The organism is Sphingomonas sp. (genome assembly GCF_031426035.1).
Classification (GTDB): Bacteria; Pseudomonadota; Alphaproteobacteria; order Sphingomonadales; family Sphingomonadaceae; genus Sphingomicrobium.
On sequence record NZ_JANPKO010000075.1, the window covers coordinates 1 to 50,579 of the forward strand.

Here is a 50,579-nt window from a genome sequence, read left to right on the forward strand (position 1 = left end):
GGTGTTTGCGGCGCTGCCCGCGAGCGGCACGCTCAGCGCCGCGGCGTTCCACGCCGGCACCGCGGCGGCCGACGCCGACCACCGCATCGTCTACGACAGCGCGACCGGGCGCATCTTCTACGACGCCGACGGCAATGGCGCCGGTGCGCAGATCCTGTTCGCCACCGTCGCCGCCGGCACAGCGCTGACCAACGGCGACTTCCTGCTGGTGCCGTAGGCGGAGGCGAAGTCCCTGGGGGTTACCAGGAGCGCAACGCGGCACTTTAGGCGGTCGCCGGGACGGCCCGCCAAGGCGAATCTACACGAGTTCAACGGAATGTGGGCCGGTCAGGCGGCGAGTTCGTCCTCGTCGCTCATCACCGGGCCCGAATCCTGGCCCTTGGCGGACACGTCACGGTCGACGAACTCGATGATCGAGATCGCCGCGGCGTCGGACAGGCGGATGCCGGCCTTGATGATGCGCGTGTAGCCGCCGCTCCGCTCGGCATAGCGCGGCGCCAGCGTGTCGAACAATTTGGCGAGCTGGGTGTCGTCCATCAGCCGCGCCTGGGCCAGGCGGCGATTGCTCAGCCCGCCTTTCTTGGCCAGCGTGACGAGCTTCTCGACGTAGGGCCGGAGCTCCTTCGCCTTGGCGGTAGTGGTGGTGATCTGCTCGTGCTTGATCAGCGCCGCCGACATGTTGCGGAACAAAGCCGCCCGGTGGCTCGACGTGCGCTGCAGTTTACGATGGCCAACGCGATGGCGCATGGTTTCTCTCCGTTCGTACGGGGACCGTATCAGGCATCCCCGGCCAGGCGGGCTTGATGGGAGCCGCCCTTGTCCCGTGACAAAATGAAAACAGCGGAGCATCGCGCTCCGCCGGACGCCGCTCCTCAAGCCGATGCGGCCGCCAAAGTCAAGGTTGGGTGGCGATCGGCAGGCAGCCGCGGCGGTCTCCAAAAAGAAACTCCCGGGCGAAGCTGGTGCCTCGCCCGGGAGATCTCTTGCCTTGGCCCCGAAGGGCCGTGGCGGCTAGCGCTTAGCCACGCTCACCGGCCGGCGGCGGCGGCGGCGGCGGCGGCGGAGCCGGGCACACTTCGGTCGCCAGGATCACCGTACCGTCCGGGCACGTCTGCGTCGCCGGAGGCGGCGGCGGAGGCGGCGGGGGCGGCGGCGGAGGCGGCGGCGGCGGCGGCGGCGGCGCGAAGTTGAAGATCAGGCTGGCGAGCAGCGAGTGCGACTTCCAGCGACCGTCGGCCTCGAACGGAACCGGACCGGTGTCCGATGCGAACTCGAGGTTGCCGGTGCGGAAGTAGCGATACTTCAAGCCGAGGTCGACGGTCGGGCTGATGGCGGTGCGGACACCGGCGATCAGCTGCCATGCGATGGTGTCCTCGCTGTCGCGGAAGCCAACGTCGGCAACGCCGTCGATGCCGACGCGATACTTAACGCGGGCCACGCCGAGACCGCCGCCGATATAGGCGCCGAAGCCTTCGTCGTCGCCGAAGTCGAACAGCAGATTGCCCATCGCCGACAGCACGCGGCCGCTGCCGCTGGCGTCGATGTCGTCAGCGTCGCCCAGCTCGAGGTTGGGCTCGGTGTCGATTTCGTCGATCCCGGCGCGCTTCCAGGCCACTTCGGCCTCGGCGCGGATCATGCCGAAATCATAGCCGCCGATGAGGTCGAGATCGATCCCCATCTTATGGTCGATCTGGAGCGCATCGTCGATCTCAAGGCCATTGGCGTCCCGATAATCGAGCTCCATGTCCTTGACCTTCATGAGGCCGCCCTCGACGCCCATATACCAGCTGTTGTCGCGAGCGGTGGCCGGAGCCGAGATCGCGATCGCAGCAACGGCGGTGAGTAAATACTTGTACATCTAATACCCCTTTCATGGCACTCGGCGGTCAAACGGAGCTATCGGGAAGATGTTGCAGTTTAATAGCCGCATCCCGCCAGTTTCCCGAAAACTGTTGCACGGATGCATCACAACTCGACCGAAAGGTCAAGCTTTCCGCCAAATTTTGGCATCGCGCACGGCCGTAGCGCAGGTCCGAATTTTTCGGATCCTGGCCTATCGCAGCCGATTTCGGGGTCGCTGCGCAGCTTGGGCGGATCGCCGTCCCGGCGGTGCCAGACCGCCGACCCCGGCGCCGGCGCGGAACTCCCGCTCAACTTTTGACGCGCCGGCGCGCGCGAGCGAACGCGGGCTGCGTGCGTGCGCGCGCTCGCACGCGAGGAGCGGGCAACCCGGCACGCGACGGTTGCGCCCCATCACGCGCGTTGTTAATCAGGGTTCGGAACATCAAAAGAGTTTAAGACTTTTGTCTTAGAGAACAGCCACCGAGGGCCTTGCCCGTCGCGGCGAATCTGCTAAGACCGGGTCCAGTTAGTAAAGGGAGCAGTCACGTGAAGGTTTCGAAAATTGTTCGCAATGGCATGGCAGGCGCGTTGATCGCCTTTCTTCCGCTTACCGCCTCTGTTGCGGCGACTCGGCCCAGCGCGGCGGTTCCGGTTGCCGGTTCGACGGCGATCGCTGCCCAGTCCGATGAAGATGGTGCCTTCGGCATTTCCTGGCCCGCTCTGGCGGTGATCGTGCTGACCCTCGCGGTCGCCATCTGGATCCTGCTCGACGACGACGGTGACGGCGAAGGTTCGCTCAGCCGCGGCTAAGCTCCAAGCAAATTGACGACATCAGCGCGTCCTTTCCCGCGGCAACGGCCCCGGGAAGGGGCGCGTTCGTCATTCCAGCCCTGCGCGATCGCCGCGACGGCAGCCGGAGCCGCCCCCAACCATCGCCCGCTGCGGCGCCGCCACGCGCGCGGGGCTTTCAAGCCAGGCCGATTCGGTTAAGGCGGGTGCCGGGCTGCTCGGCCCGCAGGTGGAATCAGTGAGCCAACAACCAACCATGAGCGGCCGTGACAATGCTCCCCAATCGATCGTGCGGTCCGGCCGGGGTCGCGCGCCGGGCGTGCTGCCCGCCGCTGCGCGGCCGGTGCTAGGCGAGGCGATGGCATGAGGCCGCGCACGGCCCGCCGCGAACCGGCCCCCATCAGGCGCCTGACCTATGCGCTGGGCGGGTTGCTGGTGGTTGCCATCCTGTTCGGCGGCGGCGGCGCCGAGGGGCCGTTCAACAACAGCGTGATTGCCGGCGCGTCCGCGCTTCTTTTATGCTTGTTCGGAGCGGCCCACGGCCTCGGCACGCGGCCGCTGCCACGGCAGGCGAGCGCGCCCCTGTGGGTGCTCGCCGCGCTCCTCCTGATCATCGTCCTCCAGCTGGTTCCGTTGCCCCCGGGGCTGTGGGGCGGCATGCCGGGCCACGACCTGGCGCGCGCCGCGCTCGAGCTGACCCCGAATCCGTCGGGCTGGCGGCCGCTCAGCCTCGATCCCGAAGCGACGCGGCGCGTGACGGCCGCGCTGTTGCTTCCGGCGGCGGTCGTCGTGGGCCTGCTCGGGGCGACCCGGCGGGAAGCGCTGGCGCTGGTCACGGTAGCGGTCGGGGCCACCGCCGCCAGTGCTTTCATCGGCGCGCTGCAGCTCATTCTCGGCAGCCCCGAGTGGTTGTCGTTCTACGACGGCGCCAGCTCCGGCACGGCCGCGGGCGTGTTCGCCAACGCCAACCACCAGGCCGCCTTGTTGCTTGCCGCCATGGTCCTGCTCGCTTTGCTGATCCGCACCGGGCGCCCGCATATCGAGGGCCGCAAGGTCGGGCTGCGGAGCGGCCTCCATGCCGGCTGGCTGGCGCTCCCGTTCCTGATCATCATCACCTTGTCGACCGCCTCGCGTGCGGGCACCGCCCTGCTCCTGCTGGCCGTGCCGGGCGTGCTGTTCATCGCGCTTGGCCGGCGCTCGCTGCTGCTGTGGCTGGGGGTCCTGGCGGGGGTGATCGCGCTGGTCGCGTTGATCGTCATGTTCAGCCCGAGCGGCAACGCGATGGCGATCGGGCAGAGCTTCGCGTTCGGGGAAGACGAGCGCTACGCGTTCCTCCCGGACGTCATTTTCACGCTTCGCCAAAATTGGCCGCTGGGCAGCGGGCTGGGGACGTTCGTGCCGGTGTTCGCGGTCAACGAGAACCTCGACATCGCGTCGGGTGGGTTCGTCAATCACGCCCACAATGACCTGCTCGAATGGCTGATCGAGACCGGGGTACTGGGGGCGCTGTGGCTGGCCGCGCTGATCGGCGGGATCGGCTGGCGGGTTGCGCGGGTCGTGACCCGCGGCGAACGGGCCCGCGACGGCCAAGTCGCGATCGTGCTGGCCGGTGCGTTCACCCTGGTCCTGCTCGCCCTGCACAGCATGATCGACTACCCGCTGCGAATGGCGGCCGTGGCGGCCGTGGCGGCACTCGCGCTGGGGCTGATCCTCGCGCCGCTGCCTGATTCGGTGTCGGTCGCGGCAAGGTCGCGGGACGCCGCGCCACGCTGGCCGCTGGCGGTGGCCTCGGTGCTCGGGGTGCTGATCGCCGCGCAGGTGGTCCGGATGGGCCTCGCCCAGGGCGCGGTGCGACAGGGCAACGGCATGCTCAGCGCAGCAATCCGGCCGCAAAACGCCGGCGGGCTCGCGCTTGCCGCGGAAGCCAGGCTCGCGGTCCGCCAACCGGCCAAGGCCCGGCAGCTCGCCTATGCCGCACTCGAGCGCGCCCCGTTGACCGTGCGCGCGGCGCGGGTGCTGGCACTGGCGGACAACGATCCGCAGGCCGCCGGGCGTGCCTGGCAGACCGCCAGCGCGATGGGCTGGCGCGATGGCCCGACCCAATTCTGGGCGATGCAACAGGCCCTTGCCAACGGTCAGCTCGAGGTCGCCGCGGTGCGCGCCGATGCCTTCCTGCGCACGCGTGGCCGGGCCGGCGTAAAATATGTCAGCTTCATCCGGTCCGCGGCGACCGATCCCGGTTTCCGCCGCGAGCTGGTCGAGCGGATGATGCTTGGCCCGAGCTGGCGCAGGCCGTTCCTGACGCTTCACCCCAACGCGGTTGAGCGCGACGTCGACGGCACCCATGCGGTCCTGCGCGATCTTGTCGCGACTCCCCACAAGCCGACCCGCGGCGAGGCGCGGTCGACGATCCAGCGGTTGATCCAGCGCGGCGCCTACCGCAGTGCCCTCGACCTCTACGGGGCCGTGCGCGCCGGCCGGTTCGGCGCCGCGATCCCGTTCGACGATGGTGGCTTCGACCGGCCGATCGAAGATTATCGGCTCGATTCTTCGCCGTTCGACTGGACGTTCGTCGCGCCGACCGGGACCACGGCGACGATCGAGGAGGGCACCAGCCGCGCGCTATTGCTCGAAACCGACGGCGATGCCGCTTACACGCTGGTCACCCGCCATGTCGCATTGGCGCAGGGCGATTATGTGCTGCAGTTCCGGGTGCGCGGTGCGGGCGAGGCGCCGGAGGCGTTCGGTCTGTCGGTGCAATGCGTCAAGCGCGGCCCGCCGCTCGCCACCAGCACGGCCGACCCGCTGCGCGGATCCGGTTTCGAGCAACGCCAGTTACGCTTCTCGGTCGCCGCCGATTGTCCGCTGATCCTGTTGACTTTTAACGCCCGTCCAGTCGGGCGTCCGGCCCAGATCGAGTTCGACGGGGTCACGCTGAAGCGGCTTTGAATCGCGCTGGCTGGCGCTCAAACCTTGAAAATGATGAGGATTTCCTGTTGAAGCCGGTGTCTGACAGCGCGCGCCTTGGTTGCCTGTCGCAAAACCTCTCTGATTGGGGACCGTCAGTGTCTAAGTTCATCCTCCCTGCGTTCGCCGTGATGCTGCTGTGCGGCTGCGGTTCAAGCGTTCAGCTCGATCGCAATTCGACCGCGGTGCGGGTCGCGGATTCGCTGCCGGCACCGGACTCGCCCGAAGTCGCCGTCGATGTCTCGGCCTATCGCATCGGGCCGACCGACCAGATCGCGATTTCGGTATTCGGCGCTCCCGAGCTCGACCGCGAGGGAGCGGTCGACGCCGCCGGCAATTTCGCGCTTCCCCTCGCCGGCAGCATCGCTGCCGCGGGCAAGACCCCGCAGCAGCTCGCCACCGACATTGAGGAAAAGTTGCGCGGCCGATACCTCAAGGACCCCAAGGTCGCGGTCAACATCAAGGAAGCCAGGTCGCAGATGGTGACCGTCGATGGCGAGGTGAAGCAGCCGGGTATCTATCCGGTGGTCGGGCGGATGTCGCTGCAACAGGCGGTGGCCACCGCCAAGGGCGCGTCGGCCGCCGCCAACATCGGCAACGTGATCGTGTTCCGTACCGTCAACGGCCAGAAGATGGCGGCGATGTTCAACCTCAAGGACATCCGCTCCGGCCGCTATGAAGATCCGCAGATTTACGGCAATGACATCGTCGTCGTCGGCGATAGTGCGACGCGGCGCTTCCTGCAGGATGCCTCGATGGCGATGCCGCTGCTCGCCCGCTTTGTCCCCGTTCTCTAGGAAAACGCTCTCGTGACAGAATTTCCCGCCGCTCGTCCGCAAGGTCACGCCCTGGCCCCGTGGAGCCAGCAGCAAACCCCCGCTCTCTTCCCCGGCGAACTGGGCGTGCCCGAGGTCGAGGTCGAATCGGTTATCCGCCATTACTGGCGGATGTTTTACCGCCAGCGCTGGATCGTGCTGGCGATCGTCGCTGCCTGCCTCGCGCTGGCGGTGCTGGCGAGCATGCTGACCCAGCGCCAGTATACCGCCAAGGCGCGGATCCAGGTCGCCCGCGAGGCGGCCAAGGTGATCAACATCGAGGGGGTCGAGGACGAGCAGGGCTCGGGCCTCAACGCCGAATTCTACCAGACCCAATATGCGCTGCTGATGAGCCGCTCGTTGTCGGAGGCGGTGGTGCGCTCGTTGGGGCTGGCCGACAATTACCTCTATCTCGCGAATTACGACGCCGGCGAAGTCGAGGAAATGAAGCAGCTGCGGCGCGAACGCCGGTTCGCGCTGGCGACGGAAATGGTCAATGACAACACGATTGTCACGCCGGTCCGCGGGTCGAGCATCGTCGACGTCGGGTTCGAGGCGCCGAATCCGGTGATGGCGGCGACCATCGCCAACGAAATATCCGAGAATTTCATCGAAACCAATTTGGGCCGCCGCTTCGAGGCGACGGCCTATGCTCGCCAGTTTCTTCAGAACCGGTTGAACGCCGTGCGCGCCAAGCTCGAGCAGTCGGAACGCCGGGCGACCGAATACGCCCGCGCCCAGGGCCTCATCCGCATCGCGTCGCAGACCGAGAGCGGCCAGATGTCGAGCGAGCAATCGCTGGCCTCGGCCGACCTTGCCCAATTGAGTTCGCAGCTGGCGCTGGCCCGCGCCGTTCGCGAGCGCGCCGAAGCCGACTACCGCGCCAACAGCGGCGGCATCGCGGCCGGTAACTCGCTGACCAACGACGCGGTCAACCAGCTGCGCGGCCAACGCGCCCAGCTGACCGCCGAGCTGCGGAAGCTCCAAAGCGATTTCGGTCCCGATTACCCGCGGGTCAAGGCGCTCCAGGCCCAGGTCACGGAGCTCAACAGCCAGATTGCCGGCGAGCAGGGCGTGGTGACGTCGGGCGTCGCCCGCGACCTGCGCGACAAGTTCCGCCAGGCGCTCGCGGCCGAGCAGGGCATCCAGTCGCGCGTCAACGGGCTCAAGACCGCGGTGCTCGACCAGCAACAGCGCTCGATCCAGTTCAACATCATCCAGCGAGACGTCGATACCAACCGCGCGCTCTATGACGCGCTGCTCCAGCGTTTCAAGGAGATCGGCGTGGCCGGGGGGGTCGGCACCAACAACGTCTCGATCGTCGACCGCGCCCTGCCGCCGGAGCAGCCGTCGTCGCCCAATCTCCCGCTCAACCTCGCGCTCGGCCTGATCATCGGCTTGGTGCTCGGCGGCGGCGCCGCTTTCGTCCTCGAGCAGCTTGCCGAATCCGTGATCCTGCCGGCGGAGTTCCAGCGCAAGCTCGGCATTCCGCTGCTCGGCTCGACCCCGGCGACCAAGGGGGTGGTTGGCGAGAAGCTCCTCGAAAGCCAGTCGGAGCTGTCCGAGGCCTATTTCTCGGTCCTCACCGCGGTCCAGTTCTCGACCTCCAAGGGAGCGCCGCGGACGATCTCGGTCACCAGCTCCCAGGCCGGCGAAGGCAAGTCGACCACCGCCATGGCGCTAGCCCGCGGGCTGGCCAGTGTTGGCGCGCGGGTCCTCATGATCGACGCCGACATGCGCAACCCGTCGGTCCACCGCCAGCTCGGGCTGCCGCTGGGCCGCGGCCTCAGCGACCTCTTGACCGGCCACGCCGGGCTCCACGAGATGCTCCACACCACCGACGTCAAGGGCCTCAGCATCCTGCTCGCCGGGCCGGTGCCGCCCAACCCCGCCGAGCTGCTTGCCGGCGACGCCATGGCGCGCGCGATCAAGGAAGCCGCCGAGCAGTTCGACCATGTCGTGATCGACAGCCCGCCGGTGCTCGGCCTGGCCGACGCGCCGCTGATCGCGCGGGCCACCGAAGGCACCATCTTCGTCGTCGAATCGGGGCGCACCCGGTCGAGCCAGGCGCGCCAGGCGGTCGAGCGCCTGCTCGCCGTCCGCGCGCATGTGCTCGGCGCGGTGCTGACCAAGCTCGACAGCCGCCGCTCGGGCTACGGCTACGGCTATGGCTACAACTACCAGTACGGTAACGCGTGATCCGCCAGGCGACTGTTGTGAAGCGTAACTCCCACAGCCTGATCCTGCGCCTGGTCGCTTTGCCGCGGGTGGTGCGCAAAGCGATGGTGGTGACCCTCGACCTCGTGCTGTGCGCGGCGGTGGTGCCGATCGCGTTCTGGCTGCGGCTTGGCTACTGGCAGTTCGAAACCGTCCCGGTGCTGATCTTCACCGGGATTGCGCTGGCCACCTGGGTCGCCGCGGCGCTGGCCACTCGTACCTATCGCGCGGTGGTGCGCTTCTCCGGCCGCCACACCATCCTTGTGCTGATGCGCGCCTGCGCCCTACTCGCCGCGGTGCTGGCGGTGATCCTGCTCTCGCTGCGCATCGAGAACGTCCCGCGCACGCTGTCGGTGATCCATCCGCTGGTGCTGTTCCTCGCCATCTCTGCCCAGCGCATGCTGCTCGCCCAGCTGATCATGGGTGCCGTGCACGGCCCGCGGCGGCTGGCCGAACGCAAGCGCGTCCTGATCTACGGCGCGGGCTCCGGGGGGCAGCAGCTCGCCGCCTCGATGCGCCAGGAGCCCGGGCTGACCGTGGTCGGCTTCGTCGACGCCAACGAGAGCCTGCGCAAGCACCTCATCGAAGGCAAGATGATCTGGCACACCAGCGAGCTCGAGCTGGTGCTGGCGATGGAGGAAGTCGACGAGGTGTTCCTCGCGATTCCCTCGGCCCGCCGCTCGGTGCGCCGCGCGATCGTCGAGCGCATCCGCCACGCCAACAGCAAGATCCGCGTGCGCCTCCTGCCGACCCTGTCGCAGATCGCCTTCGGCCGCGTCTCCATCAGCGACTTGCGCGAAGTGCAGATCGAGGAGCTGCTGGGCCGCGACGAAGTCCCGCCCGACCCCGATTTGATGGCGCGCAACGTCGCCGGCCGGGTCGTGCTGGTGACCGGCGCCGGCGGCTCGATCGGCAGCGAACTATGCCGCCAGATCATCCGCCAGGGCCCAAGCGAGCTGATCCTCGCCGAGCAGTCCGAGCATGCGTTGTACCTGATCGACTCCGAGCTGCGCGAGATGTGCGCGCGCGAAGGCCTTGCCGTCGCGCTGCGCGCCGAGCTGCTCAACGTCGCCGCGCCCAGCCAGTGCGAACGGCTGCTCGTGCGCTGCCGCCCGGATACGGTCTACCACGCCGCCGCCTACAAGCATGTCCCGCTGGTCGAGGGAAACCCGATCTCGGGCATCCGCAATAACGTGTTCGGCACGCTCTATGCCAGCCTCGCCGCGGAAAAGGCCGGAGCGAGCAAGTTCATCCTCGTCAGCACCGACAAGGCGGTCCGCCCGACCAACATCATGGGCGCCTCGAAGCGGGTGTGCGAGCTCATCGTTCAGGCCCGTTCCAAGCAGCAGTCCCAGACCAGCTACTCGAGCGTGCGCTTCGGCAACGTGCTCGGCTCGAGCGGCTCGGTGATCCCGCGCTTCCGCGAGCAGATCGCCGCCGGCGGGCCGGTCACGGTCACCCACCATGAGGCGACGCGCTACTTCATGACCATCCCCGAGGCGTCGCAGCTGGTGATCCAGGCCGGCGCCCTGGCGGGGGAGGGCGAGGTGCTGCTGCTCGACATGGGCCAGCCGGTGCGCATCGTCGATTTGGCGCGCGCGATGATCGAGCTGTCGGGGCTGAGCGTGGCCGACGACGACAACCCCGACGGCGACATCCTGCTCGAGGTGACCGGGCTCAGGCCGGGCGAGAAGATGGTCGAGGAACTGCTGATCGGCGCCGATTTCGAAGGGACCGCCCACCCGCGCATCATCAAAGCGCGCGAGAAGATGATCGAATGGGACCGGCTCGAGCCGCAACTGGCGGGGCTCGCCGCCTTCCTCGACGAGGCGGATGTTGCGCGCACGCTGGCAGCGCTCAAGCGGCTTGTTCCGGAATATGCTCCGCCGGAAGTGGCCACGGCCGACGCCAACCCGCCTGCGGCCGCAGGGGTGGTGCCGCTCCACGTCGTGCGCGGCTAGAGCGGGCCGTTCTCGGTGCCGGGCCGCGGAAAGTCTCGACCACCGATGTGAACTGTCATAGCGTGACCCAACCCCTGGCCGGCAGACCCTCACCAACAATGGCAATATGGTAGTTCAGCGGCGCGACGTGCTCCGGATTGGTGCAGCCACCGCGGCAAATACGTGGGGCCGGCTGGCCGCGACACGGGTTCAGGTCGGCCAGGACGGCGCGGCGAGCGGCGCCCAGGAAGTCGTTCTGGTAGGCCGCAAGGGGCAGCCGCGATCCGAGTTCAGGGAATTGGTCAACGCGCAGGCCTATGGCCTCGCCGGGGACAATGTCCGTGACGATACGGCGGCGGCGCAAGCGGCGATCAACGCGGCGGGTGAATTTGGAGCGATCTATTTTCCCAAGCCTGGCATTTCCTACAGGGTTTCGACCCTGCGCCTGTTGAACGGACAGACGATCATCGGTTGCGGGCAGTTCGGTTCGGCGGCCACGGAATTCCAGTTTACCGGAAATGGCACGAGCCCGGTCTTCCAGCTCGGGGACGGCACCGGCGCGAAGCGCCAAATGACCCTGCTCGACCTGTCAGTGCGCAATAACGGCGCCCCCTGCATCAACATTTCGTCTGCGCCCAATGCCATCGTCCAGCGCGTGCGGGCCGGTTCGACGGGGGCCAGCACGCTGGTCGCCCGCGCTGCTTACCGCTTCGTCGTTCGTGATTGCTCGATCAACGCCTCGGGGGTCGGCGTCACCGCCATCGATCTTCTCGATAACATGAACGGCACGACGATCGAGAATGTCACCTGCTCAGGCGGGCGAGGCGGCCGGGCAATCCGGGTCGGGTACGCGGCGGGCCTGCGGATTATCTCCAACATCATCGAAAGCTCGCTCGACGGGATCTGGGTGGGTGCGACCTCTGACCCCGGAGATGGCAATTGCAACGGCGTCACCATTGAGAACAATTACATCGAACAATCCCGCACTCCGCTTAAGCTCGGAACACGGTTCACTCTGCTTGGGCTAACCTGCAGAAGCAACTTCATCTCCAACAACAACAGGAATATTGTTGCCGCACGAGAAGCAGCGATTCAATTCGGTCGCATCAGGGGCGGCGTTATCTCCGACAACTCGATTTACGTTGCTGCAAACGAGGATCTATTCTGGATTTTCTTGGAGGTTGCTTCCGGGGGGTATGACAATTTGACGGTGGCCCGCAATGCCGTCGTCGGCACGCCGGGAAGCGTCTACCAGTTCAAGGGCGCGTTCGCGGCCAACGCCAGTGTGAAGTCCACGGTCGGAGGGCAGTGCAATTTCGACTTCATGGGCGCCGGCGACCCGATCGGCACCGACCATGTCCAGGAGTGGATATCACCGCCGATCGACGCCGCCGTTTCATCGCCCACGCAAACCTGGCTTGAGGCAAAGAGGATCGCGATGGGCGGCAAGATCAAGTCGATCGACATCATCGACGCCAACCGCGGGGTCTACACCAACTGTCAATTGGCGATTGGCCGAACCGCCGCGGCCGGGGAAAACGTCCATGTCACGAACCTGGACAGCTTGAAGTTCACACGCGGCGTTGCTCCAGTGCCGTTGGCGATGGACCCCATTTTCGTGGGCTCTGACCGCACCTACCGGGTGATAACCGCCGCCGGGGTGACGGCCAGGTTTCGCATCCGCATCCGCTACCGCGCGAATTGAGGGCCGGATCATTCGCCGCGACCCGTCCCTCCCGATCAGGCAAGGCAATCAAGAACGGTCTGCAACCATGAAGCTGGGCACGAGTCGCGCTGAGGGTTTTTGCATCCGACGACCAGAACACGGAGCAGTTTTTTGATATCTCACTATTTCTATAATCTTGCGTCTATAGCACTTCTGCCGTCGCTGAAGCGGTGGATGTTCTTGTTTATCCTGGTTTCATACCCGCTGTTCCTGCTTTATCTTCCAGATACCGGATATGATTTCCAATACTATGAGCAAGCTTTCGACGGGGTATATTACGACCCTACGGCGGACCTGTGGTTTCGCTCGACATCTACTCTGACGGCTGAGCCGGCATGGTTCACCTATACCGGCCTGATGCGCTATCTGACGGACGATTTCAGGGTATTCCTGGTCCTGAACTTCTTTCTGTCCATCTCGCTGATGTACGTAAGCTTTAAAAAGCTCGACATCGACCCGGAGATGCGGGCGGCGATGCTGGTGATGATGGTGCCGGTCATCTTTCCGACCGTAATGTTCTGGTCGCCAAGATCGTCTATCTCGTTGGCCTTGGTCTACTTTGGAGTGTCGCTGCTACACAACCGTAAAACAATAATAGGTGTGCTGGTTCTGCTTTTGGCCGGCAGTATACACTCGCAATATCTTCCGTTCGTTCTCCTAGTCGCTGTGTTCTACGTTGGCCAGCAAGTCCTGCCATTCCTAAACCGGTTCGCAATCACAGTCATCGGGCTGTCTATTCTGACACTGACGATCTTCGCCTCGCAGTATATTCTGCCCTACCTGACCGTGTTGCCCTCGTCGGTCATTATCACCTCAAAGCTTAACTACCTCGACGTCCAGGAGCAGGGGATCCGCTTCAGCGGCTTTATGTCGCTCCTTGTCTATCCTGTTTTGCTGATCCTGTTCCGCAAGAAGCTTGCCGAAAGGCGCGAGTTCCCGCTGCTGGTGTTGATGGTGATCTTCAGTTTCGTCATCAATCTGATTTTTTTCGCGTCTCCCCACGTTGCCGGGCGGATTTCCCGCGCGGCCGACTACTTCCTGTTCTGTTATCTCGGCGCCTACGTCGTCAGGACCTACCCGGCCGCCGGGTTGGTCGGCGTCGCGCTTCTGTTTGCCGCTTTGCCCCTGGTCTACACGGGGCTGTACGATCTCAATTGGTTCTGAGCAGGGGCCGGCCGGATCCGGCGCGATCTACTGCCGCGCAGCGCGCCCCGCCGCTTTCGTGAATACCCGCGCGGCGACGCTGGCCGCCAGCTCGACCTGCTCCGCGGTCAGGGTCGGGTGGACCAGCAGCATGACGCTGGTTTCGCCCAGCTCGATCGCTGCCGGCAGCCGCTGGGCGGGCGCGAATCCGCTGCCCTCGAACGCTTTCTCGAGATAGACCTCGGAGCAGGTGCCCTGGAAGCACGGCACGCCGCCGGCGTTGATCTCGCTGACGATGCGGTCGCGGTCCCACCCTGGAGCAAGATTCTCGGCCCGCACGTAGCAATAGAATTTGTAGTGGGCATGGACCGTTTCGCCATCGCCCGCGGCCTCTCGGGAGGGGAAAGCGGGCAGGCGCACCGGACCGTCGGCGCCCGCCAGCGGCTCCAGCGCGGCGCGCAGCGCAGCGGCATGGGCGGCGCGCGCGGCCGACCACTCGGTCATCCGCCGGAGCTGGATGCGGCCGATCGCGGCCTGAACCTCGAGCATCCGCCAGTTGGTCCCGAAGCTCTCGTGCAGCCAGCGGTAGCCGGGCGGGTGCTCGCGCTCATAGACTGCGGTCCAGCTCTTGCCGTGGTCCTTGAACGACCACATCCGCGACCACAGTTCCGCGTCGTCGGTGGTCACCATGCCGCCTTCGCCGCCGGTGGTCATGATCTTGTCCTGGCAGAACGACCAGGCGCCGATATCGCCGATCGCGCCCACGCTGCGCCCCTTGTAGCGCGCGCCGTGGGCCTGGGCGCAGTCCTCGATGACCTTGATCCCGCGCTCCCGCGCCAGCGCCATGATCGGGTCCATGTCGGCCGGCCAGCCGGCGAGGTGGACCGGGATGATCGCCTTGGTCCGCTCGGTCAGCACCGGCGCGATGGTCGCCGCCGAGATATTGCCGCTGTCACGGTCGACATCGGCGAACACCGGCGTGGCGCCGGCGTTGACCACGCATGATGCCGAGGCGATGAACGTGCGCGGGGTGACCACAACTTCGTCGCCGGGCCCGATGCCGAGCGCTTTGAGCGCGACGTCGAGCGCCACCGTGCCGTTGGCCAGCGACACCGCATGCGCGGTGCCGGCCCACGCCGCATATTCGCGTTCGAAGTGGCGGCATTCGTCACCGGTCCAGTAATTGACCTTGCCCGAGCGCAGCACCGCGGCAACCGCGGCGACTTCTTCCTCGCTGAAACTCGGCCATGGCGCGAACGGGGTCCCAAGCATGGTCAGCGTTTCTCCATCGGCCGCGCCGGATTGCCGATCACGGTGACCCCGGGCGCAACATCGCGGGTCACCACTGCGCCCATGCCGACCACCGCGCCGGCGCCGATCACCAGCGGCTTGTCCGGCGTTCCTTGGCGCAGCATCGCGCCGGTGCCGATGTAGGCATGGTCGCCGATGTGGACATTGCCGTTGCACTGGACCCCGGGCGCGAACGTCACATAGTCGCCGATCACGCAGTCATGCTCGACATAGCAATAGAGGTTGGCATGGAAGCAGCGGCCGATCGAGATGTTCGAGGTCAGCGTGACGAACGGCGAGAGCAAGGCGCCGGGCCCGAACGTCACCTCGTCCATCACCACGGCATTGCCGGCGCGAGCGCCGATCACGTCGATCCCCGCCTCGCTGCAGCGCCGGTCGAGCTGCGCGCGCACGCGTGAATTGGCGATCGCGAGGCAGGCCGCCTTGCGCCCGGCCGGCTCGGCGGCGAAGCGGTCCCACCGCCAGGCCTCGTGGCCGTTGATCGCCGCCCCGTCCGCCGTGCCGTCGTCGATAAACACCAGGCGGACGTCGCCGCCACCGATCTCATCGCGCAGCAGCGGCATGATCCCGCGCCCGCACCCGCCTGCGCCATATACGCCGTAAAGCGCCGTCATCGCTTGCTCCCGGTGAATCGTGGCATCGTCGCTTCGCCCTCGGCGCTGATGCCGTGCCGCGCCACGACCTTGACCACTGTCTGCCACAGGATGCGCAGGTCGAGCCAGAAATTGTGATGATCGACATACCAAAGGTCGAGCGCGAACTTCTCGTCCCAGCTCAGCGCATTGCGGCCGTTGACCTGGGCCCAGCCGGTGATCCCCGGCCGCACCGCGTGTCGCCGCGCCTGCTCGGGGGTGTAGAGCGGGACATATTCCATCAGCAGCGGGCGCGGGCCGACCAGGCTCATGTCGCCCTTCACCACGTTCCACAGCTCGGGCAATTCGTCGAGGCTCGACGCGCGCAGGAAGCGCCCGAACGGGGTCAGCCGTTCGCTGTCCGGCAGCGGCTGACCGTCGGGCCCGGCGGCGTCGAGCATGGTGCGGAACTTGAGCACGGTGAACGGCGCTGCGTGGAGCCCGGGCCGGACCTGGCGGAACAGCACCGGCGCGCCGAGCTTGATCCGCACCAGCACGGCGACGACCAGCAGTACCGGCGCCAGCAGCACCAGCGCGAACGATGCGGCAAGCAGGTCGAACAGCCGCTTCACAGGCGCTTGCCTTCGGTCACCCAGGCGACCCACTGGTCGGCCAGCTTGGCGCGGTCGAAGCGCTGCTCGGCGAGGCGCGCGGCATTGGTGCCCATGCGCTTGAGCGCCGCGCGGTCGTCGGCCGCTGTTTCCAGCGCGTCGGCGAAGGCTTCGGCATCGTCGGGCGGCACCGCAAACCCGCAGTCTGTTTCCGTGATCATCTCGGCCAGCCAGCCGGGGTAATTGTTGAGCACCGGGCGCCCGGCGGCGATGTAGTCGAAGAACTTGTTGGGCGAGGTGCCGTAGTAAAAGGCGGGCACGTTGGCGAGAATCTGCAGCCCGAGGTCAGCGCCGGCGAGCAGCCCGGCGAGGCGCGACTTGCCGACCGGATCGTGGAACAGGACATTGTCGAGGTCCCTGGCGGCGGCGTCGGCCTGAAGCGCCGGCTTGAGCTTGCCGTCGCCGATCAGCAGCAGCTTGATGTCGCCGCGCCCGCGCTTCTTGAGCACGGTGGCCGCGGCGAGCACCGCGTCGAGCCCGTTGGCCGGGCCGTGGGTGCCGGTGAACACCGCCAGCAGATCGCCGTCGGCCACGCCGTCGGGCCGCCACGCGCCGGGCGCATCGCGAAAAATCTCGATGTCGCAGCCGTTGGGCACGCTGGCGATCCGCTCCTGCGAAATGCCGCGCTGGGCGATGCCGCGCGCAATCCCCGGCGACAAAGCGACGCAGCGCTGGGCGCTGTGGTAGCTGACATATTCGAGCACCCCCATCGCCCACAGGATCACCGGGTTGGTGATCACCCCCATCTCGCGCGGCAGCTCGGGCCACAGGTCGCGCACCTCGAACACGAACGGCTTGCCGCGCAGCCAGCGCGCGGCGATCGCCGGGATGCCCGCGGTGAGCGGCGTGCTCGTCGCGAAGGCGAGATCGTAGCGCTCGGTCAGCGCCAGCTTGATGCTCCCCCAGGCATATTTGAGGAAGGTGCCGGTGCGCTTGAGCAAGCCGTCGCGGTTGGAATAGGACAAGTCGAACTCGACCACGTCGATGCCGTCGACCATACCGCGCCGGCGCCCGCGCACGAACGGCCCGTCGAGCCCGGTGTTGCCGAGCCCGTAGCGGCCGCACACCATCGTCACCTGGTGGCCATGGTGGAGCAGCCGCCTGGCCATTTCGTACGAGCGGATCCCGCCGGCCCCTGCCGGAGAGGTGAAATGCTGGTGGAAATAGATCACGCGCATGCCGGTCAGGACTCCACGCGGGTGCGGATTATGGCAGGCACGCGGACCGCGGCTTCGAGCACCGGCAAATTCGTTTTCTCCAGGTAGTGCCGCGATTCCGGGCCGCTCGTGAGGCTGAGCTCGGCTGCCCCACCGTCCGTCTCCACGGTCAGCTTGAATGTTCCGTCCGTCACGCTGTTTCCTTCGAGCCGCCAGTCACCTGGCCGCAGCCGCCAGCGCAGCACCGCCGATCGCGCATGACCCGACAGGCGGTCGGTGCACAGCAGTGCGCCAGGCTCGAGCCGCACCTCGCGATGATGCTCGGCGCCGCGATAGTCGCGATATCCGGCCGCGGCCTCGATTGCCTCCCCCGTCCCGGTCACCGGCCGCACGCCGCGGCCCTTGAGCCACGCCCCGAACAGGAAGCGGCCCAGCCGCGGCATCTGGTCGCGCCCGTCGAATTGCACCGTGTTGTGCGCCGCGGTGCCGGACAAGTCGTCACTGTCGGCGCTGTTGTAGCTGTAGGTCCCGGCATCGCGCAGGATGTTGTCGCCGTCGACCCACAGGTCGAGGTGAAGCGCGTCGGCCTGGCTCGGCCGGAAGCCAAACCGCGGGTAGCGCAGGTAGGCGACCGCGTTGCCGGCGCGCAGCACGTGGAGGCCGCCGTCGTCGAAGGTGGTGCTGGCCGGGTGATCGAGCAGTTCGGTCGGCAGCGCGATCCCGAGCCAAAGCAGCGGCTGGTCCCACGGTCCCTCGGCGGCGATTCCGCGGCGGTCGAGGAACAGCGCCGCCGCCCATTGCAGCGTCGGGCGGAAATCGCGGAAGCCGTTGTCGCTCAGCGCCATCAGCCGTGCGCCGTCGTTGGCGCCGAGATTGGGCCCGTCGCCGGTCGCGGGATCGGTCAGCTGCTGCAGCCACCGCGTCGCCGCTTGCAGGCGCTTGAGGAAGGCGCTGGAAAACGCGGGCAGCCTGCGCCCCCGCCGCCAGCTCTCGGCGAAGCAAAAAGTGTCGAGCATGACGCGGTGGTAGACCAGCGAATATTGGCTGAACGTGCCGTCCGGCGCGATCAGCCGCAGCGCCTGGCGCTCGAGCTGGCGGCGTCCGGTGCGCGCCCAGCGGTCGCCCTCGGCCCCGCCCAGCCATGACCCCCCGACGAACAGCGCCGCGGCTTCGGAGGTCGCGTGATTATTGGCCTGGCCGATGGCATAGCCCATCGTCGGAGCGATCCGCGCGAGATGGAGGCGGACCAACGCGGCCAGCGCGGGCGGGGGCTTTTCGGCCTGGTCGAGCTGCATCGCCGCCAGCGCCAGGTGCAGCACGCGGATCGACGCTTCCTGCCCGCATTTCCAGTTGGCGCCGCGGTACGGCGGGTTGGCCGCGCTCCAGTCCGCCAGCCACGCGTTGAGGCGGTCGAGCTCGGCCGGGTCGCCGAACGCCGCGCGCTGCGCCATCGCCAGCAGCCAGTCGAACCGCGACGCCTCCCACACCGCCTTGATGTCGCCCAGCGCGGGGTCGAAGTCGGCGATTGACTGCCACGGCCGCTTCGCTTCGGCGTGCGCGCCGGTGAACGGGCTGCGATGCCAGTCGGGCGCTGTTGCGGCGGGGAACGCATGCGCCCCGAACCACAGGCCGGTCTCGCGCCAATCTTGCCGCGCAACCGCGCCGGGCGGGGGCGAAGACGAGCGCGCCGCGAAAAATGACCCGCTCGGCGCCGCGCAGGTTTTGAGCTTGAGCACCGGGTGAAGCCCCGTCTTCAGCCCCAGCCGGTAGATGGCAACGCGCGCGAGGTTGGCCGGGCCGAGCCCGAAATACGTCCCCAGGCGGACGCCGAGCGCAACCATCAGCCGCGCCGCAATTGCTCGGCGGCGTCGATCGTCGCGCGCGCCACCTCGAACAATTCGGCGGCCGCGATCGGCGCCTCGCCGCCGTGCTCGACCGCGTCGAGGAACGCCGCCGCGCACGCCGCCTGACCCTTGTCCTGGCGCCACAGCGCTTGCTTGCGGAAGCCCGGCCAGTCGAACCCGCGCAGAGTGCGGAAATTGTCCAGCAGCAGCGTGCGGCCCTGGACGAACACCTCAACCCGCTCCTTGGGGAACGAAGCGCCGCCGTTGGCGAGGTAATGGATGGTGCCGAACGAGCCGTCGGCGAAACCGAGCGCGATGCTCGCCTTGTCGGCGGTCACCGCCAGCGCGTCGCTGGCGCCCATCCCGAGCGCCGCGACCGAGGTGATCGGCGCCCCGGCGAGGAAGCGCATGAGGTCGATCAGATGGCATGCCTCGCCGACGATGCGCCCGCCGCCGACCGCCGGGTCGTGGACCCAATGGTCGGCCGGGATCGCGCCGGCATTCATCACCATCACGAACGATTTGGGCTCCGCGGTCGCGGCGAGCAGCTTTTTCATGCGCACGGTGAGCGGCGCGAAACGGCGGTTGAAGCCGACCATTAACAATCGGCCGGATGCGGCGTGCGCCTGCTCGACCCGCTCCAGCTCGTCGCGGGTCAGCGCCAGCGGCTTCTCGACGAACACGTGCTTGCCCGCGGCCAGCGCATCGGCGGTGAAGCGCGCGTGGCTGTCGTGGCGGGTGGCTACGACCACGGTCGAGATTGCCGGGTCGGCAACCAGCGCGGCTGCGTCCGACGTGGCGTTGGCAAAACCCGCGCGCCGGCCGTGGATCGCGCTGCTACTGCCCCCGGCCGAGGCGATGCTGTGGAGGCTGGCTCCCGCCGCCTTGAACGCCGGGATCAGCACCCGCGAAGCGTAATTGCCGGCGCCGATGAAGCCGACCACCGGCTTGCCCGCCGCTGCCGCGGTTCGCGGAGTCGGATCGAGCGGCACCGCGGCGGCGTGGCGCGCGTCGGCCGGATGATCGTAGGTCAGCAGGATCCCCAGCGCGCTCTTGTCGCTGGCCAGCACATCATAGGCCTCGGGTGCCTGCTCGAACGGCACGCGGCGGCTGATCAGCGGCGCGACGTCGATCCGTCCCGCCGCCATCAGGTCGAGCACCGCCGCGATGTTGCGCTGCTCGGTCCAGCGCACGAACCCGACCGGATAGTCATGGCCGCCTTGCTCGTAGGCGGGGTCGTAGCGCCCCGGGCCGTACGAGCAGCTGACCTGGAAGCTCAGCTCCTTTTCGTAGAAGTCGGCGCGGTTGAGCTCGAGCCCGGTGACGCCGACCAGCACGATGCGACCGCGCTTGCGGCTCATCTGCGCGGCCTGGGTGACCGGGTCCGACGACTTGGTCGAGGCGGTGATGATCACCCCGTCGACGCCGATGCCGCGGCTGAACGCGAGGCCTGCGGCGACCGCGTCTTCGCCGGCGCCGGGGTTGCAGGTCTCGGCGCCGAATTGCGCGGCCAGCGCCAGCTTGGCGGAATCGAAATCGATCGCCAGCACGCGGCAGCCGTTGGCGCGCAGCAATTGCACGGTGAGCAAGCCGATGGTGCCGACCCCGGTGACCACGAACGCCTCGCCGATGGTCGGCGCGGCGAGGCGCACGCCTTGCAGGCCGATCGAGGCTAGCACGGCGAAGCTCGCCGCCTCGTCGCTGACCGCGTCGGGAATCCGCGCGCAAAGGTTGACCGGCACCGCCACGACGTCGGCGTGCGGGCCATTCGACACCACGCGGTCGCCCGCTTCGAAGCCGCCGACCCCGGCGCCAACCTCGCGCACTCGGCCGACGTTGCAATAGCCCAAGGGGATCGCCTCGTTGAGCTTGGAGCGCACCGCCGCGACCGTCGTCAGCACCCCGTCGGTGCGCGCCTTGGCCAGAACCTGGCGCACCTTGTCGGGCTGCGCGCGCGCCTTGGCGATCAGCCCCGAGCGGCCGAAATCGACCAGCATCCGCTCGGTCCCGGTCGAGATCAGCGAGACCGTGGTGTCGATCAGCAGCTGCCCCGCGCGCACCTTGGGCGCCGGGCAGTCGAGCAGGCTGGTGGTGCCGCTGGAGAGATCCTGGAGAACTTGCTTCACGCTTTCCTCGTAATGCTTCTTTCGAGCCGCTGGAAACGACCAACACCAGGCGGCCCGAAACTTTCTATCGCTGACAGCGAAGCCACGGTCGAATGTGTCATCCGCCGAGTGGCCTCGAAGCGAAAATCAGAGCGCGTCTAATGCTTGGCCAAAACCATCATGCTGTAGCCGCCGAGAACCCGGACGGTCAGGTCCGGCGCCAGGCTATACATGAGCTTTCTCGGCCATTTGAGGAGTTTGGCCTTGGCTCCGCGATCGGGAAGCTCGACCGACCCTTGCGTGTAGAACCAGTCGACGATTTCGAAGCCGGTCTCGCGCAGCGACGCCAAGGCGGTCTCCTTGGTAAAGTAATGGAGATGGCCGAGATTCTCGCGGACCGAAGCGATCGGTGAGCCGCGAGCGACGGTCTGGGCCGACAAGTCGAGCGGGATATGGAAAATATGATAGGGCGCCCGCTCCCGCAAGCGGCGCAGGAAACCGAAATAATCCTCCACATGCTCGAACACGTCGATGCACAGGATGAGATCGAATTTCTCGGATTGCTGAAGGAGGTCGGCAGCATGGAACTCGACCTCGGGCCGCTGTTCGACAAGCGCCTTCACGTCGGGTGAAATATCGTAGCCGACGACCCGAATGTCGGGATGCTTGCGCTTGATCGTGGCGAGAATCTCGCCGGCTCCGCAGCCGATCTCGCAAATCGTCCGGGGTGGCACCGGAAGCTTGGCGATCATCTTTTCGATGTTGGCCGCCTTCCATGCGGAATGCTCGACATGCCAGCTGGGATTGTGGGCGAGATAGGATCCGTCCTCGTAGATCGTCGTCTCGGGCGCAGGCCGATCGTCGCTTTTCGCGTCGGATACAGGGGTCACGATTGTTCTCCGGTCTTTCTGATTGGCCACGGGGACGTCCAGCTGGTCATCGACTTGCGACCTTGGCCCGCCACGCATCCAGGACTTTTTGTTCGAGGTCGTCCATGTTGCCATGCTGGTAGGTGTAAACCCCCGCGGGGCGTGGCACGACGTCGGAGGCGACGACCGGGCATCCCGCCCACTGCGCCTCATGGATCGAAACGCTGTTGCCGTCGGTCGCGGTCAATCGCAGCATCATGTCAACCGACGACAGCAACGGCCAAAACTCCTTCTGTCCGGTCTCCACGGCGAGATGGCCGGCAAGGTCCGGAGCCTCGCTCAGCGCCGAGAATTCCTGCCACACCGAATTGTCCAGCGGGTCGCCGATGAACACAATCAAGCGGGCATCGGGCAGCGACTTACGCAGCCGTCGAAGCAGCCTGGCGGAATCGGCCAGGCCATAAAGGTCCTTGCCGTTCTCCTCCACCGGCCGCCATGCCGCAGTGATCATCACCGGCCCCTCGCCGGGCTCGGCCAGGCGCCGCGTCTCGGCACCATAGGTCGCGGCGACCGCGTCCTTGCGCGTGCCGTCGGGCGGGAGGAAGGTTCCGATTTCGCTGATCTTCGCCTGGTGCGCCGGATAATTGACGCGCAGGTGCGGCGACACCACCAATATTTCGTCGGCGAGCCGCAGCGCCAGGCGCCGCAACGGCTTGGTCCACCAGCGGTCGTACTTGAACGCACGCGACGCATTGTGATCGACGACCGCCACCGTCGTGAGCGGGTGCAGTGCCTTGGCGACCAGCACCGCAATCGGTTTCAGGCCGTTGAGGACGATGCGGTCATAGCGCCGCATCAGCGCGACCACCGCCGCGACCGGGTTCCCGGCCACTCGCCGGGGGTCGAGGTGATGTACGATCGCACCGTGCGCGCGCGCTTGCGCAATCCAGCGCTCTAGGAACACCGTGACGCCGCCGAGCGGCGGCGGAGTGGCGCCGATTGCCAATATGATCTGGCCGGTGGGCGGAGGGCGCATTGGATTACCGCCCGGACCGGGACAACGGCCATCGCGCCGCGCGGTGCAGCACATCGGTGCTCATGCCGGCACGCGCCGCAGAAACGAGTGCGACAGCACGATAGTCACCAGCGTGCTGGTACCGGCAAGGATGATCGCCGGCCACAGCTGCGGATAGCCGGCGTGGAGCAGCGCGAGCGAGGCTACCCCGCCGGCCAGTACGACCAGGTTGGGCAGCGCCAGCGGAAGCACGTCGCCGCGCTGGAAATGATCGACGTTCAGCATGTACACCAGCATCAGCGCGGCCGAGCGGATCAACAGCCCGGCCCACAGCGGCCAGCCGATCACGGGCGGCAGCACATGCGACCAGGTGAGCAGCGGATAGGCCGCGCTCCCGGCGGCAACCAGTCCCGCCAGCAAGGCCGCGGTGCACAGCGTGAAGTGGCGCGCCTCGGGCTGCCACGCCCCATCGCGGAAGACCCGCGTGCGCGACAGGTCGAACAGGAACGACATCAGGGTCTGGAACGCGATCGCATAGGACAAAGCGAGCAGATAGGCCGCCTCGACCTCGCGCGTTGGCAGCGGAAAATATACCACCAGCAGGCGATCGCCCATTCCAGCGAAAATGGCGATGCCGCCCAGCGCGAGAACCCGCAGCCCCATGCGCGAGCCGAGATGACGGCGCACGAACGACACATGGGTCCCGACTTTGCCGAGGCTGCGCAGCATCTCCGCGAGCAGCCCGCGCAGCCCGCTCAGCGACAATACTAGCAGGAACACCACGGCGGGCAGCGCCAGTCGCACGATCAACGAATCCAGCGAGGCCATCCACATTGCCGCCACCACCCCCGCGTCGGCCGCCGCGAACAGCAATGCCGGAAGGATCGCAAGCTTAGTGTGGTGGGCCACCAGCAGGCGTCCGTAGCCATAGCGCTCGACCACCTTGGTCACGCCATACAGGATGCCGGCGCCGGCCAGTGCGGGGTAGGCGACACCGTTGGTGCCGGTGAACAGCAGGCCCAGCGCGATCACGATTGCGGTCACCGCTGCCGACGAAATCGCCGCCGGCCCGTAATTCTCGATCGAGTCGGCTGCCCAGAATGCCCGGTTCAGCGGCGCGACGATCGCCGAGCCGAGCGCGAGGAAGAAGGCAACCAGGTTGAACAGCCCGAAATCGGCGGGGCTCAGGACGTAATAGCTCAGCGTGACCGCAATCAGCGCGATGCCCATGGCCAGCACCCGGACACTGCCGAGCGCAACCGCCGGGCCAAGGAATCCGGTCGATGTCACGCGCGTCCCGAGCGCCGCCGCAAATCCTCGACGCAGCGCGCGGCGGTGCCGCCGTCCCAAAACTCGGGGCGCGAGGGCGACCATTGTCCGCCCAGCGCCTGGTCCACCGCGGCCGCCAGCCCGGCCGCCTTGACCAATTGGTTGGTGCCTTCGGTAATGGTGATCGGCCGCTCGGTGTTGTCGCGCAGCGTCAGGCACGGGATGCCGAGGTAGGTGGTTTCCTCCTGCACTCCGCCGCTGTCGGTGATGACTGCGGCGCCGTCGACCACCAGGCTCATGAAGCGGACGTAGGGGAGGGGCTCGAGCAGCCGCACCCCGGCCTGCTCGAGGCGCTTGTTGAGGCCGGTTTCGGCTAGCCTCTTGGTGGTGCGCGGGTGGACCGGGAAGACCAGGGGCAGGCGCTGCTGGGTGGCGACCAGCGCCTCGACCAGCGCGCCGAGCGCGGCGTCGCCGTCGACGTTGGACGGGCGGTGGAGGGTGACCACGCCGAACGAGCGCGGGGCGAGGCCGAGCGCGGCTGCTTCGCCCGCCGCCGCGATTGCCGGGCGCACCATCTCGAAGCTGTCGAGCATGATATTGCCGACCCGCGTGATGCGTGTCGCGGGGATGCCTTCGGCGATCAGATTGTCGTCGCCGTCGGGCGACGGCGTCCACAGCACGTCGGCGAGGACGTCGGTGACGAGGCGGTTCAATTCCTCGGGCATCGCCCGGTCGCGGCTGCGCAAGCCGGCCTCGAGATGGACCACCGGGATCCCGCGCTTGGCCCCGACCAGCGTGCACGCCGCGGTCGAATTGACGTCGCCGACCACCACCAGCCAGTCGGGCGCGCCTTCGGCCTCGACCAATTTATCGAACGCCAGCATCACGCCGGCGGTCTGCTCGCTGTGATTGCCCGAGCCGACGCCGAGGTGAAAATGCGGGTCGGGCAGCTTCAAATCGGCGAAAAACGCGTCGGACATGTTGGCGTCGTAATGCTGGCCGGTGTGGACCAGCACGGGGGTGAAATCGCCCGACGCGGCCAGCGCGTGGAACAGCGGTGCGACTTTCATGAAATTGGGGCGGGCGGCGGCAATCAGCCAGACGGTCTGCACGAGGCTATAGGCTCCAGTAATTGAGGTCGGGGCGCAGCGCCGCGGGGTCGAAATTGGCCTTGAGGTCGGCAAAGATGCCGCCCGGCGCGACCATCGCACCAAGTTGCTCGCCGCCGCGCCCGAGATAATCCTCGTGCGACACCGCGACGATCAGCACGTTCAAGTCGCGGAAATCGTCGAGCGGGGACAATTCGACGCCGTAGGCCGAGCGCACCGCGGCCGGGTCGGCGAGCGGGTCGTGGACGATCGGGGTCAGCCCGAACGCGCGCAACTCCTCGTAAATGTCGACCACCTTGGAATTGCGGATGTCGGGGACATTTTCCTTGAAGGTGAAGCCGAGGATGCCGACGCGGCTGTTGCGTACTGGAAGGTCGTTGCACGCCAGCAGCTTGACCAGCCGCTGGGCGATATAGGCGCCCATTCCGTCGTTGACCCGGCGCCCGGACAGGATGACTTCGGGGTGGTAGCCCAATTGCTCGGCCTTGGCGGTGAGGTAGTACGGGTCGACGCCGATGCAGTGGCCGCCGACCAGGCCCGGGTTGAACTTGAGGAAGTTCCATTTGGTGCCGGCCGCGGCGAGCACGTCGGCCGTGCGGATGCCGACCAGGTCGCAGATCTTCGAAATCTCGTTCATCAGCGCGATGTTGACGTCGCGCTGGGTGTTTTCGATGACCTTGGCCGCCTCGGCGACCTTGATCGACGATGCGCGGTGGATGCCCGCTTCGATCACGGTGCCGTAGAGGTCGGCGAGGCGGTCGAGCGTTGCCGCATCCTCGCCCGCGACGACCTTGACGATCTTCTCGATGGTGTTCTTTTTGTCGCCCGGATTGATCCGCTCGGGGCTGTAGCCGAGCTTGAAATCATTGCCCCAGGTGAGGCCCGACGCCTGCTCGAGTGCGGGCGCGCACACTTCCTCGGTGACGCCGGGATAGACCGTGCTCTCGAACACCACCACCGCGCCCGGCGACAGCGCCGGGCCGACCAAAGCGCAGGCGGCGCGGATCGCGCCCAAGTCGGGGCGGCGGGCGTCGTCGATCGGGGTCGGAACGGTGACGATGAAGATGCTGCACCCGGCGAGGTCGGCGGGGTCGGCGCTGATCGTCAGGCGCGATGCGGCGAGCGCCTCGGGGTCGATTTCATTGGTCGAATCCTTGCCGGCGCGCAGCTCGGCGACGCGGCTCGCGCTGATGTCGAAGCCGACCACCTCGAACGAGCGGGCGAAGGCGACGGCGAGCGGTAGCCCGACGTAGCCGAGCCCGATAACGGCGATCTTTTCGTCACTCATACGCGCTGGTCTTGCCCTTAAGCTGCGGTCGGGGACGGCCGGGTGCCGCTGTCCGGGCGCCGCCACTGCTGGATGAGCGCGGACGGTCGCCAGGACGGCGCAGGCCGCGCGGCCAGCCTCCTAAGACTTTCTCGCGGAATCACAAGCAAATCGCCGCGGTCGCGCTTCGGCCTGGACGGCAGGTGGTTGAATTCGCGCAATTTAGCTGGTTGAAGGCCGGGCATGAAAAAGATACTCATGATTTCCGTGGCCGCCGGCCTCGCCACGCTCGCCGGCTGCGCCTCGGCGCCCACTCCGCAAGTCGTCGAGGCCCCGCCGCCGCCGAAGCCGGTTGCGCTGACCGCCTCGGCCAAGGCCGACCAGGCGGCCACCGCCAAATTCGGCCCGCGCACCTTCAAGCCCGGCGAGTTCGTGTGGAGCCCAGCCGCCGCGCCGGGCGAAACCAAGGTCGTGATCAGCCTGAAGCGTCAGCTGGCGTGGGTCTACCAGGGCGAGGAAATCATCGGCATCGCCACCGTGTCGAGCGGGAGCAAGGGCCATGAATCGCCGTGGGGCGTGTTTCCGATCATGGAAAAGCGCAAGGTCCACCGCTCGAACCGCTACTCCAACGCGCCGATGCCGTTCATGCAGCGCCTCAACAAATGGGGCGTCGCGCTCCACGGCGGGGTGATCCCAGGCTACCCCGCGTCGCACGGCTGCATCCGCCTGCCGGTCAAGTTCGCCGAGAAATTGTTCGGCGTGACCAAGGTCGGCACCGAAGTCATCGTCGACGCGCCCAACGTCTAGGCGCGGCCCGGACCCTTGCGCGCGCGCCGTGGGCAGCGCACTCTCGTGCCTCGTTCATCCGAGGGGGCATTGATGGCAGACCTACGCGAAACCGCGGCCGAGCCGCGCTGGTACATGGCGGCGGCGATTGCCGCTGTGGCGTGGGAAGCGTTCGGCTGCGCGATGTACCTGATGCAGGTCACCGCCGACCCGGCGGGCTTACCGCTCGACCAGCGCGCGATGTGGGATGCGACCCCGGGGTGGATGGTCGCGGCTTATGCCATCGCGGTGTGGATCGGTCTCGCCGGGGCGATCATGCTGGTGCTGCGGCGCAAGCTCGCCGAACCCCTGCTGCTGGCGTCGTTCGCTGCGATCCTGGCTCAATTCTCGGGTCTGCTACTGGTGCCCGCGCTGCGCGATCGCACCCCCGCCGACGCCTGGCTGCTGCCACTGATCATCATCGCCGTCGGTTACTCGCTGTGGCACTTCGCGCGCAAAGCCCGCGCCAGCGGCTGGCTGCGTTAGGAAATCGCCTGGTCGGACTGGCCGGCCGCTGTGAGGCGGTCGGCCTGGCTATCGACTAGTTCGATCGCAGCGCGCGGCGCGGCGATGTCGGTCGCGGCGTTGCCGGGGGCGGGGAGGGCCAGGGTAGGGAGGGCGATCAACAGCGCAAGCGCCATATCGCCCGGCCGGAGACGGTCGAGCATGTTGAAATTCCAATCGTAATCCACGCTGCTGACGCAGCGCACCTGCCTGCTCGACGCATGAGCACGGTTAAGGTTTCGCATTGTCGACGAACCGCGCCGCGGCCGGGACTGGCTGTCGCGCCCGCGGCCCGCTAGAAGCGCCGCCGATGTCGACCTTCACTCTCGACAGCGCGACCAGCCGCGCGACGCCGAGCCCGCAGCCCGGCAAGCGACTGACCGTGCCGGCGATCCGCGCCCGCAAGGTCGCCAAGGACGAAGGCTTCGCAACCGCCGAGCCGGTCGTCATGCTGACCGCCTACACCATGCGCATGGCGCAATTGCTCGACCCGCATTGCGACATGCTGCTGGTCGGCGACAGCCTCGGCCAGGTCATCTACGGGCTGCCGTCGACGATCCCGGTGACGCTCGACATGATGTGCGCCCACGGCGCCGCGGTGGTGCGCGGCAGCTGGCACGCCTTGGTCGGGGTCGACATGCCGTTCGGCAGCTATGAGGGGTCGCCCGAAACCGCGTTCAACTCGGCGGCGCGGATCATGAAGGACACCGGCTGCGCCGCGGTCAAGCTCGAGGGCGGCGAGGCGATGGCCGAGACGATCGCCTTTCTCACTCACCGCGGGATCCCGGTGATCGGCCACGTCGGGCTGACCCCGCAGGCGGTCAACGTGCTCGGCGGCTACGGCGCGCGCGGCCGCGACAGCGCCGAGGCCGACAAGATCCTCGCCGACGCCCGCGCGGTGGCCGACGCCGGCGCGTTCTGCATCGTCGTCGAAGGCGTGCTCGAGGGGATTGCAAGCGACATCGCCAAGGCGGTGGCCCCGCCGGTGATCGGGATCGGTGCCTCGGCCGAATGCGACGGGCAGGTGCTGGTGACCGAGGACATGCTCGGGCTGTTCGAGCGCACCCCGCGCTTCGTCAAACGCTACGACGACCTCGCCAACCGCGTCGGCGCCGCTGCCGCCGCCTTCGCCAGCGAAGTGCGCGACCGCTCTTTCCCGACCGCCGACCAGACCTACCGGCCCAAGGGCAGCTGAGGCTTTGCGTTTGAGCGGCGAGGCGCTAGACGATGCGGCGCCAGCTTTCGTTCATCCCGCGTGGGTGAGGGAAGCGACCGGCACCGGCATATTTTCCGACCTTTTTTAAGACTGAGGCACGTCTTTGGCGCTTCCCGCGGACAGCAGCGAAACCTTCCTTCGTGAAGTCGATGAAAATCTCCGCCGGGACCGCGCGCGCGATCTCGCCCGCACCCACGGCAAGTGGATCGGGCTCGCTGTCGTGCTGGTGCTCGCGGCGATCGGCGGCTGGCTGTACTGGCAGGACCAGCAGCGCAAGCAGACCGAGGCGCAGTCGGAGGAATTGTCCAAGATCTTCGGCGACATCGGGGCCGGCCAGGCGGCCGCAGCCCCGGCCCGCCTGCAGCCCCTCGAAGGCTCCAACAGCGACGCGATCCGCGCGTCGGCGATGCTCGCCCAGGCGGCGGTCGCGCTCGATCGCAACGACCGCGCCACCGCACTCGCCAAATACCGCGCTTTGTCGGCCGACAGCGGGCTGCCGCAGGCCTATCGCGATGTCGGCCTGCTGCGCGCCACGGCGATCGAGTTCGACCAGCTTGCTCCGGCCGACGTGGTCGCGCGCCTGCAGCCGCTGGTAAAGCCGGGCGAGCCATGGTTCGGCAGCGCCGGCGAGTTGACCGGCATGGCGTACATCAAGATGAACCAGCCGGCCCAGGCGGGGCGGCTGTTCGCCCAGATCGCCGCCGACAAGCAAGTTCCCGAAACCCTGCGCAGCCGCGCGGTCCAGATCGCCGGCACGCTTGGGGTCGACGCCAGCGCGTCGCTCCCCACGGCCGCCAATTAGGATGACAGACGCATGAAGTTTGCTCACTCGAAACTCGCCCTGCTGCTCGCCGCCGCAGTGGCCGCGGGCGGCTGCAGCCTGATCAAGAAGTCGGCCCCCAAGACGCCCGTGCTGGGCGAGCGGGTGGCCGTGCTGACGGTCGAAGGCGGCGTCGAGATCGATCCGGCGACGGCCGCGCTCGCCATCGCGCTGCCACCCCAGGAAGTGAACACCGAATGGGCGCAATCGGGCGGCAATGCGGCGAAATCGATGGGCCATCCGGCGCTTGGCGCCAGCATCGGCCAGGCGTTCGAAGTGTCGATCGGCCGCGGCAACAGCCTCTCCGCGCGGCTCGCCTCGTCGCCGGTGGTTGCCGCCGGGCGGGTCTACACGATCGACACCACGGCCACCGTGCGCGCGTTCGACGCGACCACCGGCGCGCCGGTGTGGGCGACCCAGTTCGGCACCGAGAAGGGCAATGACGCGTCGCTCTACGGGGGCGGCGTGGCATTCGATAACGGGCGCATTTACGCCACCAACGGGCTCGGTTTCGTCGCCGCGCTGGACGCCGGCAATGGCGGGCTGGTGTGGCAGGTCCGTCCCGGCGGACCGCTGCGCGGCGCGCCGACGGTGGCCGGCGACGCGCTCTATGTGATGAGCCAGGACAACCAGATTTTCTCGCTCAAGACCGCTGACGGCAAGACCGACTGGACCGCCGCCGCGGCGCTTGAGATCGCCGGCGTGTTCGGCTCGGCCGCCCCGGCGTTCGCGCAGGGCACTGTGGTCGCTGGCTTTTCGTCGGGCGAGCTCAATGCCTACCGCTATGAGAACGGGAGGCTGGTGTGGCAGGACCAGTTGGCGCGCACCAGCATCACCACCAGCGTGTCCTCGCTGAGCGACATCGACGCCGATCCGGTGATCGACGGCGGTCAGGTCATCGCGGTCGGCCAGGGCGGGCGCATGGTCGCGCTCGAGCTGACCCGCGGCCAGCGCCTGTGGGAAATCAATATCGCCGGCATCTCGACCCCGTGGGTGGTCGGCGAATGGGCCTTCGTGGTGACCGACGACGCCAAGCTGATCGCGGTCTCGCGCGTCAACGGCAAGGTCAGCTGGATCAACCAGCTGCCGCGCTATTCGAACGAGAAGAAAAAGGCCGGGCCGATTTCCTATGTCGGCCCGATCCTCGCCGGCGACCGGCTGATCGTCGCCGGCTCCAACGGGGTGATCATCAACGTCAATCCATTGAACGGCTCGTTCCAGAGCCAGACCAAGGTCGACCAGCGCGTCAGCCTGTCGCCGGTGGTGGCCAATTCGACGCTCTACATCCTCGACGACGGCGGCAAGCTCCACGCCTTCCGCTAGGCGCATCGCGCGTCGGCGGCGCTGCCGCCTTCGCACGGGCGCCGGGATCGGCTAACGGCCCACCATGCCCCTGCCCATCGTCGCAATCGTCGGCCGGCCCAACGTCGGTAAATCGACCCTGTTCAACCGCCTCGTCGGCAAGCGCCTGGCGCTGGTCGACGACCGCCCCGGCGTGACCCGCGACCGCCGCGAGGGCGACGCCAGCCTGCTCGGGCTCGAGTTCCGCGTGATCGACACCGCCGGATACGAGGACGAGGACCCGTCCAGCCTGCCCGGCCGCATGCGCCAGCAGACCGCCGCCGCCGTGCGCGATGCCGACCTCGCCTTGTTCCTGATCGACGCGCGCGAGGGGCTGACCTCGCTCGACGAGGAGATCGGCCGCTGGCTGCGCGCCGGCGACACCCCGGTAGTGGTCGCCGCCAACAAGGCCGAGGGGCGCGGCGCCGAGGCCGGGCGGCTGGAGGCATTCAAGCTCGGGCTGGGCGAGCCGATCGCGATCAGCGCCGAGCATGGCGAGGGCGTTGTCGACCTGTTCGAATCGCTGCGCCCGTTCGTCGAGCGCGAGGAGGGCGCGGAAGAGGACATCGATGAAGAGGAAGGCGGCCCGCTCAAGCTGGCGATCGTCGGCCGCCCCAACGCGGGCAAATCGACGCTGGTCAACCGCATGCTCGGGCAGGAGCGCATGATCACCGGGCCCGAAGCCGGGATCACCCGCGATTCGATCGCCATCGAGTGGGAGTGGGAGGGTAAGGCGGTGCGCCTGATCGACACCGCCGGTCTGCGCAAGCGCGCCAAGGTCGACGACAAGCTCGAGCGCCTTTCCGCCGCCGACACGCGCCGCGCGATCGATTTCGCCGAGGTCGTGGTGCTGCTGCTCGACGCCACCCGCGGGCTCGAGGTGCAGGATCTCAAGATCGCCGACGCGGTGATCGAGGAAGGCCGCGCCTTGATCATCGCGCTCAATAAATGGGACGTCGCGGAGGGCGCCTCGGCTTTGTTCAACGGGGTCAAGGCCGCGCTCGAGGAGGGGCTGGCGCAATTGAAGGGCGTGCCGCTGCTGACCGTCTCGGGCAAGACCGGCAAGGGCATCGACGCGCTGCTTGGCGCCGCCTTCGAGGTGCGCGAGGCGTGGAGCCGGCGGGTCACGACCGGCGAGCTCAACCGCTGGTTCGAACGCGCGATCGAGGCCAACCCGCCGCCCGCGCCCGGCGGCAAGCGGATCAAGCTGCGCTACATCACCCAGGTCAAGACGCGCCCGCCGAGCTTCGTCATCTTCGGCACGCGCACCGACGACTTGCCTGAAAGCTACCGCCGCTACCTGGTCAACGCGATGCGCCGCGACCTCGATCTCGGCGCCGTGCCCTTGCGGCTGACCCTGCGCTCGACCCGCAACCCGTTCGACGCCGACCGGCGCTAAGCCAAATTTTACCCTTTGGCGCTTAGTCTGCCCGCGCGGACCAGGCCGGGACGCTTGAAAACGGGGAATTCATCGGTGAGCGACGAGGCTGCGGACATCGTCGACTGGGCGCTTTTCGAGAAAAGCCGCGCCGAGCTTGGGCCGGGCTTCATCCGTATCCTCAGCTATTTCCGCGAGGACGGCACCAAGTCGGTCGCGCAGATCGAAACCGCGATGCGCCAGGAAAATACCGCCGGGCTGGTGATTCCGGCGCACACGCTGAAAGGCGAGGCGCGCCAGTTCGGCGCCGAGCCGCTGGCCGAGGTCGCGGAGCTGATCGAGACCACCGCGCGGTTCTGCATCGAGAGCCGCCGCTTCCCCGACGAACTGGTCACCGATGTCGTGAAGCTGCGCAGATTGTTCGAGGACACCATCGAGCTGTTCGACAAAGCGACCAACCCGCTGCTGACCCGAGCCCGGGTCGGGGCGTTCGGCCGCAAGTCCGCCGCCAACCAGGATTTCGGCCGGATCTAGCTGCCCGCGCCCGGTGCCCGCTTGCGCATCGGCTGCACTTCCCACCGCGCCAAACTGCGCCACAGCCATTCGAACGGCCCGTAGCCGAATCGCTCGAGCCACGGTTTCGACCACGCCAGCATTGCCAGCCACATTGCGAGCACCATAAGCCACAGCTCGGCGCGGCCGAGGTGGCCGAACCAGCCCAAGCCCCAGCCGTAGAACAGCGCGGTCATGATCAGCGACGTGCCGAGATAATTGGTGAACGCCGCGCGACCGGCTGCGGCAATGCGCGTTACCAGCCAGCCGCCGCGGCCCGTGGCGAGGATGATCAGCGCGGCGTAGCCGACAATCATCAGCGGCCGGAACGGGACCGTCGCGGCGAACGAATAGACATACAGCGCGACCGCATTGAATTCGGCGGCGAAGATCAGCCACGCCAGCACCGCATAGGCCGGGACCGCGATCGCGAACCCGATCAGCGCCACCTTGCGGTAGCCGCGATCGTCCCACGCGCCGGTCAAAAAGCCCGACTTGAGCCCGGCCATGCCGAGCAGCATGTAGGCCAGCGTCTCCCACCCGAACACCGCGGTGAAGATCAGCGGCATGGTCAGCTCGGTCAGCTGATGGCCGACGAGTTCGCTCCACGGCCCGCGGTACAGCGCAAGCTCCTCGGCCAAGGTGGTGGCGTCGGGGATCGCGACCTTGCCCGCCATGCCCTGCCACGCCGCGAGTGCGCCGGGGTCGGGATTGGCGCCGGACACCGACTGAGCAAGCGACGACGCATAGGCCGCCGTCCCGCCGAGCACGGCCAGCTCGGCGAGGATCAACGCCAGCGCCCACAGCAGCAGCCCGCGCGGCCCGAGCTCGCGAAAGTGCCAGGCGAGCATGCCGATCAGCGCGTAGCCGACCAGGATGTCGCCGTACCAAATGAGGGTGAAATGGAGGTAGCCGAACAGCAAAAGCCACAGCAGCCGGCGAAACGTGATCGCCCGCGCCGGCTCGCCCTTGGCCTCGGCGCGCTGGATGACGAGCAGCAGCGAGGCGCCGAACAACAGCGAAAACAGCCCGCGCATCTTGCCGTCGATGAAGATGAAGCTGGCCGCCCATGACGCGAGGTCGGCGGCGCTGTCGGTGCCGAATGCGAGCGGATTGACATAAGCCTGGGGCGGCATCGCGAAGGCGACGATGTTCATCGCCAATATGCCCATCACCGCGACGCCGCGGACGATGTCGAGTGTGACGACGCGCGCGACGGGCTCGGTCATGCGTGCCCCCGCCGGTGCCTAGTCCGACGCGGGCTTGGACTGGAGCTGGATGTAATTCTCGAGGCCCATCGCGGCGATCAGGTCGAATTGCTGCTCGAGCGTGTCGACATGCTCCTCCTCATTCTTGAGGATGTCGGCGAACAGCTCGCGGCTGACGAAATCCTGCACGCTCTCGCAATGGACGATGGCGCCCTTCAACTGGGCCAGCGCCTCGAGCTCGAGCGCATGGTCGGCGCGCAGGATCTCCTCGACGGTTTCGCCGATGCGCAGGCGGCCGAGCATCTGGAAATTGGGCAGGCCGTCGAGGAACAGGATGCGCTCGGCCAGGCGGTCGGCGTGCTTCATCTCGTCGATCGATTCGTGGCGCTCGAACTCGGCGAGGCGCTTGACCCCGCGGTTGTCGAGCAGGCGGTAGTGGAGCCAATATTGGTTGACCGCGGTCAGCTCGTTCTTGAGCGCCTCGTTGAGCAATTCGATGACCTTGGGATCGCCCTGCATGTATCGCCTCCGCTCAGCGTCAGGGCTCAAGCGATTGCGCCGCGCGGGCGCGAGGGTCAAGCGGCTTGGGCGTCGACCGAAAGGAGGCTCGCGCGTTCCTCGTCGATGATCTCTGCCGCGTAGGGCAGGCACGACCCGCATTGCGGCTCGCAGCCGAGGTTGGCGTAGGCGCTGCGCGGGCACGGCGCACCGGCGCGGGCGGCGCCGCGCAGGCGATCTTCGCAAATGGCGTTGCACACACAAACGATCATCGCCGATGCTCTACCGCTATTGCGACACATTCGCAAGTAGAAAGTATCAAGCCAGAGCGGCGTCGGCGCCCATGAGGTTGGGGAAGAAGCCCTCGTGCGCGGCGCGGAGGTCGGCGAGGGGGACGCTGAAGCCAGGGCCGGCGACCGCATCGCCGCCGACCACGCCAATCGGCGCGGCGAAGATATTCGCGGCCGTCGCCAGCGAGGTCACGGCGTCCGGTTCGCGCGTGGCGACCAGCAGGCGGCCCTGATCCTCGCCGAACAGGGTCGCCGCCGGGTTGGGCACATCAGGCAGCGTGACCCGCGCACCAAGCGACCCGGCCAGCGCCATCTCGGCAATCGCGACCAAGGCGCCGCCGTCGGAGATGTCGTGGACCGCGGTGACCACCCCGTCGGCGATTAGCTTTGTGGCCAGTTCGCCAACGCGCCGTTCGACCATGAGGTCGACCGGCGGCGGCGGGCCGTCGCGCCGGCCATGGCAGACGTCGAGCCACAGCGACTGGCCGACATGGCCTAGCGAATGGCCGAGGAGCATGAGGTGCTCGCCCTCGGCCCTGAAGCCGATCGTCGCGGACTTCTCCCAGTCGTCGAGCAAGCCAACGCCGCCGATCGCCGGGGTCGGCAAAATCGCGCTGCCGCTGCCGTCGTCGTTCTTGGTCTCGTTGTAGAGGCTGACGTTGCCGCTCACGACCGGGAAATCCAATGCGCGGCAGGCTTCGCTCATGCCGCGCAGGCAGCCGACGATCTGCCCCATGATCTCGGGCCGCTGGGGGTTGCCGAAGTTGAGGCAATTGGTGATCGCCAGCGGCCGCGCGCCGACCGCGCACAAATTGCGATAGGCCTCGGCGACCGCCTGCTTGCCGCCTTCGTAGGGGTCGGCGAAGCAATAGCGCGGGGTGCAGTCGGTGGTCATCGCCAGCGCTTTCTGCGTGCCGTGGACGCGGACCACCGCGGCGTCGCCGCCGGGGCGCTGAACGGTGTCGGCGCCGACCTGCTGGTCATATTGCTCCCACACCCAGCGCCGCGAGGCGAGCGCGGGGGAGCCCATCAATTTGAGCAGGTCGCCGGCGATGTTGGTCGATTCGGGGATGTCGGTCAGCGGCGCGGGCGGGGGCGTCTCGACATACGGGCGCTCGTACAGCGGCGCCTCGTCCGCCAGCGGGCCGAGCGGGATGTCGGCGACGGTCTCGCCGTTCCACACCAATTCCATCCGCTCGGTGTCGGTGACCTCGCCGATCACCGCGAAATCCAGCTCCCATTTGCGGAAGATCTTTTCGGCCTCGGCCTCGCGGCCGGGCTTGAGCACCATCAGCATCCGCTCCTGCGATTCGGACAGCATCATCTCGTACGGGGTCATGCCCTCCTCGCGGCACGGCACCATGTTCATGTCGAGGCGGATGCCGACGCCGCCCTTCGACGCCATCTCGACCGACGACGAGGTCAGGCCGGCGGCGCCCATGTCCTGGATGGCGACGATCGCGTCGGACGCCATCAGCTCAAGGCAGGCTTCGATCAGGAGCTTCTCGGTGAACGGGTCGCCGACCTGGACGGTCGGGCGCTTTTCGTCCGAATCCTCGGAGAAATCGGCCGACGCCATGGTCGCGCCGTGGATCCCGTCGCGGCCGGTCTTGGACCCGACATAGACCACCGGATTGCCGATCCCGGCGGCGGCCGAATAGAAAATCTTGTCGGTCTTGGCGACGCCGACGGTCATCGCGTTGACCAGGATGTTGCCGTCATAGGCGGCGTCGAAATTGACCTCGCCGCCGACCGTCGGCACGCCGACGCAATTGCCGTAGCCGCCGATCCCCGCGACCACGCCCGCGATCAGATGCCGCGTCTTGGGGTGGTCGGGCCGGCCGAAGCGCAGCGCGTTGAGATTGGCGATCGGCCGCGCGCCCATCGTGAACACGTCGCGCAGGATGCCGCCGACCCCGGTCGCGGCGCCCTGGTAGGGCTCGATGTAGGACGGGTGGTTGTGGCTCTCCATCTTGAAGATCGCCGCGTCGCCGTCGCCGATGTCGATGATGCCGGCGTTCTCGCCCGGGCCGCAGATCACCCACGGCGCTTCGGTCGGCAGCGTTTTCAGATGGATGCGCGAGGATTTGTACGAGCAATGCTCGGACCACATCACCGAGAAGATGCCCAATTCGACCAGGTTCGGCTCGCGGCCGAGCGATTTCAGGATGCGGTCATACTCGTCGGGCGCAAGCCCGTGCTCGGCGACAATCTGGGGGGTGATCATCCGCGCGCACTAGCTGCGGCGCGGGCATAAAAAAACCCCCGGCCGAAGCCGGGGGCGATCAAATTGTATGTTGTGAAGCGGTCAGCCCTTGCAGCTCTGCGCGCCCTTGCCGGGACGGGTCAGGCTGACGCTGGCGGCGGTCGCGTTGCCGGTCAGCGAATAGCCCTCGGCGACCAGCGGCTCGCCCGCCGCGGGGCTCTTGAGCTGGGTTGCCGGGCCGTTCTTGTCGGCGCGCAGGTTGGCGGTCTGGTTGTCGGCCAGCCAGTCGATGTAGACCACGCTATTGTCCTTGCAGCGGTAGATCCCGCTGTGGGCGATGGCGGGCGGCAGCTCGATCGGCGCGTTGGCCTGGTTGGCCATCGGGTCGTCGGGGCCCGAGGTGATCGTTTCATTGTTGCAGCCGGCTAGCGCAGCGGCCGCGACAAGCGCGAGGGGGAGGGTGCGAGTCATGGACTCGCGTTTCACCGCCGCCGCGCCCGCCGTCAAGGGTGATGCTTGCATTGTGTCGAAGCGGGCCATAGCTTCGTCGACGGCCATGATGGATAATGCCGGCAGCAGCGCACAGCGCATTCGCATCGGCCTGACCGGTTTGGCGTTCGCCTTCCTGCTGGTGTTGCTCGGCTCCGCGGTCAGCCGCCGCTCGAGCGATGCCGAGGGCGGGCCAGCGCCGCAGATGTCGGCCAACGAGATCGAGCCGAGCGAGCCGCTGGCCGAGCTCGGGGTGGCGCCGGGCGCGGCCGACAGCGACGCCAACAACGCCAGCACCAACAGATGACCGCGCGCCCGGCGCGGCGCGCTGGGCGGTGGCTGGCCGGGGCGGCCGTCGTGCTGGCCGCCTTGCTCGCCGCCATCGTGCTCGCGCGCGGAGGCGCCGAGAAACCAGCGCCGCGCCCGCCCGCCGAGCGCCCGACGCTGTTGCTGCTGACCAGCCTGCCGTTGTTGTTTGGCGAGACCCTGAGCCTCGAGGGTGGCGGCTCGCCGGCGCTGACCGCGCTCGAGACGCGCTACCGGGTGGTGCCGATCGCGGTCGCGCGGATGTCTGAGCTACGCAAAGGCTCGCTGCTGCTGATGGCGCATCCGCTGGCGCAGCCGGCCGAGGCGCTGGTCGAGCTCGATGCGTGGGTGCGGCGCGGCGGGCGGGTGGTGCTGCTCGCCGACCCCGCGCTGGAATGGGACAGCGCGCTTCCGCTGGGCGACAGGCGCCGTCCGCCGCCGACGTTCGCCGACACCGGCCTGCTCGCGCACTGGGGGCTGCGGCTCGACGCGCCCGACGAGCGCGGGCCGCGCCAAGGCGAGATCGGCGGGCGAACGGTGATGACGGTGTCGCCGGGTTCGCTGACGGGGCGAGGTTGTGCGCTCGAGACGCGCGGGCTGGTCGCCCATTGCCGCCTCGGCAAGGGCCAGGCGACAATCATTGCCGACGCCGATTTCCTCAACCTCGACGATCTCGACGGCCCGACCGCGGACAACCTTCCGGCGCTGCTCGCGGAGTTGAGTCGAATCGAGAAGGACCGGCCGTGAGTCGCGGGACGCACAGACTTATCCACATGGGCGGCCACAGAACAGAATAGGAACTCGCGCCGAAACGGCGTTGAAAAAGTCGCTGATTTCCGCCACTAGGCATGAAATCCCGCGAAATGGCATCAAAAACCATTGTATCCCGTCAGGCCTTGAGTTACCAACATGGGCTGTAGCGCGGGGCTGACCCTCATTTGGTCAAGTGGCGCGGACGGCACGGGAACACCGTGCCTCCGCGGACGGGGAAGCTGCGCGCCGCGGATGGGGAGTGGACGTGGCGCTGGATCATCTGTTTCAGGGCAGTGCACTGAACGCGGTCGACGCCAAGGGCCGCGTTTCGATCCCGGCATTCCTGCGCACCGTGATCGAGCGCCGCGGCGAGACCCGCACCATCGTCCTCGCCAAGCATGAGAGCTTCCCCTGCCTGAGCGCCTACGACCCCGCCTACGCGGCGCTCAAGCACAGCAAGCTCGAGCGCCTGCTCGAGAAAGAAGAAACCAGCCCGCAAGCGCAGCTCGAGTATCAGCAGCGCAACCTGATGGCGTTCGCCGCCACCGAGGAAGTCCCCTACGACAGCTCCGGCCGCATCGTCCTGCCCCCGATGATGCGGCGCAAGGGCCAGATCGACGACCTCGCTCTGTTCCTCGGCGCCGGCGAAACCTTCCAAATCTGGAACCCCGGCGAGTTCCTCACCGACCCCAACGTGCCCGATGACATGAAGGACATCGCGCGCTTCCGGCTCGAAGAAAAAGGGCTCGGCAGATGAGCCGCCCCGTTCGTCCCACCGCGACCCCCACCGAGCGCCATCTCCCGGTGCTGCTCGCCGAAGTGGTCGAGGCGCTCGCCGTCGTCCCCGGCGCGGTGCTGATCGACGGCACGTTCGGCGCCGGCGGCTACACCCGCGCCATGCTCGCCGCCGGCGCCGGCCAGGTGATCGGCTTCGACCGCGACCCCGACGCCATCGCCGACGGCGCAACCCTGGTCCCCGACGAGCGGCTGACCTTGGTCGAGGAGCGCTTTTCGCAAATGGACCGCGTGCTCGCCGCGCGCGGCATCGGCCTGGTCGACGGCATCGCGCTCGACATCGGGGTCAGCTCGATGCAGCTCGACCGCCCCGAGCGCGGCTTCTCGTTCCAGGGCGACGGCCCGCTCGACATGCGCATGGCCAAGTCCGGCCTGACCGCCGCCGACTTCTTGAACGAAGCCGACGAGGCCGAGATCGCACGCGTCATCCGCGATTATGGCGAAGAGCCGCGCGCCCGCTCGGTGGCCCGCGCCATCGTCGCCGCGCGGCCGATCTCGCGCACCGGCGAGCTGGCCCAGATCGTGCGCCGCGCCGCGGGCTTCCGCCCCGGCCAGAAGAGCGACCCGGCGACCCGCACCTTCCAGGCCATCCGCATCCATTTGAACGAGGAACTCGAGGAACTGGAAGAGGGGCTGGCGGCCGCCGAGCGCTCGCTCAAGCCCGGCGGCAAGCTCGCCGTGGTCACCTTCCACAGCCTCGAGGACCGCATCGTCAAACGTTTCTTCCGCGAGCGTAGCGGAGGATCGCCGGCCGGTTCGCGCCACCGACCCGCGCTTGTCGACCCGCTCGAACCCACCTTCGAGCGAGTTGCCAAGCCGGTATCCCCGTCGGAGCGCGAGCTGGCCGGCAACCCTCGCGCCCGCTCGGCGCGCCTGCGCAGCGGAACCCGCAACAGCGCCCCCGCGCGCGCTTCCAAGGACAGTCACAATGAGCGGCAATAGCTTCCGGTCGGTATTCATGGTCGCGAGCTGCGCCGGGGCCGCCTTGAGCTGCTATCTGGTGTCGCTGCGGGTCGCCTCGGAGCGCGCCGCGCTGGAGGATGTCGAAACCAGGATCGTGCTCGCGCAGCGCGACATTCGCCTGCTGCAAACCGAAATAGGAACGCGCGGACGGCTCGCCCAGCTCGAACGCTGGAACGTCAAGGTCCTGGCCTTGTCGGCGCCGTCCGCCGACCAATTCCTCGATGGCGGCTTCGCGCTTGCCCGCCTCGCGCGGCCCGAGCCCAAGCTCGAGATCACCGCGCCGGTGGTACTGGCGTCGGCGCCGGCTGATGCCGCCAAGCCGCGCATCGAAGGGCTCGAGCCCGCCCCGCAGGCGGCGCAGCCCGCGCCGTCGCTGGCGCCGCGCGACATGATGCACGTCGCCAGCCTGAGGCGCGATGTTCGCCCCGCGGAAGCGGTTTCCGCAACGCCCAAGCCCGCGCCGCTGCGCCTTGCCGCGCCCAAGCCGCCCGAAGCCAAGGCCAAGGTCGCGGCGGCCAAGCCCGCACCTGACAAGAAGGCCAAAGCGACCGTCAAAGTCGCCGCGTCCGACCCGCTTGCGCCGTTGCCGAGCGCCAAGCCCAAGCCGACCAAGCTCGCCTCCAACACACCCAAGGATTCGGCCCGGAAGCAATGAACGCGCCGACTCCCGCTCTCGTCGCCCACCGGCCCGAGCGGCTCCGTCTCGTCGGCCAGCGCCGCCAGACCCTGGCGGTGATGCACCAAAGGCTGATGTTCGGCATGCTGGTCTATGCCGGCGTGATCGCCTTCATCATCCTGCGCATCCTCTACCTCGCCGCGTTCGGCGACCATGCCGGGCGGCGCGCGGGGGTCGGCGCGCTGGTCCCCGAGCGCGGCGACATCCTCGACCGCGACGGCCAGCCGCTGGCGCGCACCATCGACGCGTGGACCATCGGGCTTCATCCGGGCAAGGTGATCGGCAGCAAGCTCGAGCTCGCGCGGCGCCTCGCGGCACTGATGCCCGAGCGCGACGAGGCGGCCTATTTCGCCATGCTCACCTCGGGCAAGCGCTTCTTCTATCTGCGCCGCCGCGCATCGCCGGCGCTGGTCGAGGCGGTCAATGCGATCGGCGAGCCGGGGGTCGCGCTCGACCGCGAGCCCGACCGCCTCTACCCCCAGACCAGCCTTGCCGCGCACGTCATCGGCTATACCGACACCGACGGCCGCGGGACCGCCGGGATCGAGCGCGCGTTCGACGCGCAATTGTCGGGCGCGGCGACGCGCGGCGAGCCGGTCACGCTGTCGATCTCGAGCAAGGTCCAGCAGGCGCTCGAGCATGAGCTGCTTGCCGCGATGACCACTTACTCGGCGATCGGCGCGGCCGGCATCATCATGGACATCCATACGTCCGAAGTGCTGGCGATGACCTCGCTGCCGCAATTGAACCCCAATGCCGCCGGCCAGGGCTGCGACGAGGCGCGTTTCTACCGCGCCACGCTCGGCGTCTATGAGCTCGGCTCGACCTACAAGCCGTTCACGGTGGCGATGGCGATGGATGCCGGGATCATCAAATCGTTCGGCCAAATCTATAATTGCCCCAACGCGCTGCACGTCGCCGGGCGGACGATCAACGACACCCACCCGTTCGGGCGCTCGTGCACCGTCGCCGAGATCATGAAGGAAAGCTCGAACATCGGCACCGCGCAGATCGCGGCGCAGATCGGGCCGACCCGGCAAAAGGCATTTCTAGAAAAGATGGGCTTCCTCAGCCCGGTCGGGATCGAATTGAAGGAGCGCGGGCGGACGCTCAACCCTGGCAAAAACTGGAACCAGGTTGAGACCATGACGGTCGGTTTCGGCCACGGCATCGCTGTCACCCCGCTGCACTTGGCAAGCGGCTACGCGACGCTGTTCAACGGCGGGGTCTACCGCCCGGCAACGCTGCTCAAGGTCGATCGCGCGCATGCCGCGTCGCAAGGCCGTCGGGTATTCAGCGAGGACACCAGCTACAAGATGCGATCGCTGTTGCGGCTGGTGGTCACCAAGGGCACCGGCAAGAAAGCCGATGCGCCCGGCTACCGGGTCGGCGGCAAGACCGGCAGCGCCGAAAAATATCATAACCGGTCGCTGATGGTGACCAGCTTCGCCGGCGTTTTCCCGATGGACGAACCTCGCTATGTGATGGTGGTGATGCTCGACGAACCCAAGGCCACCGCAGAGACGTTCGGCTTCCGCACCGCGGGGTGGAACGTCGCCCCAGTCGTATCGAAGACCGTCAGCCGAATTGCCCCGATGCTCGGCATCCGCCCCGACAAGCGCCGCGAGCCGAACATGGCCGAGGTGCTGCCGTTCGTTCACGAAAAAGCGGAGCACTAGAACCGTGCGCCTGGGCGACCTCGCGGATGTCGCTAGCGATTCCGAAGTGACCGGCTTTGCCATCGACCACCGCAAGGTGGCGCGCGGCAGCGTGTTCGGCGCGTTCCGGGGCAGCGCGTTCAATGGCGAGGATTTCATCGCCGACGCGGTGACGCGCGGCGCGGTCGCGGTGGTCGCGCGGCCTGAAGCCGCGGTCGAGCGCGTCCCCCACCTCGCCGATCCCGAGCCGCGCAAATTGTTCGCCGCGCTCGCCGGAAAGTTCTTCGCGCCGTACCCCGAGGTGACGGTCGCGGTGACCGGCACCAACGGCAAGACCTCGAGCGTCGAGATGGCGCGCCAGATGTGGCGGATGATGGGGCGGCGCTCGGCGTCGATCGGCACGCTCGGCGTCACCACCTCCGACGACCAGGTCAAGACCGGGCTGACCACCCCCGACATCGTCACATTCTTGTCGAACATGGCCGGGCTCGAGCGGATGGGGATCGGCCATGTCGCCTACGAGGCCTCGTCGCACGGGCTCGACCAGCACCGCTGCGAGGGCGTGCCGCTGGCCGCCGCGGCGTTCACCAACTTCAGCCGCGACCATCTCGATTACCACCCCTCGATGGACGCGTATTTCGCCGCCAAGATGCGCCTGTTCGAGGAGCTGCTGCCGACCGGCGCGCCGGCGGTGGTGTGGACCGACGATCCCAAGTCGGGCGAAGTCATCGCCATCGCCGAGCGCCGCGGGCACCGGCTGCTGACCGTGGGCGAGGCGGGGGAGACGATCCGGCTGGTCCAGCGCGAGCCGACCCCGCTCGGGCAGAAGCTGACCCTCGAATTCCTCGGCAAGCCGCGCAGCCTGAGCCTGCCTTTGATCGGCGCCTACCAGGCCGCCAACGTGATGGTCGCGGCCGGCCTGGTGCTGGCCACCGGCGGCGAGCCCGAGGCGCTGTTCGCCGCGATGGGCCGCGTGTCGCCGGTGCGCGGCCGGCTCGAGCGCGCGGTGATCAGCGCCGCCGGCGCGCCGGTCTATGTCGATTACGCCCACACCGCCGATGCGCTCGAAGCGGCGATCCTCGCGCTGCGCCCGCACGTCGCGGGCAAGCTGATCACGCTGTTCGGCGCGGGCGGCGACCGCGACCAGGGCAAGCGCCCCGAAATGGGCAAGGTCGCCACGAAATTGTCCGACGTGGTGATCGTCACAGACGACAACCCGCGCGGCGAGGACCCGGCCAAGATCCGCGCCGAAGTGCTCGCCGGAGCGCCGGGCGCTACAGAAATCGCCGGCCGGCGCGAAGCAATTGCGGCGGCGGTCAAGCTGGCCGGCGCCGGCGACATCATCCTGCTCGCCGGCAAGGGCCACGAGCAGGGCCAGATCGTCGGCGCCGGAGCTGACCAGCGCGTGCTGCCGTTCGACGATGCCGTGGTGGCGCGGGAGTGCGCGGCATGACCGCGCCCTTATGGACCTGGATCGAGATCGCCGACGCCACCGACGGCATCGCCAACGCCGAGTTCGAGGTCACCGGCGTGACCTTCGACAGCCGCGAGGTCGGGCCGGGCGACCTGTTCGTGGCAATGCCCGGCACCGCGCACGACGGCCACCAGTTCGTCGCCCAGGCGATCGCGGCCGGCGCTGCGGCGGTGCTCGTCTCGCGCCCGGTCGATGCGCCGCACATCCTCGTCCCAGACACCGCCGGCGCGCTCGAAGCCCTCGCCCGAGCCGCCCGCGCACGTTTCGCCGGAACCGTCATCGGAGTCACCGGCTCGGTCGGCAAGACCAGCACCAAGGAGGCGTTGTTCGCCGCGCTCGACCGAATTGCGCGCGGAAAAACCCACCGCTCGGTCAAGAGCTACAACAACCACACCGGTGTCCCCTTGAGCCTGGCGCGGATGTCGCGCGATGCGCGCTTCGCGGTGCTCGAAATGGGCATGAACAACGCCGGCGAGATCGCCGCGCTGACGCGGCTGGTGCGCCCGCATTTGGCGTTGATCACGGCGATCGCCCCGGCGCACATCGAAAACCTCGGCTCGGAGGAAGCGATCGCCGACGCCAAGGGCGAAATCTTTGAGGGACTCGAACCCGAGGGCATCGCCATATTGCCCAACGACACCCCGCACCGCGCGCGATTGCTCAAGGCGGCGCGCCATTCGGCCGACCGCATCGTCACCTTCGGCGGCGGCGATGCCGACGTCCACGCGGTCCACGCGGTGCGCGCCGACCAGGGCGGCAGCCTGATCACCGCGTCGCTGATCGACCGCGAGCTGACCTTCACCATCTCCCAGCGCGGCGACCATTGGGTGTCCAACGCGCTGGCGGTGCTGGCGGCGGTCGAGGCGCTCGGCCAGGACGTCGCGGTCGCCGGGCTCGCGCTGGCCGATTTCGGCGGGCTGCAGGGCCGCGGCGCGCGCCACCAGGTCGCGGTCGCGGGGGGCGAGGTGCTGCTGATCGACGAGAGCTATAACGCCAACCCCGCGTCGATGGCGGCGACGCTCAAGAGCCTCGGCGCCGAGCCTGCCGCAACCCGCCGCATCGCGGTGCTCGGCCCGATGCGCGAATTGGGCGCGCATGCCGATGCGCTCCACGCCGGGCTGGCGCCGGATGTGCTTGCCGCCAAGGTCGACCATCTACTGCTGGTCGGCGCCGACATGGAGCCGCTGGCGGCCGCACTCGACGGCCAGATCGAAGTTAGCCGCGTGGACGGAGTAGACGACGCCGCGGCGCTGCTCGCGACCATCCTCCGCCCCGGCGACGCGGTGCTGGTCAAGGCCTCGAACTCGGTCGGGCTTGCCCGGCTGGTCGAACGAGTGGCAGGGGGCCTGGCATGCTCTATCTGATCGCCGAGCAGCTGGGCTTCCCCGGCCTGCTCAACCTCATCCGCTACATCAGCTTCCGCGCCGGCGCGGCGAGCGCCACCGCTTTGCTGATCGGGCTGTTGCTCGGGCCGTGGTTCATCGCCTGGCTGCGCGTGCGGCAGGGCAAGGGCCAGCCGATCCGCGCCGACGGCCCGCAAAGCCACCTCGCCAAGCGCGGCACCCCGACCATGGGCGGGCTGCTGATCCTGATCAGCGTCGCGGTCTCGGTGCTGCTGTGGATGGACCTCCGCAACCCCTACGTGTGGGCGTGCCTGCTGGTCACCGGCGGCTTCGGGCTGATCGGCTTCCTCGACGATTACGACAAGATCAGGAAGGCCCACCACGCCGGCATTTCGGGCAAGATGCGCCTCGCGCTGGAGTTCCTGATCGCCGGTTTCGCCACCTGGCTGATGGTCCGCAGCGGCGGCACCATGCTCTATCTGCCGTTCATCCAGGGCCCGGTGATCGACCTCGGCTGGCTGTATGTCGCGTTCGGGGCGTTCGTCATCGTCTCGTTCGGCAACGCGGTGAACCTGACCGACGGGCTCGACGGGCTGGCGACGATGCCGGTGATCATCGCGGCGATGGCCTTCCTGCTGATCGCCTACCTCGTCGGCAACGCGCGCTTCGCCGATTATCTCGGCATCCCGCATGTCCTGGGCGTCGGGGACCTGACCGTGCTGCTGCTGGCGATCGTCGGCGCCGGGCTCGCCTTCCTCTGGTTCAATGCGCCCCCCGCAGCGGTGTTCATGGGCGATACCGGCAGCCTCGCGCTTGGCGGCGCGCTCGGCGCGGTCGCGGTGGCGACCCATCACGAGTTTGTATTGGTCATCGTCGGCGGGCTGTTCGTCTTGGAAGCGGTGTCGGTGGTGGTCCAGGTGATGGTCTACAAGCGCACCGGCAAGCGCGTCTTCCGCATGGCCCCGATCCACCACCATTTCGAGCATATCGGGTGGAGCGAGCCGACCGTCGTGATTCGCTTCTGGATCGTCAGCTTCGTGCTCGCGCTGGCCGGGCTGTCGACGCTGAAGCTCAGGTGATCACGGCCCGCGCCTTCGCCGGCAAGCATTATGCAGTGTACGGCCTGGCGCGCTCGGGGTTGGCGACGGTGGAGGCGCTGCTCGCGAGCGGCGCGAAGGTAACGGCTTGGGATGCGAATGAGGATGCGCGCGCCAACCTTTCCCCCCTTCAGGGGGGTGGGCAGGGCGAAGCCCTGACCGGGGGGCCTGCCCAGGCGCCAAGTCTCCCTCAGTCAGCTACGCTGACAGCTCCCCCCGCGGGGGAGCGATTAGAAATCGCCGACCTCGACACCATCGACCTCGCCCAGTTCGACTCGATCGTCGTCACTCCCGGCCTCCCCCTCAACCGCCACCCGATCGCGAGCCGCGCGCGCGACGCCGGGGTCGAGATCATCGGCGACATCGAATTGTTCGCCCGCGCCCGCCCCGAGCTGCCGCCGCACAAGGTGGTCGGCATCACCGGCACCAACGGCAAGTCGACCACCACCGCGCTGGTCCACCATATTTTGCAGATCGCGGGCGTGCCGACGACGATGGGCGGCAACATCGGCCTGCCGATCCTGGCGCAGGACCCGCTTCCCGAAGGCGGGGTCTATGTGCTCGAGCTGTCGAGCTACCAGATCGACCTCACGCAGAGCCTCGATTGCGACGTCGCGGTGCTGCTCAACATTACGCCTGATCACTTGGACCGGTATGACAGCTTTGACTCCTATGCGGCATCGAAGGCGCGGTTATTCACGCAGATGCAGACGCTTCTTCACCCTGCGGTGTTGATTGCTGATGGAGGTGCGGTTTCAAAGATCGTGCGCGCTCTCAACGGGTATTCCGAAGCGTTGTTCGAGGTCACTTCTGCCCAGCTATCTGAATTGCAAGATCAGATCGGCAAGCAAACTGACTGGCCAGCTCTTCCAGGACCGCACAATGCGCAAAACGCTGTTGCCGCAGTGACCGCTGCGAGGGCGCTCAGATCAGGGCTGCTCGGAACGCCTTTGGTCGAATGGAAGGCAATTCGCGAAGCACTCCGCACCTACCCGGGCCTGCCGCACCGCATGGACCTTGTCCGCGAGCGGGAAGGCGTCATCTTCGTCAACGACAGCAAGGCGACCAACCCGACCGCGACCGCGCCGGCGCTGGCGGCGTTCCCGGCGATCCGCTGGATCCTCGGCGGGCAGGCCAAGACCGACAATCTCGACGAATGCGCGCCGCACTTCGCGCATGTTCGCTCCGCCTACACCATCGGCGAGGCGGCTGAGCTGTTCGAAACTCTGCTCGCCCCGCACATGCCGGTAAAAAACTGTGGAGAACTCGGTGCGGCGGTGCGCGAAGCCGCGGCAGACGCTGAGGCCGGTGATACGGTGCTGCTGTCGCCGGCGTGCGCGTCGTTCGACCAGTTCAAGGATTTCGAGGCGCGCGGGGATGCGTTTCGCGAGTTGGTGGGGGCCTTATGAGCGCGACGATTTCAAGCCGGATCAAGGCCAAGGCGGCGCTGATGGATCCGAGCAACTACGGACGCTCGGACACCTCGCAGCTCGGCCGTTGGTTCTGGGAGATCGACCGCGTCCTGTTGCTGCTGGTGACGGTGCTGATCGCGATCGGGCTGATCGCGGTCGCCGCCGCCTCGCCCGCCGCCGCCGAGCGCTACTCGGGCGGCTCGGTGCAATTCTCCGGCCTGCATTATTTCTACCGCCAGATCGCCTGGATCGCGCTCGGCGTGCCGGTCATGATCGGCATCTCGATGCTGACCCGCGAGCGCGCGCGGCGGCTGTCGCTGTTCGGCGCTGCATTCTTCCTGGTGATGCTGATCGTGGTGCCGATCTTCGGGCCGGAAGTGAACGGCGCCCGGCGGTGGATCGACATCGGCATCGGCCAGCTCCAGCCGTCCGAATTCCTCAAGCCGTTTTATGTCGTCGCGATGGCGTGGCTATTGAGCTTGCGCGAGGGCGACCGTTCGCTGCCGGTGTTCCCGCTGTCGGCTTTGCTCACCGGCGCCGTCGCCTTCTTGCTCATGCGCCAGCCCGATTTCGGATCGACCATCATCTTCGGCTGCGTGTGGATCGCGATGCTGGCGCTGGCCGGGGTCAGCCTGCGCATGCTCGGCGGGCTCGCCGTGGCGGGGGTGATCGGGATCATCCTCGCCTACTTCTTCTACGACGTCGCCACCGCGCGCATCGACGGCTTCCTGTTCGGCCAGGGCGACACCTTCCAGACCGACAATGCAATGCGCACTTTGACCGCCGGCGGGCTGTTCGGGATGGGGCCGGGCGGCGGCACCCGCAAGTTCGGCCTGCCCGAGCCGCACACCGATTACATTTTCTCGGTGATCGGCGAGGAGTTCGGCCTGATCGCCTGCCTCGCCATCGCCTGCCTCTATTTGGCGATCGTCGCGCGCGTGCTGATCAAATTGCTCGACGAGGAGAACACCTTCGCCGTGCTCGCCGCCGCCGGGCTGGTCGTCCAGTTCGGGCTGCAGGCGCTGATCAACATGGCGGTCAATGTCCAGATCGCGCCGTCCAAGGGCATGACCCTGCCGTTCATTTCCTATGGCGGGTCGTCGATGCTGGCGCTGTCGATCGGCATGGGTTTGCTGCTCGCTTTCACCCGCCGAAATCCGTATCTGACCCGCTCGCCCTATGTCGTGAAATGGAGCGGGGATTCCCCTCAGTGAAAATATGGCCGGGATGAATTTCGTTCTCGCTGCCGGAGGGACCGGCGGGCACATGGTCCCGGCTCATGCTTTGGCCGACGAGCTCAAGCGCCGCGGCCACGGGGTGCTGCTGATCACCGACGAGCGCGGGGCGCGCTTTCCCGGGCTGTTCGACGACGTGCCGGTGCATATCCTGCCCGCCGGACGGCTCGGCGGTGGGCTGTTTGGCTGGCTCAAGGCGGGGCGCTCGGTGATCGCCGGGCGCAGCGAGGCCAAGCGGCTGTACCGCGAGCATCGCCCCGACGCGGTGGTCGGGTTCGGCGGGTATCCGGCGTTTCCGGCGCTGATCGCGGCCAGCGCGCAGGGCATCCCGACCGTGCTCCACGAGCAGAATGCGGTGCTCGGGCGGGTCAACCGGCTGCTCGCCGGCGAGGCCGAGGCGATCGCCATCGCTTATGATGCGATCGAGCGGTTGAAGCCGCGCTGCCGCGACAAGACGGTGCTGGTCGGCAATCCGGTGCGCGAGGAGGTGGCGCGGCTCGGCGAGGCGCCGTTCCCGCCGTTCGACGACAGCGCGCCGTTGAAGATCCTGGTCACCGGCGGCAGCCAGGGCGCGACGGTGCTGGGGCAGGTGGTGCCGGCCGGGCTCGGGCTGCTCGAGCCGCGCCTGCGCCATCGCCTGCAAGTCGTCCAGCAAACCCGCGCCGACGACATCGAACCGGTCCGCGCGCATTACGCCGCGCTCGGCATCCCGGCCGAGCTGATGACCTATATCGAGGACATGCCGGCGAAACTGGCCGATGCCCATTTGGTCATCGCGCGCGCCGGGGCGTCGACCATCGCCGAATTGACCGCGGCCGGCCGCCCGGCGATCCTGATTCCCTATCCGGCGGCGACCGACGACCACCAGACCGCCAACGCCCGCGAAATCACCGCCGCAGGTGGTGCGCGCAC

45 protein-coding genes and 1 pseudogene are annotated in these 50,579 nt (G+C 67.8%); 27 read left to right on the forward strand and 19 right to left on the reverse strand.

Going from position 1 to position 50,579, the window contains the following annotated elements; genetic code table 11:
* Positions 1-217 (forward strand): annotated as a pseudogene (locus RMP08_RS04615) (hypothetical protein); the annotation flags it as partial.
* Between the two features lie 110 nt (positions 218-327).
* Here RMP08_RS04615 and rplQ read toward each other — a convergent pair.
* Together rplQ and RMP08_RS04625 are read right to left on the reverse strand one after the other, a co-directional pair.
* On the reverse strand, positions 328-747 hold the full coding sequence (gene rplQ, locus RMP08_RS04620; RefSeq protein ID WP_310467816.1) for a 50S ribosomal protein L17: 420 nt from the start codon (positions 745-747) through the stop codon (positions 328-330).
* Between the two features lie 271 nt (positions 748-1,018).
* Positions 1,019-1,858 carry an outer membrane beta-barrel protein gene (locus tag RMP08_RS04625; protein ID WP_310467817.1) on the reverse strand — a complete coding sequence of 280 codons (840 nt, stop codon included), beginning with the start codon at positions 1,856-1,858 and terminating at the stop codon, positions 1,019-1,021.
* Positions 1,859-2,388: 530 nt separating this feature from the next.
* Here RMP08_RS04625 and RMP08_RS04630 point away from each other — a divergent pair.
* The 7 genes from RMP08_RS04630 to RMP08_RS04660 all read left to right on the forward strand — a co-directional run bounded on the left by RMP08_RS04630 (position 2,389) and on the right by RMP08_RS04660 (position 13,460).
* Complete coding sequence (locus RMP08_RS04630) at positions 2,389-2,652, forward strand: hypothetical protein (RefSeq protein ID WP_310467818.1); 264 nt, start codon at positions 2,389-2,391, stop codon at positions 2,650-2,652.
* 342 nt (positions 2,653-2,994) lie between these two features.
* Entirely contained in the window at positions 2,995-5,580 is a 2,586-nt protein-coding gene (locus tag RMP08_RS04635; protein WP_310467819.1) for an O-antigen ligase family protein, read from the forward strand.
* 116 nt (positions 5,581-5,696) lie between these two features.
* Positions 5,697-6,395, forward strand: coding sequence for a polysaccharide biosynthesis/export family protein (locus tag RMP08_RS04640; protein ID WP_310467820.1), 699 nt, complete (start codon positions 5,697-5,699; stop codon positions 6,393-6,395).
* A 12-nt stretch (positions 6,396-6,407) separates the two neighbouring features.
* The gene (locus RMP08_RS04645; RefSeq protein ID WP_310467821.1) at positions 6,408-8,612 is read left to right on the forward strand and encodes a polysaccharide biosynthesis tyrosine autokinase; all 2,205 of its coding nucleotides are present in this window, start codon (positions 6,408-6,410) and stop codon (positions 8,610-8,612) included.
* A gap of 17 nt (positions 8,613-8,629) precedes the next feature.
* Positions 8,630-10,591, forward strand: a complete 1,962-nt coding sequence (locus tag RMP08_RS04650; RefSeq protein ID WP_310467823.1) for a nucleoside-diphosphate sugar epimerase/dehydratase — start codon at positions 8,630-8,632, stop codon at positions 10,589-10,591.
* Between the two features lie 106 nt (positions 10,592-10,697).
* Positions 10,698-12,275, forward strand: coding sequence for a glycosyl hydrolase family 28-related protein (locus RMP08_RS04655; protein WP_310467824.1), 1,578 nt, complete (start codon positions 10,698-10,700; stop codon positions 12,273-12,275).
* 201 nt (positions 12,276-12,476) lie between these two features.
* The gene (locus RMP08_RS04660; RefSeq protein ID WP_310467825.1) at positions 12,477-13,460 is read left to right on the forward strand and encodes an EpsG family protein; all 984 of its coding nucleotides are present in this window, start codon (positions 12,477-12,479) and stop codon (positions 13,458-13,460) included.
* Between the two features lie 27 nt (positions 13,461-13,487).
* On the opposite strand, the gene RMP08_RS04665 is transcribed toward RMP08_RS04660, so the two are convergent.
* The 11 genes from RMP08_RS04665 to RMP08_RS04715 form a co-directional block, all read right to left on the reverse strand.
* Positions 13,488-14,711, reverse strand: coding sequence for a DegT/DnrJ/EryC1/StrS aminotransferase family protein (locus RMP08_RS04665; protein WP_310467826.1), 1,224 nt, complete (start codon positions 14,709-14,711; stop codon positions 13,488-13,490).
* A gap of 2 nt (positions 14,712-14,713) precedes the next feature.
* On the reverse strand, positions 14,714-15,364 hold the full coding sequence (locus RMP08_RS04670; RefSeq protein ID WP_310467827.1) for an acetyltransferase: 651 nt from the start codon (positions 15,362-15,364) through the stop codon (positions 14,714-14,716).
* Positions 15,361-15,954, reverse strand: a complete 594-nt coding sequence (locus RMP08_RS04675; RefSeq protein ID WP_310467828.1) for a sugar transferase — start codon at positions 15,952-15,954, stop codon at positions 15,361-15,363. The genes RMP08_RS04670 and RMP08_RS04675 overlap by 4 nt, the downstream gene beginning before the upstream one ends.
* The gene (locus RMP08_RS04680) at positions 15,951-17,171 is read right to left on the reverse strand and encodes a glycosyltransferase family 4 protein (RefSeq protein ID WP_310467829.1); all 1,221 of its coding nucleotides are present in this window, start codon (positions 17,169-17,171) and stop codon (positions 15,951-15,953) included. Before RMP08_RS04680 ends, RMP08_RS04675 begins: the two co-directional genes overlap by 4 nt.
* A gap of 5 nt (positions 17,172-17,176) precedes the next feature.
* On the reverse strand, positions 17,177-18,991 hold the full coding sequence (locus tag RMP08_RS04685; RefSeq protein ID WP_310467830.1) for an alginate lyase family protein: 1,815 nt from the start codon (positions 18,989-18,991) through the stop codon (positions 17,177-17,179).
* Positions 18,991-21,120, reverse strand: coding sequence for a bi-domain-containing oxidoreductase (locus RMP08_RS04690; protein WP_310467831.1), 2,130 nt, complete (start codon positions 21,118-21,120; stop codon positions 18,991-18,993). The genes RMP08_RS04685 and RMP08_RS04690 overlap by 1 nt, the downstream gene beginning before the upstream one ends.
* A gap of 137 nt (positions 21,121-21,257) precedes the next feature.
* On the reverse strand, positions 21,258-22,019 hold the full coding sequence (locus RMP08_RS04695) for a class I SAM-dependent methyltransferase (protein ID WP_310467832.1): 762 nt from the start codon (positions 22,017-22,019) through the stop codon (positions 21,258-21,260).
* 16 nt (positions 22,020-22,035) lie between these two features.
* On the reverse strand, positions 22,036-23,004 hold the full coding sequence (locus RMP08_RS04700; protein ID WP_310467833.1) for a hypothetical protein: 969 nt from the start codon (positions 23,002-23,004) through the stop codon (positions 22,036-22,038).
* 60 nt (positions 23,005-23,064) lie between these two features.
* Positions 23,065-24,273 (reverse strand): hypothetical protein, encoded by a 1,209-nt coding sequence (locus RMP08_RS04705; protein ID WP_310467834.1) that lies wholly within the window; start codon positions 24,271-24,273, stop codon positions 23,065-23,067.
* A complete protein-coding gene (wecB, locus tag RMP08_RS04710) occupies positions 24,270-25,364 on the reverse strand; it encodes a non-hydrolyzing UDP-N-acetylglucosamine 2-epimerase (protein WP_310467835.1) in 1,095 nt (364 codons plus the stop codon). Before wecB ends, RMP08_RS04705 begins: the two co-directional genes overlap by 4 nt.
* 4 nt (positions 25,365-25,368) lie before the next feature.
* The gene (locus tag RMP08_RS04715; protein WP_310467836.1) at positions 25,369-26,649 is read right to left on the reverse strand and encodes a nucleotide sugar dehydrogenase; all 1,281 of its coding nucleotides are present in this window, start codon (positions 26,647-26,649) and stop codon (positions 25,369-25,371) included.
* Positions 26,650-26,871: 222 nt separating this feature from the next.
* On the opposite strand from RMP08_RS04715, the gene RMP08_RS04720 reads away from it, so the two are divergent.
* Positions 26,872-27,435 carry a L,D-transpeptidase family protein gene (locus RMP08_RS04720; protein ID WP_310467837.1) on the forward strand — a complete coding sequence of 188 codons (564 nt, stop codon included), beginning with the start codon at positions 26,872-26,874 and terminating at the stop codon, positions 27,433-27,435.
* A gap of 72 nt (positions 27,436-27,507) precedes the next feature.
* Complete coding sequence (locus tag RMP08_RS04725; protein ID WP_310467838.1) at positions 27,508-27,939, forward strand: hypothetical protein; 432 nt, start codon at positions 27,508-27,510, stop codon at positions 27,937-27,939.
* On the opposite strand, the gene RMP08_RS04730 is transcribed toward RMP08_RS04725, so the two are convergent.
* The gene (locus RMP08_RS04730) at positions 27,936-28,145 is read right to left on the reverse strand and encodes a hypothetical protein (RefSeq protein ID WP_310467839.1); all 210 of its coding nucleotides are present in this window, start codon (positions 28,143-28,145) and stop codon (positions 27,936-27,938) included. The genes RMP08_RS04725 and RMP08_RS04730 overlap by 4 nt on opposite strands.
* Before the next feature lie 122 nt (positions 28,146-28,267).
* Here RMP08_RS04730 and panB point away from each other — a divergent pair, with 122 nt between their 5' ends.
* From panB to RMP08_RS04755, 5 genes are all read left to right on the forward strand, one after another.
* Positions 28,268-29,152, forward strand: a complete 885-nt coding sequence (gene panB, locus RMP08_RS04735; RefSeq protein WP_310467840.1) for a 3-methyl-2-oxobutanoate hydroxymethyltransferase — start codon at positions 28,268-28,270, stop codon at positions 29,150-29,152.
* Positions 29,153-29,276: 124 nt separating this feature from the next.
* Positions 29,277-29,975: a tetratricopeptide repeat protein gene (locus RMP08_RS04740; protein WP_310467841.1), complete on the forward strand. Its 699-nt coding sequence runs from the start codon at positions 29,277-29,279 to the stop codon at positions 29,973-29,975.
* 12 nt (positions 29,976-29,987) lie between these two features.
* Entirely contained in the window at positions 29,988-31,316 is a 1,329-nt protein-coding gene (locus RMP08_RS04745) for a PQQ-binding-like beta-propeller repeat protein (RefSeq protein ID WP_310467842.1), read from the forward strand.
* A gap of 64 nt (positions 31,317-31,380) precedes the next feature.
* Positions 31,381-32,733 carry a ribosome biogenesis GTPase Der gene (gene der, locus RMP08_RS04750; RefSeq protein WP_310467843.1) on the forward strand — a complete coding sequence of 451 codons (1,353 nt, stop codon included), beginning with the start codon at positions 31,381-31,383 and terminating at the stop codon, positions 32,731-32,733.
* Positions 32,734-32,808: 75 nt separating this feature from the next.
* The gene (locus RMP08_RS04755; protein WP_310467844.1) at positions 32,809-33,246 is read left to right on the forward strand and encodes an Hpt domain-containing protein; all 438 of its coding nucleotides are present in this window, start codon (positions 32,809-32,811) and stop codon (positions 33,244-33,246) included.
* On the opposite strand, the gene RMP08_RS04760 is transcribed toward RMP08_RS04755, so the two are convergent.
* From RMP08_RS04760 to RMP08_RS04780, 5 genes are all read right to left on the reverse strand, one after another.
* Positions 33,243-34,493, reverse strand: a complete 1,251-nt coding sequence (locus tag RMP08_RS04760) for a DUF418 domain-containing protein (protein ID WP_310467845.1) — start codon at positions 34,491-34,493, stop codon at positions 33,243-33,245. The genes RMP08_RS04755 and RMP08_RS04760 overlap by 4 nt on opposite strands.
* Positions 34,494-34,511: 18 nt before the next feature.
* The gene (gene bfr, locus RMP08_RS04765) at positions 34,512-34,991 is read right to left on the reverse strand and encodes a bacterioferritin (protein ID WP_310467846.1); all 480 of its coding nucleotides are present in this window, start codon (positions 34,989-34,991) and stop codon (positions 34,512-34,514) included.
* Positions 34,992-35,047: 56 nt separating this feature from the next.
* Positions 35,048-35,242 carry a (2Fe-2S)-binding protein gene (locus RMP08_RS04770; protein WP_310467847.1) on the reverse strand — a complete coding sequence of 65 codons (195 nt, stop codon included), beginning with the start codon at positions 35,240-35,242 and terminating at the stop codon, positions 35,048-35,050.
* 46 nt (positions 35,243-35,288) lie between these two features.
* Complete coding sequence (gene purL, locus RMP08_RS04775; protein ID WP_310467848.1) at positions 35,289-37,487, reverse strand: phosphoribosylformylglycinamidine synthase subunit PurL; 2,199 nt, start codon at positions 37,485-37,487, stop codon at positions 35,289-35,291.
* Positions 37,488-37,568: 81 nt separating this feature from the next.
* Positions 37,569-37,937 carry a hypothetical protein gene (locus RMP08_RS04780; protein ID WP_310467849.1) on the reverse strand — a complete coding sequence of 123 codons (369 nt, stop codon included), beginning with the start codon at positions 37,935-37,937 and terminating at the stop codon, positions 37,569-37,571.
* Positions 37,938-38,022: 85 nt separating this feature from the next.
* Between RMP08_RS04780 and RMP08_RS04785 the strand changes: the two genes are divergently transcribed.
* From RMP08_RS04785 to murG, 12 genes are all read left to right on the forward strand, one after another.
* The gene (locus tag RMP08_RS04785; protein ID WP_310467850.1) at positions 38,023-38,262 is read left to right on the forward strand and encodes a hypothetical protein; all 240 of its coding nucleotides are present in this window, start codon (positions 38,023-38,025) and stop codon (positions 38,260-38,262) included.
* A complete protein-coding gene (locus RMP08_RS04790; RefSeq protein WP_310467851.1) occupies positions 38,259-39,008 on the forward strand; it encodes a hypothetical protein in 750 nt (249 codons plus the stop codon). Before RMP08_RS04785 ends, RMP08_RS04790 begins: the two co-directional genes overlap by 4 nt.
* A gap of 271 nt (positions 39,009-39,279) precedes the next feature.
* Positions 39,280-39,771 (forward strand): division/cell wall cluster transcriptional repressor MraZ, encoded by a 492-nt coding sequence (locus tag RMP08_RS04795; RefSeq protein WP_310467852.1) that lies wholly within the window; start codon positions 39,280-39,282, stop codon positions 39,769-39,771.
* The gene (gene rsmH / locus RMP08_RS04800) at positions 39,768-40,751 is read left to right on the forward strand and encodes a 16S rRNA (cytosine(1402)-N(4))-methyltransferase RsmH (protein WP_310467853.1); all 984 of its coding nucleotides are present in this window, start codon (positions 39,768-39,770) and stop codon (positions 40,749-40,751) included. Before RMP08_RS04795 ends, rsmH begins: the two co-directional genes overlap by 4 nt.
* Positions 40,738-41,427, forward strand: coding sequence for a hypothetical protein (locus RMP08_RS04805; RefSeq protein ID WP_310467854.1), 690 nt, complete (start codon positions 40,738-40,740; stop codon positions 41,425-41,427). The genes rsmH and RMP08_RS04805 overlap by 14 nt, the downstream gene beginning before the upstream one ends.
* On the forward strand, positions 41,424-43,127 hold the full coding sequence (locus RMP08_RS04810; RefSeq protein WP_310467855.1) for a penicillin-binding protein 2: 1,704 nt from the start codon (positions 41,424-41,426) through the stop codon (positions 43,125-43,127). Before RMP08_RS04805 ends, RMP08_RS04810 begins: the two co-directional genes overlap by 4 nt.
* A 4-nt stretch (positions 43,128-43,131) precedes the next feature.
* Complete coding sequence (locus RMP08_RS04815) at positions 43,132-44,559, forward strand: UDP-N-acetylmuramoyl-L-alanyl-D-glutamate--2,6-diaminopimelate ligase (protein ID WP_310467856.1); 1,428 nt, start codon at positions 43,132-43,134, stop codon at positions 44,557-44,559.
* Positions 44,556-45,944 carry a UDP-N-acetylmuramoyl-tripeptide--D-alanyl-D-alanine ligase gene (gene murF, locus RMP08_RS04820; protein WP_310467857.1) on the forward strand — a complete coding sequence of 463 codons (1,389 nt, stop codon included), beginning with the start codon at positions 44,556-44,558 and terminating at the stop codon, positions 45,942-45,944. Before RMP08_RS04815 ends, murF begins: the two co-directional genes overlap by 4 nt.
* Complete coding sequence (gene mraY / locus RMP08_RS04825; RefSeq protein ID WP_310467858.1) at positions 45,932-47,002, forward strand: phospho-N-acetylmuramoyl-pentapeptide-transferase; 1,071 nt, start codon at positions 45,932-45,934, stop codon at positions 47,000-47,002. Before murF ends, mraY begins: the two co-directional genes overlap by 13 nt.
* The gene (gene murD, locus RMP08_RS04830) at positions 46,999-48,429 is read left to right on the forward strand and encodes a UDP-N-acetylmuramoyl-L-alanine--D-glutamate ligase (protein WP_310467860.1); all 1,431 of its coding nucleotides are present in this window, start codon (positions 46,999-47,001) and stop codon (positions 48,427-48,429) included. The genes mraY and murD overlap by 4 nt, the downstream gene beginning before the upstream one ends.
* Before the next feature lie 41 nt (positions 48,430-48,470).
* On the forward strand, positions 48,471-49,646 hold the full coding sequence (locus RMP08_RS04835) for a putative peptidoglycan glycosyltransferase FtsW (RefSeq protein ID WP_310467861.1): 1,176 nt from the start codon (positions 48,471-48,473) through the stop codon (positions 49,644-49,646).
* Positions 49,647-49,650: 4 nt separating this feature from the next.
* Positions 49,651-50,579 (forward strand): undecaprenyldiphospho-muramoylpentapeptide beta-N-acetylglucosaminyltransferase (gene murG / locus RMP08_RS04840; protein WP_310467859.1); only part of this gene is annotated, 929 nt, incomplete at its 3' end.

Excerpts from the sequence above, each read along its gene's own strand:
- RMP08_RS04665 (WP_310467826.1), bottom strand. The coding sequence starts at position 14,711 with ATGCTTGGGACCCCGTTCGCGCCATGGCCGAGTTTCAGCGAGGAAGAA.
- RMP08_RS04685 (WP_310467830.1), bottom strand. The coding sequence starts at position 18,991 with ATGGTTGCGCTCGGCGTCCGCCTGGGGACGTATTTCGGGCTCGGCCCG.
- RMP08_RS04670 (WP_310467827.1), bottom strand. The coding sequence starts at position 15,364 with ATGACGGCGCTTTACGGCGTATATGGCGCAGGCGGGTGCGGGCGCGGG.
- der (WP_310467843.1), top strand. The coding sequence starts at position 31,381 with ATGCCCCTGCCCATCGTCGCAATCGTCGGCCGGCCCAACGTCGGTAAA.
- RMP08_RS04715 (WP_310467836.1), bottom strand. The coding sequence starts at position 26,649 with ATGAGTGACGAAAAGATCGCCGTTATCGGGCTCGGCTACGTCGGGCTA.
- RMP08_RS04745 (WP_310467842.1), top strand. The coding sequence starts at position 29,988 with ATGAAGTTTGCTCACTCGAAACTCGCCCTGCTGCTCGCCGCCGCAGTG.
- RMP08_RS04770 (WP_310467847.1), bottom strand. The coding sequence starts at position 35,242 with ATGATCGTTTGTGTGTGCAACGCCATTTGCGAAGATCGCCTGCGCGGC.
- RMP08_RS04760 (WP_310467845.1), bottom strand. The coding sequence starts at position 34,493 with ATGACCGAGCCCGTCGCGCGCGTCGTCACACTCGACATCGTCCGCGGC.
- RMP08_RS04720 (WP_310467837.1), top strand. The coding sequence starts at position 26,872 with ATGAAAAAGATACTCATGATTTCCGTGGCCGCCGGCCTCGCCACGCTC.
- rsmH (WP_310467853.1), top strand. The coding sequence starts at position 39,768 with ATGAGCCGCCCCGTTCGTCCCACCGCGACCCCCACCGAGCGCCATCTC.
- purL (WP_310467848.1), bottom strand. The coding sequence starts at position 37,487 with ATGATCACCCCCCAGATTGTCGCCGAGCACGGGCTTGCGCCCGACGAG.
- RMP08_RS04785 (WP_310467850.1), top strand. The coding sequence starts at position 38,023 with ATGATGGATAATGCCGGCAGCAGCGCACAGCGCATTCGCATCGGCCTG.
- RMP08_RS04700 (WP_310467833.1), bottom strand. The coding sequence starts at position 23,004 with ATGCGCCCTCCGCCCACCGGCCAGATCATATTGGCAATCGGCGCCACT.
- RMP08_RS04810 (WP_310467855.1), top strand. The coding sequence starts at position 41,424 with ATGAACGCGCCGACTCCCGCTCTCGTCGCCCACCGGCCCGAGCGGCTC.
- RMP08_RS04655 (WP_310467824.1), top strand. The coding sequence starts at position 10,698 with ATGGTAGTTCAGCGGCGCGACGTGCTCCGGATTGGTGCAGCCACCGCG.
- RMP08_RS04625 (WP_310467817.1), bottom strand. The coding sequence starts at position 1,858 with ATGTACAAGTATTTACTCACCGCCGTTGCTGCGATCGCGATCTCGGCT.
- RMP08_RS04805 (WP_310467854.1), top strand. The coding sequence starts at position 40,738 with ATGAGCGGCAATAGCTTCCGGTCGGTATTCATGGTCGCGAGCTGCGCC.
- mraY (WP_310467858.1), top strand. The coding sequence starts at position 45,932 with ATGCTCTATCTGATCGCCGAGCAGCTGGGCTTCCCCGGCCTGCTCAAC.
- RMP08_RS04780 (WP_310467849.1), bottom strand. The coding sequence starts at position 37,937 with ATGACTCGCACCCTCCCCCTCGCGCTTGTCGCGGCCGCTGCGCTAGCC.
- RMP08_RS04790 (WP_310467851.1), top strand. The coding sequence starts at position 38,259 with ATGACCGCGCGCCCGGCGCGGCGCGCTGGGCGGTGGCTGGCCGGGGCG.
- RMP08_RS04635 (WP_310467819.1), top strand. The coding sequence starts at position 2,995 with ATGAGGCCGCGCACGGCCCGCCGCGAACCGGCCCCCATCAGGCGCCTG.
- bfr (WP_310467846.1), bottom strand. The coding sequence starts at position 34,991 with ATGCAGGGCGATCCCAAGGTCATCGAATTGCTCAACGAGGCGCTCAAG.
- RMP08_RS04725 (WP_310467838.1), top strand. The coding sequence starts at position 27,508 with ATGGCAGACCTACGCGAAACCGCGGCCGAGCCGCGCTGGTACATGGCG.
- rplQ (WP_310467816.1), bottom strand. The coding sequence starts at position 747 with ATGCGCCATCGCGTTGGCCATCGTAAACTGCAGCGCACGTCGAGCCAC.
- RMP08_RS04835 (WP_310467861.1), top strand. The coding sequence starts at position 48,471 with ATGGATCCGAGCAACTACGGACGCTCGGACACCTCGCAGCTCGGCCGT.
- RMP08_RS04680 (WP_310467829.1), bottom strand. The coding sequence starts at position 17,171 with ATGCGCGTGATCTATTTCCACCAGCATTTCACCTCTCCGGCAGGGGCC.
- panB (WP_310467840.1), top strand. The coding sequence starts at position 28,268 with ATGTCGACCTTCACTCTCGACAGCGCGACCAGCCGCGCGACGCCGAGC.
- murF (WP_310467857.1), top strand. The coding sequence starts at position 44,556 with ATGACCGCGCCCTTATGGACCTGGATCGAGATCGCCGACGCCACCGAC.